This is a genomic window from Campylobacter sp. 2014D-0258 (assembly GCF_008000495.1).
Classification (GTDB): domain Bacteria; phylum Campylobacterota; class Campylobacteria; order Campylobacterales; family Campylobacteraceae; genus Campylobacter_D; species Campylobacter_D jejuni.
The window spans coordinates 57,672-113,093 of sequence record NZ_VOAR01000011.1 but is presented as its reverse complement, the minus strand read 5'-3'; the positions used below and the strand labels follow the sequence as shown (position 1 = coordinate 113,093).

Here is a 55,422-nt window from a genome sequence, read left to right as displayed (position 1 = left end):
AAAAAGCTATACAACAAGCACAATTTTATCCAAGGCAAGCAAAAAAAATGCGTATGCAAGGAACTGTAAAAGTAGAATTTTTATGGAAAGAAAACAAAACTTTAGCAGATTTAAAAATCATCGAAAGCTCAGGATATGATTTGTTAGATAAAAGTGCTTTAGAAAGCATAAGAAAAGCTTCTTTAAATTTTCCACACTATAATGGAGATTTAAGAATTACACTACCTATTATATATGATTTTAAAACCCTAAGAGGATAAAATTATAATTTGCTACACTCTCTTATCTACAATTTGTGCTTCTTGATTTTCAATTTTATTTTGAAAATCTTTACTTAAATTCTGACTTAATTCTTGCAAAGATTTTTGCTTCAGTTTTTCAAATTCTTCAGGATTGCTAGCCTCAAGCTTTGCCTGCTCATCAGCACTTAAAGCACTTAAACCTTTTTCTTGAGCTTTTTGAAGCAAATCTTCGTCTTCTTTTTCTTTGATATTATTTTCCTTATCATCTTTTTTATTGATTTTTTGCGGATCTATGGTTTTCATAGCATTAGCTCCACCACCTGATGCTTCTTTAATGTCGCTTAAAATTTCTCTCATGCTAGGTTCTTTAACATCACTATCATCAACTTTACCATCTTTATTTACATCTTTATCAATAAAAAAATTTAATTTTTCTTCTATATTTGCATCATCAGATATTTTTTCATCACTTGTTTTAAAGCCTAAATTTTGCATACTTTGTTGAAGGGTACTTGTATTAAAATTTAATTTTACACTTTGTTGTTTATTATTTAAATTTGAATTTAAAGAACCAAAATTATCTTTTACACTTTCAAACCAATTTGAAACAAATTGATTTACTTCGCCATTAAGCCTTATACTACCATCATTTCTAGCAACATAATTCATATAAGAACCGAAATTTTTTTGTAAACTACTATAATTTTCATCGCTTAAATTTAAAGCTATAAGTTCACCTTGCTTATTTTCAAAAACAACCTTAACACCATCGCTATTTAAACTCGAAAGATCTTGCACGGGAATTTTATCTTGATCTTCTTTTTTTAATACGCTAAGCTCTTTTTTATCAACATTATTAGTTAAAGAATGGGTTAAACTAGCAGAAGTATCGATTTTCATTATTTATCCTTTTTTACATTTTGCAAATAAACCTAAACGACACATTTTTCTCTCATGTGAATTTTTTAAAGAATTACACTTTTTAAGTTCTTGCTCGTAGTTAGCACAAGAATTTGCAAAAGCAAAAGAACTCAAAATGCTTAAAACCAAAATTATTTTTAACATTTTCCAATCCTTATTTTAAAGATTTTTTAGTTAAAATTATACCTTTTATAATCGACAAAATCTTAAAAAACTTTATAATCTCAGAAAGGAATCAATGAAAGCATTAGCTCTTTTTAGCGGTGGGCTTGATAGTATGCTTGCAATGAAACTCATCACTGCACAAGGCATAGAAGTTAAAGCTCTAAATATCAACATAGGTTTTGGAAGCACAAGCGATAAAAGCGAAATCATGAAAAAGCGTGCAGCAATGGTAGGTGCGGATTTTGAAATGATAGATGTAAGAAATTCCTATCTTCAAGAAGTGCTTTTTAATCCACAATATGGCTATGGCAAACATTTTAATCCTTGTATAGATTGTCATGCTTTTATGTTTAAAACTGCTCTTGCTATGTTAAAAGAAGAAAATGCAAGTTTTATCATCACAGGAGAAGTTTTAGGACAACGCCCTATGAGTCAAAGAAGTGATGCAATGGCAAAGGTTAAAAAACTTGCCCTTGATGAAGAAGATTTAATCTTGCGTCCTATGTGTGCAAAAAACCTACCTCTAACCAAACCTGAAAGAGAAGGTTGGGTAGATAGAGAAAAACTCGAAGGCATTATTGGAAGAAGTCGTAAAAGACAACTTGAACTTGCAGCTAAATTTGGCTTAGAAGACTTTGAAAGCCCAGGTGGAGGTTGTTTGCTAACTCTTGATAGTTTTGCTAAAAAAATTCGAGATTTCATAGAATTTGACAAAGATATGCAGGTTAATGACGCACAACTTTTAAAATATGGTCGTCATTTAAGATTACCCAATGGAGCTAAAATGATCATAGGTAGAAATGAACTTGAAAATACTCTTTTAAAAGGTTTAAAAACTCCTAAATATGAAGCAATAGAAATTGGGGATTTAATCGGAGCTTACTCTTTGGTAGATGAAAAAATTTCAGAAAAAGACTTAGAACTTGCCTTAAAAATAGCCCTTACCTATACTAAACACGAAGCAGGAAAAAGCTATAAACTTAAATTTAAAAATCAAGCTTATACAAGCATAGCTTTTGAAAATAAGGCTGATATTAATCAATTTTTTATTAGTTAAAGTATAAAGTATTTAGCAAAACAAGCGATATAGTATTTGAATCTTTTCAAAATATTGCAATCAAGCCCATGAAAATGGGCTTTTTTTATTTTAATCCATAAGCATTTTTTAAATTGTTTAAATTCGCACTCGCATTCAAAAGCAAACAATCAGCCAAAACTAAACGCACCATAGCACTAGCTACAACACTTCCTCTAACACCTACACAAGGATCATGCCTACCTTTGAGTTCAAATTCCAAATTATTGCCAAATTTATCTATACTTTCTTGCTTGGCAAAAATAGAAGGAGTAGGTTTAAAATAAGTTTTTAAAATAAGATTTTCTCCATTTGAAATTCCTCCTAAAATTCCTCCGCTATGATTGCTTAAAAACTTGCCATCTTTTAAAGCATCATTATTACACGATCCGCGCATTTTGCTTGCATTAATACCTTCGCCTATTTCAACTGCTTTAACAGCATTAATTCCCATTAAAGCATGAGCTAATTTAGAGTCTAACTTATCATAAAGAACTTCTCCAAGTCCTATAAGCATACCACTAACTTTTGTAAAAACAGCAGCGCCTACGCTATCTTTTGAATTTCTAGCATTTAAAATTTCATTTTTAAAGTCACTTTCTAGTTTTGGATCAAGGCAAAAAATTTCACTTTTCTTAGCAAATTCAAAATCAAATTCTTCTTCTTTCAAATTTGATACAAAAGTTCCTACTCCAAAAACACCACTTTGAACACAAATATCAAATTCACGCAAAAGCATCGCTGCAACTGCACCACCAGCCACTCTAGCAACACTTTCCCTAGCGCTTGATCTACCCCCACCCCTATGATCTCTTATGCCATATTTATAAAAATAAGTAAAATCCGCATGAGCAGGACGAAATAGATCTTTTAAATTATCATAATCTTTAGAATGAGCATTTTCATTAAAAACTACTATAGCTATGGGATGACCCGTTGTATATCCTTCAAAAACCCCGCTTAAAACCTGAGCTTTATCGCTTTCTTTTCTTGGTGTTGCAAATTTACTTCCGCCTTTGCGTTTATCAAGCTCATTTTGCAAAAATTCTTCATCAAATTTAACCCCAGCAGGCATTCCATCAATAATACATCCAACAGCCACACCATGAGACTCACCAAAACTTGTAAATTTCAATCTCGTACCAAAGGTATTCACTATAAAGCTCCTAATTTCTCAAGTGCAATTTTTGCTGCCATTTGCTGTGCTTCTTTTTTGCTTCCTGCAATAGCTCTTGCAAGTTCTTTACCATCAAGCATTAAAGCAATTTCAAATTGCTTTAAATGATCAGGGCCAAAAGCACGCACTGTTTCATACTGCGGAGTTTGTCCGATTTTTCCCTGTGTAATCTCTTGTAATTTTGTTTTATAATCTTTTATAAGAATTTTTGCATCAATTTGAGGGAAATTTTTTTCTATAAGCCTTAAAGCAATAGTTTTTGCAAACTCAAACCCAGCTTCTAAATGTATAGCACCTATAATGGCTTCTAACGCATCTGAAAGTATAGAAGGCTTTTCTTTTCCTCCATTGTTTTCCTCAGCAACACTCATAAGAATAAAATCGCCCAAATTTAAACTATTTGCAATTTTTGCAAAAGACTTTTCATTTACTAAAGCTGCTCTAAGCTTAGATAAATCTCCTTCGGCATCTTTGGCGAATTTATGAAAAAGGTATTCACCTACAACTAAATCAAGCACGGCATCACCTAAAAATTCCAAGCGTTCGTTGTTGTAAGATTTTTTAAAACTTTTATGGGTTAAAGCATGTATAAGAAGATTTTTATCTTTAAATTCATAAGTTAAACTCTGCTCTAGCTTTTCAATGTTTTTCATCATTTTCCCTTGCAATTTTCAAAGCAGCTTCACGCGCCAATGTATCACACCTTTCATTTTCCAAATGTCCATTATGTGCTTTTACCCAAAAAGCCTTAATCTTATGAGATTTTGCCACTTTAATATATTCCTTCCATAAATCTATATTTTTTTTACCTTTAAAATCCTTTTTTATCCATCCTTCTAGCCATTCATTAATACTTTGAACCATTAGGTTAGAATCTGTAAAAAGCGAAATTTCACAAGGCTCTTTTAAAGCCTTCAAAGATTCAATAATTGCCATTAGCTCCATTCTATTGTTAGTGGTATTAGCCTCAGCTCCAAAACCTTCCTTTTGATACTCCTTATAACGCAAAATATAAGCCCATCCGCCAAAACCTGGATTATTAAGACATGAGCCATCTGTATAAATTTCAATGTGTTTCATTGTTTTTCACTTCATAAATAATTTTACAAGTATTAAACTCATAACAAACAGGACAGTGATAAAAAAACAAAGGCATTACATTTTTACACTCAGAACAACGATATGAAAATTCTAACCCCGCATTAAAAGAATTATCTTTTAAAATTTTTAACATTTTAAAGTTAGAATTTTTAAAAACAAACTGGTGCGTATCATCATGCTTTGAAATTTTACCCAAAGCATAAAAGAATTCTAAAAAATCTTGATTTTCTAAATTAAACGCTTCATTTTCTCTATAAAGCAAATCACAAATATCAAAAAAATTTTGCCCTAAAAACATATGATATTTTTCAAAAACTAAACGCCCCAACATAGGATTATCTTCTATTTTAAATTCTAAAAGTTTTTTCTTTTTTTCTTCATCAGTAATATTAAAAGTACAAAGTTCTAAAGCTTTGATAAAATCACGCTCTTTTTGTACATCTTCATTAAGCTCAAAAAGACATTCTAAAAGTTCTAAATTTTCTTTATAAGAACGAAGTTTTAAATAAACAATTTTTAAAAGTTTTAAGGCTTGTATATTTCTTGGACGCAGTTTTAAAGCTTGTAATAAAACTTCTTTTGCACGCTCTAAAAATCCTGCTTTAAAATAAACTTTTGCTAAAGAAAGGAAAATAAATTCTCTTTCTTGTTTATCTTTACATTTTTCAAGAGCAATCAAATAAATTTGAGTTGCTTTTTCAAATTCCCCGCTTTTAGTAAAAATTTCAGCCAAAAAACTTAAATTTCCAAAACTCAAGCTACTATTTCTTAATAACTCTTTATGAGCGTTATCCATTTCAAATTTTTTTATAAATTTTTCAAGCTTTTGTTCTTCATCTTTGTTAGCAAATATTTTCCAAATATAATTTGCAACAGCTACAACAAATACTAAAATGGTTAAAATTATAAGCCCTACTAAAGGGTCTCTGTATTCTACAAAGAAAAAATCCATAGTCTCGCTCTAAAAATTTTATGCCAAATTATAGCCAAATCTTTGTATAATTTTAACAAGGTTTGTAAAATGATAACTAAAGAAAGTATAGAAAATTTATCCCAAAGACTTAATATTGTTGATATTATAGAAAATTATATTGAAGTAAAAAAACAAGGCTCTAGTTTTGTATGTATCTGTCCTTTTCATGCAGATAAAAACCCGTCTATGTATATCAATCCTATCAAAGGTTTTTATCATTGTTTTGCCTGCAAGGCTGGTGGAGATGCTTTTAAATTTGTAATGGATTATGAAAAATTAAGTTTTGCTGATGCAGTTGAAAAAGTTGCAAGCCTTAGTAATTTTACTTTGAGTTATACAAAAGAAAAACAAGAAAATAAAAAAGAGCTAAAGTCTATACTACCAAGCTTAAATGCGTATTTTAAAGATAATCTCAAACACCACAAAGAAGTTTTAACCTATCTTTACCAGAGAGCTTTAAATGACAAAGATATAGCCAAATTCGAATTAGGTTTTGCAGGAGCAAGTGAAGATAGTATAAGATTATTGCAAAATCAAAAAATTCCTTTAGAAGATGCTATGAGTGTTGGAGCTTTAAAAAAAGATGAAAATAATGAATTTTACGCAAGTTTTATATGGCGTATCACCTTTCCAATCTACGATCATAAAGACTTATTGGTAGGGTTTGGAGGGCGCACTTTAAATCCCAATGTACCGGCAAAGTATGTAAATTCACCCCAAAATATACTTTTTGATAAAAGTAGAATTTTTTATGCTTTTAACATCGCTAAAGAAAATATAGCCAAAAAAAAAGAAATAATAGTATGTGAAGGCTACATGGATGCAATAGCTTTTCACAAAGCAGGGTTTAACAATGCTGTAGCAGTTCTTGGAACAGCATTAACCGAACATCATCTACCCTTAATCCGCCGTTATGATGCAAAAGTGATTTTATGTTTTGACAATGATGAAGCAGGATTAAAAGCTGCGACACGATCTGCATTTTTATTAAGCACAAACAAAATAGACGGTAAAGTGGCAATTTTGCAAGGCGGAAAGGATCCTGCTGAGCTCGTAGCAAAAAATGAAAGCACAAAACTCCATAATATACTCGATGAAGGAATAGAGCTTGGTGAATTTTATATCAGACGCTTAATATCCACTCATTCCATAATTTCTGCTCTTGATAAACAAAAAGCTTTAGAAACTATACAAAAATTCACCTTTAATCTTGAACCTTTAGTGGCAAATTCTTACACTAGTCTAGTTTCAAATTTATTAAAAGTGGATGAAAAATTTATTGTCTTATCACAAAATTCAAAAAAAACCATACAAACCCCTTTAATTTCTCAAAATAAATACAATTTTCCTAAAGAAAAAATTCACATTGCAGAATTAGAACTTATAGCTTTTTTAAAACAGCATCCAGATATATGTAACGATTTTAAGCAAATTAGTGATAGTGTTTGTTTTAAACATAAGATTTTATTGGATAAAATTTTAGAAAAAAAAGGTTATGAAGATAGTGATATTAGAGAATTTGAAAGTAAAAATATTCGAAAAAATTTAAACTATAGCGAATTCTTGTTAGGTATTTGCAAGGTTAATTTAGCTTTTTTAAACAATGTAAAAATTAAAAATTCTACACTCGCATTAAAAAAACAACTTTTTACGCTTATTGATAAAAATTTAAATCTTCTAGTTAAAAATTTAAATACCGAAGAATTAAATAATTTTTTAAAAGAATATTTAATCTTCTTAAAATATGAAAAAAACGAAGAAATTCTGCAACAATCATTTAGAAACTTAAATGGAATTTTTGGTAACAAAAACTTTACAGCTTATGATTTAGGATTTAGCACACAAGATAATGATGAACCTTTTTAATTTATTTAAATTTCAAGCCTTAATTTACCTTTTTTTAAACACAATCACGCTAAAGTATATAAAAATTTTTAAGGATAAATTATGATGCCTTTTAGTGATGAAGAGCTTATAAATCCTGTTAAAGCAAGTTTAGAAAAGAGCTTGCCTATGCTTGAACGTGATGGCGGAGGGCTTGAATTTTTAGGAATTAAAAATGGGATTGTTTATGTCCATTTAATAGGAGCTTGTAAAGGCTGTGCATCGAGTGGAACAACGCTAAAATATGGCCTTGAAAGGCAACTTAAGATTGATATTCATCCAGAAATCACTATAATCAATTTAAACGGCGGAGCAGACGAATTTGCAAAATTATAAAAAACTTGGAATTGAACATTTTTACAAGAAAGATTTTAAAACTGCAAAAATGTATTTTTCTATGGCTTATGAAAAACGCAAAAATAAACGCTTGCTAAATTTTATCTGCCTTTGTGATCTTGCTTTAAAATCTCCTAAAGAAGCTTCTTTACTTTTTGATTTTTATATAGAACATTACAAAATCTCTAGTATTGATAAAGACTTAGAAGAAATTTTAAGTACAATTGAATTTAAAAAACAAGAAAACAAACAGGAAAACGAATTTGAAGATGGGCATGCGTTAAATTATCAAGATTTTTTAAAAAGCGAAGAAGAACTTGGCTTTCAAAAAAGTTTTGAAAATATCATTAACAGCACTAAATTAGTTATTGATAATCGTGATGATTTTTTAGATTTTTTGGAAAAATTACTTGATAATGGCTATAAAGATATGACTTTAAATTACATAGAAAATGTTATGCCTCATTTTTGGGCAAATGATAGATTTATCAAACTCCAAGAAAAACTCATGGGATTTAAAAGTGAAATTAAAACTTGAAAATTCATTCATTACAGATAACACCTTAGAGTGTGAAAAAGAATGCTTTTTTTTGCAAACCACACAAAATGCTAAATTTCACGCTCAAGCCTTAGAAAAAGGTGCAAAAATCATTGATGTAAATGAGTGTAAAAAACTTTTAAAAATCGATGAAAAGATTCAAATCATAGGAATCACAGGAACCAATGGCAAAACCACAACCGCAGCAGCGATTTATTCTATCTTATTGGATTTAGGTTATAAGTGTGGGCTTTGTGGGACAAGAGGAGCTTTTATCAACGATGAACAAATCGATGAAAAATCCTTAACCACCTCCCCTATTCTTAAAACCTTAGAATACCTACAAATAGCCACTCAAAAAAAATGTGATTTTTTCATCATGGAAGTAAGCTCACACGCCTTAATTCAAAACCGCATCGAAGGCTTAAATTTTGCTGCTAAAATTTTTACCAATATCACTCAAGATCATTTAGATTTTCACGGTACTTTTGAAAATTATAAAGAAGCAAAAGAACTTTTTTTTACCGATGAGAGTTTAAAATTTATCAACAAAGATGCTTTGGCTATTAAATTTAATGTGCGTAATGCTTTTACTTATGGCATAGAAAATCCTGCTTTATATCAAATCAAAGCTTATTCTTTAGAAGAAGGCATTAGTGCTATTGTAACAAATAAAAATCAAACTTTTCACATAGACTCGCCCTTGCTAGGACTTTTTAATCTTTACAATCTTCTAGTTGCTAGTGCTTGTGTGAATGAACTCGTAAAGCCTGATTTAAAAGACTTGGAAAAAGCTATCAGTGGATTTGGCGGGGTTTGTGGCAGGGTAGAACAAGTAGCAAAAGGTGTGATTGTAGATTTTGCTCATACGCCTGATGGCATTGAAAAAGTGCTTGACACTCTTAAAAATAAAAAACTCATCGTTGTTTTTGGAGCAGGTGGAGATAGAGATAAAACCAAACGCCCTTTAATGGGAAAAATCGTCGAACATTTTGCAAAAATTGCTATCATTACAAGTGACAATCCACGCAGTGAAGAACCAAAAACCATCATGGAAGAAATTTTATCAGGCTTTACTAAAAAAGAAAAAGTTTTAATGATAGAAGATAGAAAAGAAGCTATAAAAAAAGCTTTAGAACTAAAAGAAAATGACGATTTAGTCGTTATTTTAGGCAAAGGTGATGAAACTACTCAAGAAATTAAAGGGATAAAATATCCTTTTAGTGATAAAGTAGTTGTTAATGAAATTTTAAAAAATCAAGGATAATCAATGTTTGAAAATATGGATTTTTCTAAAATGGGAGAACTTTTAAATCAAGTTCAAGAAAAAGCAAAAAATATAGAACTAGAACTTGCAAATCGTGAATTTAGTGCCAAAAGTGGAGCAGGACTTGTTAAAGTAAGTGCTAATGGAAAGGGTGAAATTATCGATGTTAGCATTGATGATTCTTTACTTGAAGATAAAGAATCCTTGCAAATTTTACTTATTTCTGCAATTAATGATGTTTTGGCTATGGTTGCGCAAAATCGTTCAAGTATGGCGAATGATGTTTTAGGCGGTTTTGGAGGTATGAAATTATGAAAAAAATTTTAATTATTTGCATGCTTTTTACTTTGTCTTTTGGTATAGAAAGACCTAAATTTGAAGATTTTTTAGCAGGTTATGAAAGAAATAAGGCAAGCATGCTTAACTATGAAGGAATGCCAGCTTTTGCACTCAGTGAAAATTTACTTGCTGTGTTAAAACAGCCTAATGCTAAGCTTAACAAATATGTAAAATACGATCCATTTTTAAATTTATATCTTGTAAGAACTGACTTTAGCCTAATCCCTACTCCTATGGGTGATGAAGAAAAACTTACTCGTAATGATTGGGTTGGAATTTGGGATCCTAATAAACCTTATATAGGGCATATTAAGTATTTAGCTCAAAATATTGACGAAAAAGATCAACTTGATTTTAATTCTAAAATAGGACTTTTAGGGACTCCATGCTGTGAAATGATGGGGATTGCTTTAAATAATAGCTCTTTTATAGGCAATCGCTATTTAAAACATTTTATGAAATATAACGATGTTTATTGGGGGGATATTGGCGTTGATTTTGTTGTTCGAGAAAATAAAATTTATGTTAACAATGTAAGAAAAAATCCACAATTTTTAATCAACGATCAAGTTATAAGTGTTGATGGCTTGCCCGCCAATGATTTAAGAAAACTCAATGAAAAAATTCTTTTTGCAGATCGCGGAAGCACTCTTTATTTTCAAGTGTTGCGTGATAATATGGATTTAAATATTTCTACTGAAGTTTTTGCAAAAGATTTGAGCAAATTTAATCTTCCTGATTCTAAACCAAAACCAAAAATTACAAATTTCACAAGCAATCTTGGTTTAACGGTTAATACTAGTCTTGTTGTAACTAAAATAGATCCAAAATCAAAAGCATCAAATGCAGGATTTATGGTAGGAGATAAAATTTTACGCGTTAATAATATTATTTTAAATAATTTTAAAGAATTACAAAATATTTTAAGCGCTGGTAATGACTTTAGCATCTTAATTGAACGCAAAAGTACTAAATTACCTTTATCAAATTTCAACAATGAACTAGGCGGAAATGCCAACTCAGGTGGCGACGGTAAATTTCAATTTTTCATAAGGCTTACTAAGTGAATTTAAAAGAACTTTTTATCCATCACTTAGAAAAAAATCTACCTAAAGTCGAAAGCTTTCATCCTTTTTTTAATGAAGCTTTAGCTCTTATGCTAAAAGCAGGAGGAAAGCATTTTCGTGCACAATTGCTTTTAAGCGTAGTACAAAGCAATAAACCTGAACTTTTAAATCAAGCTTTAGATGTGGCTTTAGCTTTGGAATTTATCCATACTTATTCACTCATACATGATGATTTACCCGCTATGGATAATGCGGATTTTAGACGAGGAATTCCAACCTTACACAAAAGCTACGATGAAACTACAGCCATCTTAGTGGGTGATGCTTTAAATACTGAAGCTTTTTTAGTTCTAAGTCATGCTCATTTAAAAGATGAAATCAAAATCAAACTCATCAAAACCCTTGCCTTTAATGCAGGACTTAATGGAATGGTCATAGGACAAGCTATTGATTGTTTTTTTGAAGACAAAAGACTGAGTTTAAATGAACTTGAGTTTTTACACACACATAAAACCGCAAGATTAATCGCTGCAGCTTTAAAAATGGGTTGTGAAATTTGCGAACTTAACAACGAAGAAAGCAATCAAATTTACAAACTTGGTTTAAAACTAGGACTGATTTTTCAAATCAATGATGATATTATCGATGTAACCACAAGTCAAGAACAAAGCGGAAAGCCTACTAACAACGATATTCATAAAAATTCTTTTGTCAATTTACTTGGACTTGAACAAGCTATAAAAACAAAAGAAAATCTTCTTAGTGAATGCGAACAAGACTTAGAAAAACTCAATGAAAAACTCGCACAAATGATACAAAATTTAATAATTCAATACTTATAAAGGCAAAAAATGGACATTCAAATTTTACAAGAACAGGCAAATACTCTAAGATTTTTAAGTGCTGATATGGTGCAAAAAGCAAACTCAGGACACCCAGGTGCACCTTTGGGTTTAGCAGATATTTTAAGTGTTTTAAGTTATCATTTAAAACACAATCCTAAAAATCCCACTTGGCTAAACCGTGATAGACTTGTATTTTCAGGCGGACATGCAAGTGCTTTGCTTTATAGTTTTTTACATTTAAGCGGCTATGACTTAAGCTTAGAAGATCTTAAAAATTTCCGCCAACTTCATTCTAAAACCCCTGGACACCCTGAAATTTCAACTCTTGGAGTAGAAATCGCTACAGGCCCTTTAGGACAAGGCGTTGCCAATGCTGTAGGCTTTGCTATGGCAGCAAAAAAAGCACAAAATTTGCTAGGCAGTGATTTAATCGATCATAAAATTTATTGTCTTTGCGGAGATGGGGATTTACAAGAAGGCATTTCTTATGAAGCTTGTTCTTTAGCAGGGCTTCACAAACTTGATAACTTCATACTCATTTATGATAGCAACAATATCTCCATAGAAGGCGATGTAGGTTTAGCCTTTAACGAAAATGTAAAAATGCGTTTTGAAGCACAAGGATTTGAAGTTTTAAGTATAAATGGACACGATTATGAAGAAATCAATAAAGCCTTAGAACAAGCTAAAAAATCCACAAAACCTTGTCTTATCATCGCAAAAACAACTATAGCAAAGGGTGCAGGAGAGCTTGAAGGCAGTCATAAAAGCCATGGCGCACCTTTGGGCGAAGAAGTGATTAAAAAAGCCAAAAAACAAGCAGGTTTTGATCCAAATATCAGTTTTCATATCCCACAAGCAAGTAAAATCCGCTTTGAAAGTGCTGTAGAACTTGGGGATTTAGAAGAAGCAAAATGGAAAGATAAGCTTGAAAAAAGTGCTAAAAAAGAACTTTTAGAAAGGTTATTAAATCCTGATTTTAACAAAATAGCTTATCCTGATTTTAAAGGAAAAGATCTTGCTACAAGAGATAGTAATGGTGAAATTTTAAATGTTTTAGCTAAAAATTTAGAAGGATTTTTAGGTGGAAGTGCGGACTTAGGCCCTTCGAATAAAACAGAACTTCACAGTATGGGAGACTTTGTAGAAGGTAAAAATATTCATTTTGGTATCAGAGAACACGCTATGGCAGCGATTAACAATGCTTTTGCAAGATATGGAATTTTCTTACCATTTTCGGCAACTTTTTTCATCTTTAGCGAGTACTTAAAACCTGCCGCAAGAATAGCAGCTCTAATGAAAATCAAACATTTTTTCATTTTCACACACGATAGCATAGGCGTGGGTGAAGATGGACCAACACACCAACCTATAGAACAACTTAGCACTTTTAGAGCTATGCCAAATTTTTTAACCTTTAGACCTGCTGATGGGGTGGAAAATGTCAAAGCTTGGCAAATAGCCCTAAATGCTGATATTCCGAGTGCTTTTGTGCTTTCACGCCAAAAACTCAAGGCTCTAAATGAACCTATTTTTGGAGATGTAAAAAACGGAGCGTATTTACTCAAAGAAAGCAAAGAGGCTAAATTTACACTTCTAGCAAGTGGAAGTGAAGTTTGGCTTTGTCTAGAAAGTGCAAACGAACTTGAAAAACAAGGTTTTGCTTGCAATGTTGTTTCCATGCCTTGTTTTGAACTTTTTGAAAAACAAGATAAAGCTTATCAAGAAAGATTGTTAAAAGGTGAAGTTATAGGTGTTGAAGCAGCACATTCTAATGAACTTTATAAATTTTGCCATAAAGTATATGGCATAGAAAGTTTTGGAGAAAGTGGTAAAGACAAAGATGTGTTTGAATGCTTTGGATTTAGCGTTTCAAAGCTTGTAAATTTTATCCTTAGCAAATAAAATGAATACAAATTTCAAATTTCAAAATAACACTCTTTTTATCTTTGGAATTTGGGATAAAACAAGTATTTATAAGTTAAAAATAAAAGATTTTTTAGCTTTGATCCAAAGCAAGGAAGTGATTTTTGATTTTAAAGATCTAAAAGCAATCGATACCGCTGGAGTGAGATTTTTCCTTGCTTTGGAAAATGACCTTAAAGATAAAAATATTAAAATCACCAAAGAAGGCTTAAATTCACGCTTTCAAATCCTGTTTGAACTTTGCGAAAAAAACTACCAAAGACTAGGCAAAACAAAAAAATCACATAAAAATTTCAGTGAATACTTTATCGATCTTGGAAAATTAAGTTTAGAACTTTTAAAAATTTTAATAAAATTCATCAATTTCACAGGAGCTTTTTTCACAAGTCTTTTTTTATGCCTTAAAAATCCTAAAAATTTTCGCTTTATTGCTTTTTTATATCATATAGAAAATTCTGCTTTTAAAGCCTTACCTATAGTTATTTTAACCGCTCTTTTAGTAGGAGTGGTTTTAGCCTATCAGGCTGCTTACCAACTCGCACAATTTGGAGCCAATATTTTCATAGTGGATTTGATGGGAATTTCAGCCACTAGAGAACTTGCACCTTTAATCGCTGCCATAGTGATCGCAGGAAGAAGTGCAAGCTCTTATACCGCACAAATTGGGGTGATGAAAATTACTGATGAAATTGCAGCTATGAATACTATGGGTTTTCGTTCTTTTGAATTTATTGTTATTCCACGTGTCATGTCTTTGGTAGTAGCTATGCCTTTAATCGTTGCCATTAGCGATGCAATCAGTATTATAGGTGGAATGATGGTTGCAAAATTAAATCTTGATATTTCTTTTGCCGAATTTTTAAGACGCTTTAGAGAAGCTGTAGATATAAAACATATCTTTATAGGACTTGCAAAAGCACCTATTTTTGGATTTTTGATAGGACTTATTGCTTGTTTTCGTGGTTTTGAGGTAAAAAACACTACACAAAGTATAGGAATTTATACAACAAAAAGCGTTGTAAATGCTATTTTTTGGGTGATAGCCTTTGATGCTTTATTCTCCGTTATTTTAACCTCTACAGGAATTTAAATGGTTATTAAAGCGCAAAATATCATTACAAAATTTGGAGAAAAAATCGTCCATGATGGCGTAAGTTTTGAAATCAAAAAAAACGAAATTTTTGGTATTTTAGGAGGTAGTGGAAGTGGAAAATCCGTCCTTTTAAAACAAATGCTTATGCTTGAACATTTTGATGGTGGAGAATATGAAATTTTAGGCTATAAACTTAAAAATATCAACGAAAAAGATGCACTTGCTTTGCGTAAAAAATGGGGTGTGGTTTTTCAGTTTGCTGCACTTTTTAGCTTTTTTAATGTTTATGAAAATATCGCTATTCCTTTAAAAGAATACACTCATTTAGATGAAAATAGCATACAAGAACTGGTTTTAATGAAGCTAAAAATGGTAGGCTTAAACGAAAGTGTTTTAAAACAATTTCCAAGTGAACTTAGTGGCGGCATGCAAAAAAGAGTGGCAATTGCTAGAGCTTTAGCACTTGATAGTAAATTGCTTTTTTTAGATGAACCTACCTCAGGACTTGACCCTCATAGTAGTCGTGAATTTGACGATTTGGTTTTAGAGTTAAAAAAAAGTTTTGATTTAAATATCATTTTGGTTACACATGATAAAGAAAGTATGAAAAATTTACTCGATCGCTTTATCATTTTAGAAAATAAAAAAGTTGGATTTTGCGGTACTTATAAAGAATTACGCCTGCAAAATGAACGACTTTTTAAAAGATTTATGGAGTAAAAGTGGAAAATAGAGCAAATTATTTTTTTGTAGGACTTTTTGTTTTTGGAGTATTTTTTGCAAGCCTTGGTTTCATACTTTGGCTTGGTGGATACTCTAAAGAAGAAAGTTTTAAGTATTATGAAATTCACACACAAGAATCCGTTGCAGGACTTGGCGTAAAAGCACCCGTAAGGCTTTTGGGCGTGGAAGTAGGTAGTGTAGAAGAAATTGGCATTTACAATCAAGATGAACTCGGCGTTAACATACGCATCAAGGTCAAAAACAATACCCCTATAAAAGAAGATACTTTTGCTACTTTACAACTTCAAGGTATTACAGGACTTAAATTTGTCCAACTTCAAGGCGGAAGTAAAAATAGCAAAGATCTAGTATCTATCCACGGAAAACTTCCAGTCATTCCTTTTAAAGAAAGTTTTTTAGCAACCATAGATAGACAAAGTGAACATATTTTTTCTTTAGTTAAAACGGCCGATGATAAATCAAAAGAACTTTTAAGCGAAAAAAATCTTAAAAATCTAGAAATCCTTTTGCAAAATCTAGCAGAACTAAGTGCAAATTTAAACGCTAATTCTAAAAATTTAAGCCTTAATCTTTCAAACGCAAGTTTAAAAATAGGAAAAATGGCTGATAATATAAGCCTTAGTGCGCAAAATTTCAACTCCAGTCTTAAAGACATAAAAGAAAGCACAATGATTTTAAAAAATTTCATAAAAAAAGCTGATGAAAAATTAAACACTTATGATGATATTAAAGCATCTTTGATTCAAAATTTAGAGCTTTTTAAACGAGTTTTAATTGAAAGCAATATTCTAATAGAAAATTTACAAAATAGCCCTGCTGATTTGATTTTTAAAGAAACCAAACCTAAACTTGGACCAGGAGAAAAATAATGCTAAAGCAATTATTCTATATTTTGACTTTTATTTTTATATTATGCGGATGCTCTTTAAGACACGAAACCATCAACAAAAATGAAAATATCATATTAAAAGATGAAGGAATAGACTCAAATATTTTTTTTAAAAAAACTGGTAAAATTCTTAAAATTCGCAATGCAAATGCACCTTTGTATTTAAACTCAAGAGCTATTGTTTATATAGATAATGGTTTTAGCAACAAATACGCACATTATTTCTGGGGAGATTTACCAAGCAATCTTTATTCTTTTTTAATTTTGTCAAAATTTGAACAAAGCAATATTTTTACAACCTTGCTTTCTTCAATAAGCTCTTTAAGTGCGGATTATGCTCTTGAAAGCAGGATTAACTCTTTTGAGCAAATTCTTAATAACAATGAAAACTACGCTCAAATTTCTGTAAGTGTAAATTTCATAAATCTTGAAAACAATCAAATAATAGCTCATAAAATTTTCAATACTAAAGAAAAAATAGAAAAAAAAGATATCCGCTCTACCTATAATGCTTTTCAAAAAGCCTTGAATAAAATTGGCAATGAGATTATTTTTTGGGTAAATTCTAACTTATCCTAATTTAGGAACACTTTTTGCTTTTTAAATATTTAGCAATATTTTTGAAAGGTAAACAATGAAAAGTGATTTAGAAATATTTAAAAAACACTTAGGCGAAATTCAAGGTGTGAATGAATTTAAAGCAAATCAAATTTGCTCTCAAATCAATGATGCAAATGATTTTATAGGAGCACTTCAAGTGCTTGATATGTCTTTAAAAAAAATAGAAAAAAGCATTCTAGAAAGAATAGATGAAAATTCAGATGATATGCAAAAAAGAACTCTTGATGCCACAGCATCACAACTTATACAAAACTGCTCTTTCATGGGAACAGCCCTTTTTGGAAATATTTTCAATGTTTATGTTGGTAAAAAACTTTTTGAATTTGAAATTGCTAATCCGCTTTTAATTCTTCAAACAAGTAATTACGAAGGTGTATTGGCCTATATACAAGATAAAAGAGATGAAATAAAAATCATTCTATCGGAGTTAGCAACCGCAATTACCATGGGCGAAACTATGGATAATACTGGAATTTATAACTCTACAATGGATTTTAAAAATTTATTTAAATAAGAATAGTAATCGTTTGTTCTCTTTAAGCAAATATAATATATTTTAGCTTAAAGAGATTTTCCAAACTCTAAAAGAGAGTTAGGCTACGAATAAAAAGGGGGAGGGAAATAGCCTAACCCAAACGAGATCTTAAAAGATCTCTTTAAACTAAAATAAATATTTAGATAATTTAACAATTTTTATTAAATTATCTAAACCATATTTATGTTTTAGTTTAATAAGATGTAACATTTTATTCTAATAACACTTAAACTGCTATAAAAATATCATTTAGTAACTTAAATTATTAAAGAATATTACTACAATATTATTTAAAAAATTTTAAATTTTTAGGATTTTAAGAAAAAAATATTATTTTTATAATTTAATATTATATCATAGAAAGAATTTCAGCACGCCCATTAATCACAGCAACACAATGTTCATAATGAGCCGCATTAAGCCCATCAATACTTCCAGCATCCCATTTTCCATTATAATGCTTTGGTGTTCCATCTTTTTGGCATATCATAGGCTCTATGCAAAACACCATTCCATTTTTAATTTTAGGGCCACTTTTTGCACTCGCACCTTTTTCTAAATAGTTTAAAATTTCAGGCTCTCCATGGGGCTTTCGTCCTATACCATGCCCGCAATATCCACGAAGCGGGACAAAACCTCTTGCATGGATAAATTCGCCTAAAGCAGCTGAAAGTTCCTTAAAACGCATTCCATCATGAATAATATCTATAGCATGGTATAACGCATCTTTAGCACAAGAGATTAAAGCTTTATCAGTGGGTGAAACTTCTCCTATAGCAATAGTTATTGCTGCATCCCCATAATACCCATCAATCAAACTTCCCACATCAAGACCTAAAATATCACCCTCTTTGATAATTTTATCATCTGGAATTCCATGGATGCAAACTTGATTTAAAGATGTACAAATGGCACCCGGAAAACCATAAAGTCCCTTAAATGATGGCTTGGCGCCAAGGCTTAAAATATAATCTTCTGCCATTTTATCAATTTGTTTTAAGCTCATTCCTATTTTAATTTCATTCTCTAAAAAATTTAAAGTTTTTGCTACAATTTGATTTGCTATTCTTAATTTTTCTATTTCATCTGGTTTTTTCAATTCTATCATTTTATTTCCTTATAAATTTAGCCAAATTTTAGCAGTATTTTTTAAAGATTCAACATCGCTTGAAGCATAAAAATGTAATTTTGCTTTATGATTTTTCAAATCTATATTTTCTCTTTCTTTAAGAAATTCAACTATAGCATCTCCTGAATGAATTAATTTTGTTTTATCACCAAAATACTTACTTAAAGAACGTCCTAGTAAAGGGAAATGAGTGCAAGCGAGTATCAAAGCATCTGGAGTTGTGATATTTTTAAAATAATATTCCATAGCACTTTGCAAAAAATCTCCTTCAAAAATACCTTCTTCAACCATAGGCACAAAAAGCCCTGTAGCTAAAGCATTTATATTTGTATATCCTTGAGATAATAAACGCTTTTGGTATTCTTCTGATTTAATGGTTGCTTTTGTCGCAATGACTAAAATTTCTTTATTTTTATCATGCAAAGCTTTTATCGTTGCTTCAACCCCTGCATCAATTACGCCATATACTGGAAAATGTGCTTTTGCTCTTAAAGCATCTAAAGCATAAGCACTAGCAGTATTACATGCGATGATAAGCATATCAATTTGAAATTGTTCAAAAAAATCCAATGCTTCAAGACAGAACTTTATAATAGTATCTTTATCTTTCACTCCATAAGGAACTCTTGCGGTATCTCCATAATAGATAATTTCATCAAAAAGCCTAGCTTCATAGAGAGATTTTAAAACACTAAGCCCTCCTACTCCGCTATCAAATACACCTATTTTCACTTTAATACCTTCTTGCTCCTATATAACGAGCCTTCCAATAAGAACTATTTAGCTCGGCTTCTTTTACTCCACCTTTAGTAGATAAATGTATAAATTTTCCCTTACTCATATAAATACCAACATGCATACCATTTGGCCCTCTACCTGTCTTAAAAAATACCAAATCTCCTGTTTGCAATTTTGATTTAGAAACTTTTCTCCCAGAACCTAATTGAGTTTTTGTGGTGCGAGGTATGCGTATATTAAGCTGAGCTAATGCACTCTGTGTAAATCTTGAACAATCAGCACCTTTTTTACTAGTTCCACCTAAAACATAAGGAGTTTTTTTCCATTCATTTGCAATAGTCTTAAGTTTTGTTTCTTTATTTGTATTATAAATCGGACGAGTATAGTTTAAATTCTGATAAAAACTACATCCGCTTATAAAGAATATAATCGCGATGATGAAAAAAATATGCCTCATCAATCCCCTTAAGATCGAGTAGCAAAGAATTTAAGATAAATAAAACCCCAAATCCCAGAACAAAATGAAGCTATGAGAATAGCTAAATTATCTGCATAATTAAAAATATCACTGACTTCATACGCCAAGCCATCGATAAACAAACTCATTGTAAAACCAATTCCTGTAAGTATACAAACCCCATAAAGTTGTTTCAAATTTGAACCTTGGGGCAAGGCTGCAAATTTAAAGCGGATTGCCAAATAAGAAAACAAAAATACACCCGCTTGTTTACCCACAAAAAGCCCCAAGAAAATACCTACACTTACACCTGAAAAAATTGCTCCTATATCGATATTGGATAAATTTACCCCAGCGTTAGCAAAAGCAAATAAAGGCAATATAACGAAAGCGAGCCAAAATTTTAGACTTTCATAGATTTCTTCTAAAAATGCTTCTCCATTTTTAGTTTGCATCGGTATAAAAAATGCTGTTATGATTCCAGCTAAAGTTGCATGCACACCACTTTTTAAAACACTAATCCAAAGAATAACTGAGCAAATAAAATAAAAAGACTTTCTTGTTATTCCTAAAATATTTAAAACAAGCATTGCCAAAATAGCAATTCCTGCAACGACAAAAGCAACTATTGATAATTTTGTCGTATAAAAAATAGCTATAATTAAAATAGCACCCACATCATCAAAAATAGCCAAAGAAAGTAAGAAAATTTTTAAACTTGATGGAATATGCTTGCCACACATCATTAAAATCGCTAAGGCAAACGCTGTATCTGTGGCTGTAGGTATAGCCCAACCTTTTAAAGTATAAGCATCTCCTATATTTACCAAAGCAAACAACATCGCAGGTATAAGTATACCCCCTAAAGCAGCCATAAAAGGTAAAACAATATTTTTAGGATTTTTAAAATCCCCGTGCAAAAATTCCTTCTTAAGCTCAAGCCCTATAGCAAAGAAAAATATAGATATAAGCCCATCATTTATCCAAAGTAAAAAAGGCTTGTTAAGCTCAAATTCACCTACACTAAATCCGACTTTTAAATTTAGAAATTCTCGATAATGTTCGCTAAAAGATCCATTTTGCACAAGCAAAGCAAGCAAAGTACAAACTATAAGTAAAACACCACCAAAAGCCTCGTTTAAAACTAAAGTTTTTAATTTATGTACTATATTATTCATTTAACAATCTTAAGATAAATAAAACCAACAATGGCACTTAAAAAACTAGCTATTAAAATAGCAAGTTTATCCGCATGTTCAAAAATATCACTATTTTTATAAGCCAAACCATCAATAAACAAACTCATCGTAAAACCAATGCCTGTTAAAATACATATACCATAAAATTTTCCATATTTAATATTTTCAGGTAGTTTTGCAAGCTTAAGTTTGATAGCAATAAAACAAAAAGTAAAAACACCTAGTTGCTTTCCTAAAAATAATCCTAGAATAATTCCAAGGCTTACAGGCGAAAATACCGAACCAAGATGCATATCTCTGATATCAATCCCAGCATTAGCAAAAGCAAATAAAGGCAAGATAAAATAAACCACCCAAGGATTTAAATCCTTAAGAACTTCATGCAAATAAGGTTTTTTATTTTTTGTATCAAGCGGTATAAATAAAGAAATAATTACACCAGCCAAAGTCGCATGCACTCCACTTTTAAGCATAGCTATCCACAATACAACACCTACTAACACATACAAAGAAAGATGGGTGATGTGATAATAATTTAACAAAAGCAGAGCAAATATACAAAACAAACAAATAATAATCGCCAAAGCTGAAAGCTGATCTGTATAAAATAAAGCAATAATAACAATAGCGCCCAAATCATCAAAAATAGCTAAAGAAAGTAAAAAAAGCTTTAAACTTGTAGGAATTTTATTTCCTAAAAGCATCAAAATGCCCACTGCAAAAGCTATATCAGTTGCTGTAGGTATTGCCCAACCTTTCATAGCAAAATCATGGGAATAATTAATAGCAGCAAAAATTAAAGCAGGAGTAATCATACCCCCCAAAGCTCCAAATATAGGTAAAGATACAGCTCTTATATTTTTAAGCTGTCCGCGTAAAATTTCATATTTTAACTCAAGCCCTATACATAGAAAAAATATAGCTATCAAACCATCATTTATCCATAAATCCAACGATTTTGAAATTTGAAAATGATCAAATCCTACTGTAAAATTAGCATGAAAAAAATCTGTATAAATAACACTTAAAGAAGAATTTTTACATAATAAAGCTAAAAATGTAAAAAATATAAGCAAAATACCAGGGAAAGTTTCACTTAAAACCATCTTCTTTATCATTTGCATCCTTGCTCCTAAATAAATATTATAAAAAATTTAATACGATAAATAAAATGGCAAAATTATAACGAAAAAATACTAAAGAAATAATTATTTAAAAAAACAAGCCCAAGATACCAAAAAGTTCTTAAGCTTGTTCTTAAGATATTTAAGCGTAAATATCCAAACCACTAGAGCTAGAAACTTGTGGAGCGGAGGCTTGAGAGACACCTTCCATACCTTCGATGAGTTCATTCATCAATGCCTCGTTTGTGTCCATAGATTTTTTCAAAACTGAAGTATTAACAGCAGTCATTAAATTAGCATTACCCATAGAAACATCTGAAACCATATCATCCTCCTTTTAGATTGAGTCTTAAGACTTTATTTAAATCGGATGATATTTTTAAAACTTAATATTTTTTACTAAACTTTTTAAAATTTTTCAAGGAAGCCAATATCTGAAATTAAAAATCATAAATTTTTAAGATAAAATCCTATTTTAAAAATTTTTACACTATGAAACAATAAGCAAAATATAAATGGTTGATACTTTTAGAAGCAAATGAAATAGATAAAATTTTACTTCAATAAATTTAAGTTTTATCTTATTTATACGATTTATAATATAATCAAAAATTACAACTTAAGAAAAAAATGAAAAAAATATCTTAAGTTTAGTAAACATTGTAAACTAAGAGGTTAATGAAATGATACTGGTAACACCTTGTGGCGTTATGGATACCACAAATTTTGGCAAAAGTGAAGTAAATAAGCGAACTATAGACTTTTCTTTAAAATTTCAAGAAAAAAAGAAAAAGTAGAAGCTAAAGCTGAGAAAGAAGAAGCAAATAAAGACAATAGCAATTCTACAAATACAGATACCAACAAAAAAGATAAACTTTTGGATATATCTGCTTAATCTAAAATATGCTATAACCATCTCCTTGAAGAATACACAATAAATGATTTTTTGATTTTTATTAAGCTTTTAAAACACTAAAAAATGAAAAATTAAAAATACAAAAACAATATCCCAAAGTGCATAGCTTAGAAGAAAACCTTGCGATACTTAAAAACAACCCATATTAAATCACAAAATAAGATATATTTAAAAATTTATTAAAATATATCTTAAATATAATTAATAAAAAATATTATCGATACAAAAGCTTATTTTTTAGTTCTATTTAAGATTTTTAATATTATACTAGCCATTATTTATTTTGATAATAAATATTATTTTTATCAAAAACTAAGGATAATGATAATGAAAATTTTTAAAATTATATTTTTAATTATAAGTATTTTTTTATCAAGCTCAGCTTTTGCTAGAGTAGATGATTATATTAATGAAGCAAATCTTATCAAAGACATGCTAAAACAAAGCATAGAAACTTACAAAAAGGGTGATAATCTAGGTGCTAAAAAGCTTAGCGAAGATGCGTATTTTCAACATTTTGAAAATATGGAAGGCCCTATAGGAAGAAACATAGGAAGAAAAGCCATCACCATGGAGCGTAAATTTGTAAATTTGCGTCGTATGTATAAAGATGAAGCTCCTTTGACACAAATTAATGCTTTAATTGATAGTCTTTATTATGATCTTGATGAAGTAGCCCCAATCTTACAAAATGGATATCGTTTAAAAGCAGAAGCAAGCGATACAAACTATGATAAAGCTAAAGCTGAAAAATCAAGCCTAGAAGCCAATGCCAAACGCGAAGCTGATGCAGAAGCTTTAATCGCACAAATGATGGGCATGGATAAAAAAGATTTAGCACAAAGTTCTTTAACCACCCAAGCTTCTACACCTGCAAACAACGACACAAGCAAACTTACAGATGATAATGCAAGCGCTGATTTACAAGCTGCTGCTGCAATGGACGCAAGATTGCAATTTATACTAGATAATATCTCTACCAAATTTTCACAGGCAGCTAATGCTTTTAAAGAAAAAAACTACCAAGCTAGTAAAGATTTTTTAAATGATGCCTTATTTAGTGATTATCGCAATACCAAAGTAGAAATTTTAGTAAATAAATTTACCAAAGCAGGAAACGATCAAAAAATTCAACAAGCCATACGCACCCTTATACGCCAAATCAACGATGCAAAAATAGATGAAAAAGGCTTAAGAGATGGCTTAGATAACATAGAAGAACAAATTTTTGATGTTTTCTTACAAATTCCAAATTCAGAACTTTCAAGTTTGCAAATTTCAGGCTTTAATGATGAAACAAAAGGCAAAGATTACGCCAAAGTTTCTAATAATATCAAACTTGCTTTAGATGGAATTTTAAAAAATTATGATAGCTTTAGTGCTTCTATAGTAGATGATTTACAAGGAATTTATCTAGATATTTTTGAAGCAAGCGGTATGGAAAATAAAATCGGTGCTGTAGATAGCGGCTTAAAACTTAAAATAGAAAGTTTATTTTCCAAAGGCGTGGCACTGATTAAAGCAAGTGCAGATAAAAAAGAGCTTGAAGCTACTTTTAATGACTTAGAACAACTCATAGCAAGCAGCGTGGATAAAATTCAAGATTCTACTCCTTATTCGCTGTTTATATGGGCTTTAGGTATTATTTTGCGTGAAGGCTTGGAAGCTTTGATTATCGTTGTAGCCATTGTTTCTTATCTTGTACAAAGTGGTAATAAAAATCGTCTAAATATCGCCTATAGTGCTCTTTTTACAGGAGTGATTTTAAGTTTTGTTACCGCTTTTGGAGTTTCTTGGCTATTCAAAGAAAATGCAGGACAAAGTAGAGAGCTTATAGAAGGTATTACCATGCTTATAGCCGTATTACTACTCTTTTATGTGGGCTTTTGGCTACTTTCAAACGCACAAAATAAAAAATGGACAAGCTTTATCAAACAAGGTGCTATAGATGCTATATCAAACAATAGTGCAAAAACCCTTTGGATCACCGTATTTTTAGCTGTTTATAGAGAAGGTGCAGAAACTGTGCTTTTTTATCAAGCCTTGCTTTTTGATGCTAAAACAAGCACTGATTTTAGTGCTGTTTTTGGCGGGCTTGGACTTGGAATTTTAATACTTATTGTTTTATATTTTCTTTTAAAAGCAGGAGCCATTCGCATACCTGTAAAACAATTTTTCTATATCACTTCTTACATTATTTTTTACATGGTTTTTGTTTTTACAGGCAAAGGCATAGCCGAACTCATAGAAGGAAAAGTCATTATTCCTAGTCTTATACCTATGAATTTTGAACCGATTTTATGGCTTGGAATTTATCCTTACTATGAGACTTTAATCCCTCAATTTATAGTTTTGATTATGCTAATTATTGGCATTTTAATAACAAAACAAATTTCAAAAAAAGGAGTAAAATCATGATAAAAAAAGTTTTATCAGTAGTTGCTGCAGCTGCGGTTATTAGTACAAATTTATTTGCAGGTGAAGTGCCAATTGGCGATCCAAAAGAACTTAATGGCATGGAAATAGCCGCTGTTTATTTACAACCTATTGAAATGGAACCAAGAGGTATTGATTTAGCTGCATCTTTAGCAGATATTCACCTAGAAGCTGATATTCACGCACTTAAAAACAATCCAAATGGTTTTCCAGAAGGTTTTTGGATGCCTTATTTAACCATAGCTTATGAACTTAAAAATACCGACACAGGTGCGATTAAACGCGGAACTTTGATGCCTATGGTGGCTGATGATGGTCCTCACTATGGTGCAAATATCGCTATGGAAAAAGATAAAAAAGGTGGCTTTGGCGTAGGAAATTATGAACTTACTTTTTATATCTCAAATCCAGAAAAACAAGGTTTTGGACGCCATGTTGATGAAGAAACAGGCGTGGGTAAGTGGTTTGAACCTTTTAAAGTAGATTATAAATTCAAATACACAGGCACGCCGAAATGATTTTACACTCGGATTTTCCGAGTGTTTAAATATTTTTATTTTTATTGAAAAATTAAAATAACAATGTTTAAAGAGTAAATTATGAGTATATATTTTGTGCATTTTCTTATCAGTGTTTTACCGCTAAGTATTTTAATGGCCTTTATCACTCCTAATAAAAAATATATTTTTAAAAGTTTTTTAGTAGTTTTTTTGGGCTTTTTATTTGGATATTTTGCTTTTTTTATCGCGGCACAATTTTTAAAAACCGAAAATTTAATCTTTAATTTTGATTTTGTTTTTATAGGTTTATTGCTAGTAAGCTTTATATTTTATTTTTGGAAAAAAATTGAAATTTTAAATTTTATTTTATTGGGAATTTTAAGTTTTTGCACCGCTTTGCATTATTATTTTTTAAGTCAAGATTTCCCTATTTTTACTAGCTCTTTAATCGATAGCGAAGGTATAAGTTCTTTAGGTTTTATTGCTTTAGCCTTGCTTGTTTGTATTTTGATTTTCTTCTTTTTAAAATGGCAAAAAAATTTTAATCAAAAAACAAGCTTTATGCTGTTTTTACTGCTTATCCTTATAGAAAGCGATAAAGCTCTAGCCAATATCTTGCTTACTTTAATGCGAAATTCCATCATAGAAACTCATGCTTTTTTGGTGAGTTTTGTAGGAAAAAGTAATTATTTTGGTGTTTTTGGAATTTATGTTTATTTAATTTTCATCACTTTTTTAGCATTCTTAAGCTTAAAAATTCGCAAAAAAAATATAAGCAAAAAACAAATTTTAGATATAAATTATCGCAAAAACGAAGCTAAAACAAGTCTTATTAATCGCTATTTTTCCAGTGTTTTTATCTCCTGTGTTGTAAGTTTTTGCATTGTTTTATACTTTTTTATGGTAAGCTCTAAGCCTTTAACCATAGATGAGCCTAAAGAAATTTTACCCGATAAGAATGGCAAATTTATCTTTGATATAGCTCTTTTAAGGGACAACAAACTCCACCGCTTTGCTTATATCAGTGCTGAAGGCAAAGTGATAAGGTTTTTTCTTATCAACAAAAGAGAAGATAAGGATTCTCCTGTAGCTGTTTTTGATGCTTGTATGATTTGTGGAGATATGGGCTATATCAAAAAAGATGGACAACTCATTTGCATTTCTTGCAATGTGCGTATTTTCTTGCCAAGTGTAGGTAAAAGCGGGGGTTGCAATCCTATCCCACTCAAATACGAATACGATGGTAAAAAAATCACCATAGATGTTAAAGATGTAATAGCAGGATCTAATTATTTTAGTCAAATCAAAGAAATTGAAGTGCAAGATCCTGTATCAAAAACAAAGGTTATAAACACCCAAGCTCCTTTTTCTTATAGCTATAAAGGGATTACTTATTATTTTTCAAATCAAAACAACTATGAAGAATTTAAAAAAGATCCTACAAAATATGTAGAAGAAAACGAAGCCCAATTTTTAATCCAAAGGAGAAACGATGTTGGCTAAAATGATTTTTAACTCTATATTTAAAAACAAAATTCAAAAATTTTTAGCCTTTCTTACTTGTTTTTTAGCCACGCTTTTGCTCTCTACTATGCTAAATATTACCCTAAGTATAGGCGATGAAGTAACTAAACAACTCAAAAGCTATGGCTCTAATATCCTTGTTTTACCCAAAGGCTCAAGTCTTAGTATAGAAATAGGTAATGAACTTTATGAACCCTTAAAAAACAAAAACTACCTAGAAGAAAAAAATTTATATATGATTAAAGACATTTATTGGCGTAACAACATCACCGCACTTGCTCCTTTTTTAGAAGGTAAAATCACAATTGAAAACTCCCAGCAAAAAGCACTTATTTATGGCACTTATTTTCAAAAAGCCATAAAAATTAAAGATGATGATGATTTTATCACAGGTATAAAAAGTCTTTATCCTTATTTAGCAGTGCAAGGAGAATGGGCAAAAGATGATAGCAATGAAATCATGCTAGGCGAAGACTTTGCTAAAAACAATAAACTAAAATTAGGAGATACCATCAAACTCATAGGAGAAAACAATCAAAGCAAAGAAGCAAAAATCGTAGGCATTTTACTTCATGCCAATCCTAAAATGTCAAATAAAATCATCGCTCCTTTAAATTTAGCTCAAGATTTACTCAACAAACAAGGGCTTTACTCAAGTGCAGAAGTAAGAGCTTTTACCATACCTGAATCAGCCCTTTCTGAAAAAGTACGTCGCATGGGCGAAGAAAAATTAGATCAGTTAGAATATGACAAATGGTATTGCTCAGCTTATGTAGGCTCAATCGCTAGTCAAATTAGCGATGGCTTACCAGGTGCTGATGCAAAAGCTCTAAATGCTATAAGCGATGCTCAAAGCTTGGTGGTTAAAAAGATCCAATCCTTAATGGGCATTACTTGCATTATTTGTCTTATTGTTGCAAGTATTGCGATTTCAAGCCTGATGAGTTCTGAAATTCATCGTAGAAAAAAAGAAATAGGACTTTTAAAAGTACTTGGTGCTAATACTTTTCAAATTTATCTCATCTTTGCTAGTGAAAATTTAATCGTAGCTTTATTTGCCGCTTTCTTTGGCTTTATTTTTGGCACAGCACTTTCTCAAATCATCAGTCTTAGCATTTTTGGATATTTTATTGATATAGCCTTTGTAGCTTTACCTTTAAGCTTTATTTTTGCAGGACTTATTGCCTTGCTAGGTTGCTTGCTTCCTATCAAAAATATCACACAACTTTCAGCCGCAGGAGTGCTTTATGGTAGATAAGTTTTTCCTTAATGAACTTTTTAAAAGCATTAGCTTTTCTTATCAAAGACTTTTTATTATAGTTTTAAGTGTTTTTATAGGAGCACTTACTTGCTCAGCTTTTTTAAATATTTATTTTGATATTGACACCAAACTTTCTAAAGAATTAAAAGCTTATGGAGCAAATGTAATGATAAGTCCTAAGCAGGATGAAAATTTTATCTCCAATGCTGAGTATGAAAAAATAAAAGAAAATTTAAAGGCTAGAGCTTTAACTCCTTTTTTGTATGATTTTTTAAATTTAGGCAGTACAAGTGGGGTGGTTTTAGGCACTGATTTTAGGGCTTTAAAAATCACTAAACCTTTTTTAGAAGTTAAAGAAGGAAGCTTTTCTCTAAATGATTTTGATGAAAATTCAGCCTTTTTAGGGGTTAATTTAGCCAAGCAACTAGGCCTAAAAACAGGCAATGAACTTCAAATTTACAATCCAAACAATGGAAAAAGCATAAAACTTACCATAAAAGGCATACTTTCAAGCAATGATGAATTTGATAGCATTGTTTTAGCTCCTTTAAGCGTGGTGCAAAATTTAAGCGATAGAGCCGGTATTAACTATGCTAATGCTGTAGTTTATGGAAATTTTGATGAAGTTAAAGCCAAAACACAAGCAATCAGCAATGAATTCATCGATGCAAAACCTATATCTTCAGTATCCTTAAGTGAAGGTTTAGTGCTTGGAAAAATCAAAGCTTTAATGTTTTTAATCATACTTGTAGTATTGATCATAGTCACTACTAGCGTTAATACGACCTTAAGCTCTATTATATTTTCTCGCAAAAAAGAAATCGCACTGCGTTTAGCCTTGGGTGCGAAAAAAAGTGAAATTTTTAAACTTTTTGCTAGTGAATGCTTTATAGTAAGTTTTTTTGCTAGTTTAATCGGAGCTTTTTGTGGAATATTTTTAGCTAATGTCTTTGGTTATTTGATTTTTAATTCTAGTATTGATTTTAGATTTATAGCTGTTTTTATAGCCTTAATCATTTCTTTGATTTTTGCCTTTTTGGCTGCATTTTTTCCTATAAAAAGAGCATTAAAAATCAATGTGTGTGAAAATTTGAAAGGTGAATGATGAAAAAAGAACTTATTAAAATAAACAACTTAAATAAAGAATTTGGCAAAGTTAAAGCCTTAAACAATATCAATTTAAGCGTCTATGAAGGAGAATGGCTTGCCATCATGGGTCCATCAGGAAGTGGAAAGTCAACGCTTTTAAACATACTATCACTCATGGACACTCCAAGCTCTGGGGAGTATATCTTAGACAATGAAAACCTAGAGCAAATGGATGAGGAGCAAAAAATCACCTTACGTCGTGAAAAAATAGGGCTTGTCTTTCAACAATTTCATCTTATCCCCTATCTTAACGCCCTAGAAAATGTTATGCTTTCTCAGTATTATCACTCAAGCGTAGATGAAGAAGATGCCAAAATGGTTCTTGAAAAAGTAGGACTTTCGCATAGACTCACTCATTTACCTAGCCAATTAAGTGGTGGAGAACAACAAAGAGTTTGTATAGCAAGAGCTTTGATCAACAACCCAGAGCTTTTGCTCGCAGATGAACCCACAGGAAATTTAGATGAAGCCAATGAACAAATCGTTCTTCAAACCTTGCAAAAATTAAAAAATGAAGGCAAAACCATAGTTTTAATCACACACAATCCTGATTTAGCCAAATTCGCAGATCGAACCCTTATCTTACAACATGGGGTGTTAAAATGAAAAAAAACCTTTTAATCTTAAGCATTTTGTTTTTGCTTAATGCTTGTTCTTTTGAAAATTCAAAAGATACTGGAAAAGTTGGAGAAAAAAGTGCTGAAATTTCAGCTAAAGATACCTTAGGAAAAGCTGTAAAACTTGCTGATGATAATACAAGTTTAAAAGTCTTAGTCTTTTTTCAAAATAGCTGCCCTTCTTGCTTAAAAGAGCTCCCTTCTTTAGATGAATTCATACAAAATTACCCCAATAAAATCAGTGTTTATGCTATAAATTCCATCGATAATGCCAATGTGGTTAAGGTTTTAGCCGAACAATTTGACTTTAAAAATGTAAAAGTTTTAAAAGACGATCTTAAAATCACCAATGATCGTTACGCTGTGTTTGCAACCCCTACCACCATCATCATTAAAGATGGGATGATAAAAGATAGAATTTTAGGAGAAAAACCATGGGAATTTTTCGAATCCAAGCTTATTTCTTTGCTTTAATTATAGCTTTATTTTTTGTAGCTTGTGATAGTGGAGAAAATTTTAAAGCTTTAAATAGTGATAAAACCTATAATTTTGCCTACAATGGTTTTGAAAAAAGCCTAAAACTAAATGATAAAGCACAAAATTTTGCCTTAGTATTTTTCACAAAAGATTGTGGAGTTTGTAAAGAACAAATTCCTATTTTGCAGAATTTGGCTAAAAATTATGATTTTAATATCTTTGTGGTTTTAGGCGATGCAAATGATGCAAATGATGCAAAAGCTTGGGCTGATGAAAAAGGTTTATCTAATTTAGCAATGTTTTATGAAAAAAGAGCAGCTAAATACCTTTCAAGTGCCATTGGGGAAATATATGGAGTACCTGTGCTTAGTTTTTTCAAAGAAGGAAAAATGGATGAAAAATTCATAGGCTTAACTCCTTATAGCATACTTGAAAAAGAAATCAAAAAAGTAAAAAGCTAAAAATTTACTTTAAAGCTTTTTATCCCCTATAAAATATCCATAAAGCTCATAGCTTCCATCTTTTTTCATCAAAATTACAGGATATTTTTCACTATAACCTTGTTCCATTCCTGGACTTCCTTGCGGCATGCCAGGAGCTGAAATTCCTATAACATCTTTAGGTTTGTTTTCAAGCAACCATGCTATAGCACTTTCAGGAACATGCCCTTCAATAGCATAGCCTTCCATCACACCTGTATGGCAACTTTGATACTCATCTTTTATACCCATTTTTTCTTTGATTTTAAGAAAATCATTGGTTTTATGAACACTAACCTCATAACCCTTAGCTTTCATATAATCAGCCCAAAGATCACAACAGCCACAAGTAGGACTTTCATAAATTTGTATTTCCTTAGCCTGCGTAAGAGTGAGTAAAAAAAGAATGGTTAAAATTGTTTTTTTCATAATTGCTATCCTAAGTAAAAAATATATAATAATACTTTTATAAAGTTAATATCATCACATTTTTAACACTAAAAATGAATTTACAAAAATTTAATCAAGAAAAGACTTTTAATGAGTGTTGATTTTGTCTTTGCAGCAAAGATATAAAAGATAAAACGATTTAAAAAACTAGAAATTTTTAACTTAAAAAGCTTAAAATTTAGATATATTTTATACTTACTATGTTTTTTCATAGTTAAAACCTTTATGGTGTGAAAGCTCTAAAATAATAGAGCTTTCAAGTATTATTTGAAATTATATCCTTTGTCAAAACCAACATCGCAACTAATGCCATTATTCAATTTTACAGGATTAAGATCGCTATTGTCACATTCAATATCCCATACAGCAGCCCAATTTGTTTTTCTATCTACAGCTAAGAATTCATTATAATAAACAGTCTTTCCTTTTGCTATCCTTTGTTTCATTACTTTTAAAGCCCTTTGAATACCTTCATATTTATGTGGATCATCTTTTTTGATACTCTCGATATCGTAAATCTCTAAATTATCAGTGTTAAAATCAGTTCTCATTTGTCTTTTAATATCTTCTAAAGCTATTTTTACATAGGCATCATCTCCTCCTGATACTTTAACTAAATTAGAATCATGTATAGTGATAACCCCTGCAAATGCTGACACATTTAAAGCAACTAAAGCTGCTAAAGCTAAACCTAATTTTTTCATTTTATCTCCTTGAATTGAATTTTATATATTTTAATTATTTTTCAAATCTTTTGCAAGATAATTTTTAAATTTATCTAAATTAAATTTGCATTTTATCTAACAATCATAAGAAATTTTAAAATGAAGTAAAAAATTTATGAGAAATCAACTCTTGTTTGAAAATGATAAAAGTAAGTGGTGCGGATGAAAGGACTTGAACCTTCACGCATTGCTGCACCAGATCCTAAGTCTGGCGTGTCTGCCAATTTCACCACATCCGCTAAAGTGGTACGCCCAAGAGGATTCGAACCTCTGACCTACGGCTTAGAAGGCCGTTGCTCTATCCAGCTGAGCTATGAACGCATATAAAATCTTGGTGGTGCGCCCGATAGGAATCGAACCCATAACCTACAGATCCGAAGTCTGTCGCTCTATCCAGTTGAGCTACGAGCGCTTAGTGGGGTGAGTGATGGGAATTGAACCCACGACCCTCAGGACCACAATCTGATGCTCTAACCGACTGAGCTACACTCACCATTTTGTATAAATTTATAAAAAATGGTCGGGGTGAAAGGATTCGAACCTTCGGCCCCTTGGTCCCAAACCAAGTGCGCTAACCAGACTGCGCTACACCCCGAATAAATAAAAGGAAATATTTTATCACAAAATAATTTTAAAGTCAAGGATTTTCATCTCTTATTCTTAAAAAAACCGGAAAGCGAGGTAAGGAATTTTTGGTCAATCCATTAAATTTATAAGTCACAATACTACCAATTTTTGGAGGGTTTTTTCTATCTTCATCTTTTAAACCACTGCCTATTTTAATGATTTGTCCATTAGGTATTTTACAAAGTAAGGCACCTACTTGATTTTCAAATTTACCCTTACCCTTGCGAAATCCTACCAACTCACATTCTGCATCATCATAGGGTTTTAATTTCATAGCATTTTTACTTCTGCCTTTTTCATAAGGACTTAAATTTTTGCGTATAACAATACCTTCACCTTGATTTTTTATAATGCTTTCGTAAAATTGATTTAAATTATTTTGATTTTCAACTGGAATTTGAGAAATAATTTTTATATAGGCACTAGGATATTTTTGTAAATACTCTTCTAAAACAGCCAGACGATTTTTAAGGGTGCAAGTAGAAATTTGAAATTCTTCGCAAGCATTTGGCACATCAAAAATATTATAAGTTACTTCCTTCCATAAGGTCAAATTGCTATCGCCACTACGAATTAAAGCTGAAATTTCATCAAATTTATTTCTTGCTATCCAAAGCTCACCATCAATAGCAAAAGGAGGGAAATTTTTTGTAAAAAAGTCAGAAGTTTTTATTTTGTAATTTTGGCGAGTTTTTAGATATTTCCCATCCCAAATTCCACGCACCCCATCAAGTTTTTCGCTCATCAAATAAGCATTAAAATCTTTAGAATTAAAATCTTGCTTATCGAATTTGCTAAGAAGTAAAATTTCATTAGCAAAAACTAAACAAGCACAACATATTAAAAAAATAAATCTCATCAAAGCAGATTAATCATATATCCAGTTGCATCTTTTTGAATATTATAATTATAAGTTCCATCAAGATATATTACAAGTCGATAATATCCTTTATGAGATCCAAAGTCTATGCGTTTAAAAATAGAATTGCTAAGGCGTATGTTTTTTGTAGGGCTAATCAAATTAGATCTAAAATCTATAACGATTTTGCTTGGATTTCCTACTGAAAAATCTGTAATCATTTCATCACTAGTGTTAAGTTTTATTTTGTTTTTATAAACCGCGTAAGAAATAAAATCATAAATCTTTGCAACCTGTAAAGGTATTTCAACATTGGCTGTTGAGTTTGATTCTTGTTTAGAGCTATTTTTTTCAGGTATAGTAACTGAAACATCAAGTACTTTTGAAGGATCAGGGCTTTTAAATCTTGATATAGTATAAGTATCGTGCCAATCAATACTTTTATTAACATCTAAATCGATCTTATCTTCACTTCCGTCTAAATTGATATAATTAAAAGTGATGCTTTTTAAAATTCTTGCACTAGAATTAAATTTAACTTCCTCTTTTTGAAATTCAGGCGGAGCAACCAAGGTTATATTTTGATCTGTCTTAAAAGGATTTTCATCAGCATATAAAAGAGAGGTAAAAATAAAAAATATTGCCAAAATTCTAGTTTTCATTTGGGTATAATCCTTTTAATTCAAAATAATCTTTTTGTGCTTTAGCATTTTGTTCTTTGAGCAAAATAATCTTTTTATTAAGCTCTTCTTTGGTATTTTCTAAGCTTAATAAAGTATCTAAAGAATACTGCCCAAAAAACATATTGCCAAAATAAATCGCTCCAATTACAACAAGAAAAGCCCAAAAAATCATTTTTATAACATGGGTATAAAAACTTTTTTTTCTTGTGCTTTCGTCGTATTCTTTAAGTAAATCGCTCAGAGCTTTTCTCCTAAGTATTCATCGCTTTCAAGTTCAATTTCAAGCAAGCGATTGTATTTTGCGGTTCTTTCACCTCTTGCTAGGGCTCCTGTTTTGATTTGTCCTGTATTTAAAGCCACAGCAAAATCCGCTATAAAAGCATCTTCACTTTCGCCGCTTCTATGACTCATCACACATTTATAGTTATTTCTTTGCGCTAAACGCACAGTTCTCATAGTTTGGGTAATAGTTCCGATTTGATTTGGTTTAATAAGCACAGCATTTGCCATTTTTTTGATGATGCCTTCTCTTAAAATATCTTCATTAGTTACAAATAAATCATCGCCTACAAGCTGAATTTTATTGCCCAATTTTTCAGTAAGCTTAATCCAACCTTCAAAGTCATTTTCAGCTAAGCCATCTTCGATACTGCAAATTGGATATTTTGCACAAAGTTCTACATAGCGTTCGATCAAATCCTCGCTTGAAAAAGCCTTGCCTTCCATGTGGTATTTACCATCTTTGAAAAATTCTGTACTTGCTACATCAAGAGCGATTTTTACACGATTTTCATAACCTGCTTTTTTGATACAAGTCATTAAAAGATCGATAGGTTCTGTGTTATTAGCTAAATTTGGAGCAAAACCGCCTTCATCACCTAAAGCCGTAGAATGTCCAGAATTTGCGAGTTCTTTTTTTAATATCGCATAAATTTCACAAACTGAACGCAAAGCTTCTTTAAAGCTAGTAAAACCAAAAGGCATGATCATAAATTCTTGAAAATCTACATTGTTGTTTGCATGAGCACCGCCATTTATGATATTACACATTGGCACGGGTAAAATGCTCGCATTTGCACCACCTAAGTAACGATACAAAGGCATTCCCAAAGCAGCCGCAGCCGCACGAGCTGTTGCCATGGATACGCCTAAAGTCGCATTTGCACCTAAATTTGAGTAATTATTTGTTCCATCAAGCTCACGCAAAGTATCATCAAGTTGAGTTTGATTAAAAGCATCTAGTCCTAAAATTTCATCTGCAATGGTCTCATTGACATTTGCAACAGCTTTTAAAACGCCTTTTCCGCCAAATCTTTCATCATTATCACGCAATTCTAAGGCTTCTTTTGAACCTGTACTTGCACCACTTGGAACTATGGCCGCACCTACACTTCCATCGCTTAACGTAACTTCGGCTTTTACGGTTGGATTTCCTCTACTATCAAGAACTTCATAGGCTCTAACATCTTCAATTACTAACATTATTCTTCTCCTTCGTCATCTTCGCTACCGCTGATCATACCTTCTATTCCCATAGAATTTTGAATTGCTTTTGTGATTTCATCTGCAATTTCAGGGTTTTCTTTTAAGAAAGCTTTTGAATTTTCTCTACCTTGTCCAAGTTTTTTATCTTTATAAGAAAACCACGCACCGCTTTTATCTACGATATCAAGTTTTACGCCATAATCAATCAATTCACCTTCACGGCTTAAACCCTCTCCAAACATCACATCAAATTCAGCTTGTCTGAATGGAGGAGCAACTTTATTTTTAACTACTTTTACTTTAACGCGGTTTCCTATAGGTTCTTCGTTTTGTTTTAAGGTTGCTACTTTTCTAACATCTAAACGCACAGAAGCATAAAATTTTAATGCATTTCCACCTGTTGTGGTTTCAGGAGTACCATAACCCATAGCACCAATTTTCATACGAATTTGGTTGATGAAAATTACTGTGGTATTCATTTTATGAACTATACCTGTAAGTTTTCTTAGAGCTTGAGACATAAGTCTTGCTTGAAGTCCTACATGTTGATCGCCCATATCGCCTTCAATTTCTGCTTTTGGGGTAAGTGCTGCAACGCTATCTACTACGATAAGATCTACTGCACCACTTCTTGCTATAGTTTCTACAATTTCTAAGGCTTGTTCTCCAAAATCAGGTTGAGAAACATACAAATCATCTGTATTTACACCCAAATTTTTAGCATATTTTACATCAAGAGCGTGCTCTGCATCGATAAAAGCACAAACTCCACCTGCTTTTTGGCATTCTGCGATAATGTGTAGAGTTAGAGTGGTTTTACCTGAACTTTCAGGCCCATAAATTTCTATAATTCTTCCTTTTGGAACACCGCCTATACCTAAAGCAAGATCAAGTCCAACTGAACCTGTGCCTATGCTATCGATTTGCTCGACTTCTTTATCCCCTAGTCTTAAGATAGTGCCTTTTCCAAAGGTTTTATCTAAACTTTTTAGGGCAGCGTCTAGAGATTTTCTTTTATTATCATCCATAACTTTCCTTAAAAATTCTAAATTTTTAGTTAGAATTCTAACAAAATAAAATTAAATAATGATTTATTTTGCTAGAATTAAAGCAAAGATTTAAAGGAAGCATAGATGAAAAAAATTACTATTGCACATTCTCCTGATGCTGATGATATTTTTATGTATATGGCTATTAAATTTGGGTGGATAGGGAATGATTTTGCTTATGAAAATACAGCTTTAGATATACAAACTTTAAATGAATTTGCCTTGAAAAATGAATTTGATGCTACGGCTATTTCTTTTGGGCTTTATCCTTTAATCGCTTCTGAGTATGCGCTTTTACGCACAGCAGTGAGTTTTGGTGAAGGTTATGGGCCAAAACTCATCAAGAAAAAAGACACGCATTTAAAAAGAAATTTTAAAGTCGCTTTGAGTGGAGCAAATACCACCAATGCTTTGATTTTTCGTATGAAATACCCTGAAGCAAGAATCATTTATAAGAATTTTTTAGACATTGAAAATGCAGTTTTAAGTGGTGAAGTAGATGCAGGAGTTTTGATCCATGAAAGCATTTTAGAATTTGATCAAAGTCTTTGCGTGGAAGCAGAACTTTGGGATATATGGCTTGAATTTGCTAAAGAAAATTTACCTTTGCCTTTAGGTGGAATGGCTTTGCGTCGCTCTTTGCCTTTAAGCGATGCGATTAAGATCGAAAGAGATTTAACCAATGCTGTAAAAATTGCCGATGCAAATCGTAAAATTTTAGCCCCCATGCTTATGGAAAGAAAACTTATCCGTGTTAATGAAGAAAAACTTGATACTTATCTTAATTTATATGCCAATAAAAACTCTATTAGCATGAATCAAACTCAACTTTTAGCTGTAGATACGCTTTTTAAACTAGGATATGATTATAAATTTTATGATAAAATCATACATGTAAATGATTATCTTATCCCTAGCGAATACGAAGAAGCTAGAAATTCTTAAAAAGGATAAAAATGGACGAAAGTACCTTAGTTGCTCTTGGAGTGCAAACCTTTAAAATCACACTTTTACTTTCCTTGCCTATGCTTTTAGCAGGGCTTATTGCAGGGCTTGTAATCAGTATTTTTCAAGCAACTACACAGATTAACGAAATGACACTTTCTTTTGTTCCTAAAATCATCTTGGTTGTGGTTATTTTAATCTTTTTAATGCCTTGGATGACTACAACTATGATTGATTTTACTGAGAATATACTAAATCAAATTCCAACTTTTATCAAATGATCATTGATTTTAAAAAATACTCTTCTGTGCGTATAGGAAATGAATTTGAAGTTTTAGTTTTGGATCAAATTTGTGATTTTGATGGTTTTCTAATAGGTGGTGCAAATAACCTTTTAGTTAGCCCAAAACCTAAAAATATAGGAATTTTAGGAGATAGTTTTGATTTTATACAAATTTTAGATCAAAATAAAGATTTTATACATCTTCGCATAGGCTGCAAAACAAAATCAAGCAAAATGTATCGCTTTGCTAAAGAAAATAATCTTAAGGGTTTTGAGTATTTAAGCAAAATTCCTGGCACACTTGGTGGACTTTTGAAAATGAATGCAGGGCTTAAAGGAGAGTGTATCAGTCAAAATTTAATCAAAATTGCTACTTCTCAAGGCGAAATTCTAAGAGAAAATATAAATTTTGATTATCGTTTTTGTCCTTTAAATATGCCTTTTTTTTGGGCTGAATTTAAACTAAATTTTGGCTTTGACACCCTTAAAGATGAAGCTTTAAAAAATGCAAGAAGCAACCAACCTAGTGGAGCAAGCTTTGGCTCTATCTTTAAAAATCCAAAAAACGACTTTGCAGGACGTTTAATCGAAGCTGTAGGGCTTAAAGGATTTAGCAAGGGAGATGCTATGTTAAGCGATAAACACGCAAATTTTTTAATCAATAAAAAAAATGCAAGTTTTGAAGATGCGTTTTTTCTTATCGAATTGGCTAGAAAAAAAGTCTTTGAAGAATTTGGCATAAACTTAGAAAATGAAGTGATTATTATCTAAAAATTTTTCAATATATCTTTAAATTAATTGATAGTTAATTTTAATTTTTTTATTTCATTATCTATAACACTAGCTAACATTTTTGGCATTTGATTTACAATATCTTGATAATTTTGTTTTGCATCTTGATCTTTTAATGTCAAATTTAATTCTGCATTTTTTGCTGCAAGAATTTTTCCATTGCTTGTAGAAATAATTTTAAAATTAACATTAGCCACACCCTCTTTACTAGTTGTGATAAAATAATTTGTAATATTTACATAAAAATCTTGCAAATTTACCACCACAACATAATCTGTAAATTTGGCATACATTTTAGCCTTATCTTTTTCTTGTGTTAAAAAAGGACTTACATTTATAAGTTTTGCATCTTTAGGACTAAAATATGACAAAGTTTTAGGACTTTGATAAATACCATTTGCAGCAGAATTAACCCAATTAAGCTTTAAGCTTTGAATCAAATTTTTAGCAAATAATGTAGAAAATTCCTTATCACTCACCCTAAAACCATCTAAAAAATAACCAAAATTTTTCCTAGAAGTTAATACAATAGCAAAATCAATATCCTTATCTTTGGTGATTTGCGATTTTTTTTCAATTAAAGTAGAACTATCAAACAATGCTTTTTGTTGATTTAAATTTGGATTTGCAACATTTTGATTTAGATCTATTACTTCAAAGCTATCTGCGCTTTTTTCAATTTTAATAACCTTTTTCTGAGAAAAATTATTCGCTAAAAGATTAGAACTTAAAACTAAACTTAAAAACAAAATGAAACAATACCTCATCTTCATCCTTATAAACTATTTAAATATAAAATTATACTCTTTATTTTATAAAAAATCTTGTAAAAAATTCCTAGATGAAACACAAATAAAAGGACTGGATTTATAATTTAAAGGGTTATATAAAATGTATTTTTTAGAAAAATCCCCCATAAATCCTCCATTTTGATTAATCAAAAAATCTCCTGCTACAATATCCCAAATATTAAGCTTTTCAAATCTTTTATAAACTCCTGCCCTAGCCTCTAAAATAGCACAAAATTTCAATCCAGAGCCTATATTAATAGCTTCTAATTGATGCTCTTTTGCAAAGTCTTCATCTTCTTTGCTAAGATGATTAACACTCAATAAAGCTTTATATTTATTTTTCTCGTATTCTTGCTGGTCAATTTGCAAAGGTTTATCGTTTTTATAAACCTTGGTTTTTGCATGAGCATAGAATATATCACCTTTTGATGGATTTTGTATAAGCGATAAAACAGGGCGATTGTCATGAACCAAACTTATCATAACGCAAAATTCATCACTGCCTTTTAAAAAACCACTTGTTCCATCAAGAGGATCGATAAGCCAAAAAGTTTTTAATTCTTCACACTCTTCTTTGCTGAGTAATTTTTCTTCTGATAAAATTTTAATATCCGTAGAACCTAAAATATCATTTAGAATTTTATTAGAAGCAAGATCTGCTGATGTAAGCGGGCTTTTATCTTCTTTTTCCCAAGTTTTGAAATTTTTTCTCTCTTCTAAAATAGCTTTAGAAGCTTGATTGCTAGCATTTATAGCAATTTCTAAAAATTTATCAAGATTAAGCATGATTATAAGACTTTCTATAAGATTTTTTAAAATTATACAAGAAGATTTTGTGGAATTTTTAATTTCCACAAAAATTTTAATTAAATTTTACTAGTTTCACCCAAATAAAGTTGTCTTGGACGGACTATTTTAAGACTTTCTTGCTCTTTTTGTTCTATCCACTGAGCTATCCATCCTGGGGTGCGTCCTATAACAAATAAAGTAGCAAACATTTCATTTGGAATACCTAAGGCTTTTAAAATAAGTCCACTATGAAAATCAACATTCGGATATAGCCCTCTTTGAACAAAATAATCATCGCTTAAAGCAATCTCTTCTATACGCGTTGCTACTTTAATAAGATTGGTATCAATACCCAACTCATCAATAAGTTGATCACGAAGTTTTTTAAGTACTTTTGCTCTAGGATCAAAATTTTTATAAACCCTATGCCCAAAGCCCATCAAGCGGAAAGGATCGTTTTTATCTTTAGCTCTTTTGATGAATTCATCTACCCTATCAACACTACCTATTTGCTCAAGCATTCTAATAACACCTTCATTAGCTCCACCATGTGCATGACCCCAAAGCGCACCAATACCTGCTGCTATACAGGCATAAGGATGAGCATGAGTTGAACCCACAGCACGAACTGTTGAAGTTGAAGCATTTTGCTCATGATCTGCATGAAGCATAAAAACTGTATCAAGTGCTTTTACTTCTATAGGTTTAAGCTCTACATGATCGTAAGGATAGGTTCTTAACATATATAAGAAATTTTCTGTAAAACCACGATCTAAATTTGGATAAGCCATAGGAAAGCCGTGTTTATATCTATAAGCGGTGGCCACTATAGTAGGGATTTTAGCTACTATTCTAGCTGCCATTTCCATATATTCTTCTTTTACATTCATGTTTAAATGATCAGGATAAAAAGCACTAAGCGATGAAACAGCACCTTGTAAAACCGCCATAGGATGAGCATTATCAGGGAAAGAATCAAAAAGACGGTGCATACCTTCATGGATAAAAGAACGTTTTTTCATTTCATAACGAAACGCTTCAAGACGCGTAGCATCAGGTAGTTCTTTATAAAGTAAAAGATGAACCACATCTAAATAAAGTTTGTTTTCAGCAAGCCACTCTATAGGATAGCCACGGTGCATTAAAATTCCGTTTTCTCCATCAATATAAGTGATTTTTGATTTACAAGTAGCTGTAGAAGTTAAGCCCTCATCATAAGAAAACATTCCTGTTTGTTTATAAAAACTTGACATATCTACAACGCTTGGCCCAGTTGTACCATCATATATAGGAAATTCATAGCTTTTTCCATTTCTATTATCGGTTATAGTAACGGAATTTGACATTTTCGCTCCTTTTATTGTTACTTTTATTAATTCTAACAAAAAAGGGCGATTATGAGTTTTTTTATTATTAAATTTTTAAGATTTTGTTTGCTTTTTTGAGTAAAAAAGTAACTTTCATTTTTTAGAATTAGAAAGAAATTTAATCATACTCATAACAATAATAGCCTCAAATAACGCTGTTAAAATAAGTGCTGAATAAAGCTTCTCATCAATAACCTTGCCCGAATAACCCAAAGTAGCTGTTGCTATAAGCAAGGTTAAAGGCATAGAATGACTAAGACCAAATAAAATCATATTTTTAAAACCAATTCTTTTTAAAAAAACACTTGCACATAAAATTCTTAAACCCACCATAACAAACATAAGTAAAAATGCTTGTAAAACGATTTTATAATCTAAAATCATTTTAAGATCAAAGGTTGAACCTATATGGATAAAAAAAATAGGGATCAAAAACCCGTGTCCAAAAGTAGAAAGCTTGTGCTCAAGATCTTTTTTATGATCAAAAAAAGTAGCTATAAATGAACCTGCTATAAAAGAACCAAGAACGATTTCAAGTTTTGTAATAACCATAGCAACAATGATCAGTATAAAAATCGCCATACAAAATCTTATATCTTTTTCATTTTTATCTTCCCATGGCATAAGCACAACTTTAAGCTGAGGATACCACCAAAAAAGCACACCAAGCATTTTAAATCCAAGCAAACAAAGCCCCAAAAAGATATTAAGATATAAAATACTTTGCGCTACATCAATAATACCTGTTCCTTCGCGCAAAAAAGCTCCCGCTATAGTCAAAAGCACAATAGAAATCACCTCAGCTAAAGTAGCTACTATCATAGCAATATTTAGCCAATAACACTCTTTTCCAAAATCCTTAAAAAGCAAAGATAAAAGCCCTACACTCATCACAGGTATAATGATAACAAATACTAAAGAAAGTCCAAAAATCCATACTATAAGAGAAGATAAAGCGTAAAGTAAAAAAATATAAAAAAAACTTTTTTTGGCAACTTCTTTATCCATATTGAAAAAAGCTCTTAAATTGACTTCCATACCCGCTATAAACATTAGATAATAAAAACCTACATTGGCTAAAAGTGCAAAATTTTCACTTTTTCCTATAAAACCAAAATACGCTATTATTGCCCCTAAAATAATTTCAGTAGCTGAAAGAGGCAAGCGTAAAATTTTTGCAATATGCGGAGAAAAAAGTAAGCATAAAGCTATAACAATAAGAATTTTTAGATCAATTAAACCTTGCGGATCAATGACACTCTGATGCAAAAGTAAATCCCATTTCTTTTAATTTTATTATATCTTGACTTGGTTCTTCACCTTTAGTGGTTAAATAATCCCCTATAACAATAGCCCCAGCACCTGCTTGAAAAATTTCATACTGCCTTTCTTGCAATACCACTTCACGCCCACCTGCTACCATTACCACGCTTTGAGGCAAAGCCTCTTTGGTGTCACACACGATTTTTAAAGCTTCATCAGCACTAAGCCTTGGAACTTGTAGTTTTAAATTTTCATTGGCTATAAAAAAATTAATAGGTGTTGAAAAAGGCTGTAATTCTTGCAAAGATTTTCTAAAACTTAGTCTATCTTCTTCACTCTCACCCATACCATAAATTCCACCACAACAAAGCATAAGTCCTGCTTCTTTAGCGTTTAAATTGGTTTGAAATCTACTTTCCCAAGTATGAGTGGTGCAAATTTGTGGAAAAAATTCCTTAGAAGTTTCAAGATTGTGATTATAAGAAAAAATTCCTGCTTTTTTAAGTTCTTTGAGTTGTTCCACGCTTGCCATACCATTACAGGCAATTAAAAGCAAATTAGGCACTTCTTTTTGCACAGCCTTAGCAGCCTCACAAACATACTCAAGCTTTTCATCATCAAGCCCAAGTCCTGCTGTAACCAAACAAAAACCCAAGGCTTCATTTTTCTTTGCCATTTTCGCTTCTAAAACGATTTGTGAAAGTTCTTTGCGACGATATTTTTGAATATCTGTTTTTACATGGGCACTTTGGGTACAGTATTTACAGTCTTCTGAACAATTTCCACTCGCTATATTTGAAATAGCACAAAGCATGATTTGCATTCTAATCCTTCATTTCTTTTTTGATTTTGCACTTTAAGCATTCTAGGAATGTACCTTTTTTAAGCTCTTTTATCACTAAAGTTTCGCCACACTCTTCGCATTTTTCTTCACTTGGTTTGTATTTGCTTATAAAATTGCATTTTGGATAAGCACTACAGCCATAAAATTTACCGCGTTTTGAAAAGCGTTCTACGATTTCACCTTTTTGACAACTTGGACAAGTAATACCTGTACCATTAGCTTTAGCTTTTGCGGCAGTATTTTCGCTTTCATTTTTACTTTCACTTTTTAAATTTCTTGAATACTTACATTTTGGGAAATTTAAACACGCTACAAATTCTCCAAAACGCCCTTTTCTAATAGCAAGCTCCCCGCCACAATCAGGACAACTTTCACCTAGTTTTGTGACAGTTTTTTGACTAGCAATTTTTGTTTTTCCTTCTTCGATTTTTCTCATAAAAGGATAGTAAAATTCTTTTAAAGTTTCTTGCCAGTCTGCCTTATCTTCAGCGATTTCATCTAAGGTGTTTTCAAGGTTTGAAGTAAATTTACTATCTACTATATCGCTAAAATTTTTCTCAAGCACTTCGGTTACATTAAAAGCAATTTCACTAGGAATGAGTTGTTTTTTGTCTATTTTTACATAATCACGACTTGTAAGTATAGAAATAGTTGGCGCATAAGTAGAAGGGCGACCTATGCCTAAACTTTCAAGTTTTTTTACAAGTCCTGCTTCTGAATACCTTGAAGGTGGTTCGGTAAAATGTGAGTTCATTTCTAAATTTTGTATTTTTAAATTTTCACCTATTTTAAAATTTGGTAAAATTTTATCCTTATCCATATCACCATAAACTTTATAATATCCATCAAAAAGGATTTTTCTACCGCTTATTTTAAAAAGTGCTCTATCATTTTTTACAAATACATTTTGAGTTTGAGAGATAGCAGGATTCATCTGACAGGCTAAAAAGCGATTGTAAATAAGTGTGTAAAGTTTTAACTCATCTTTGTCTAAAAATTTGGCCGCAATTTCTGGAGTAAAACTTAAATTTGTAGGGCGTATAGCTTCATGAGCTTCTTGAGCACCTTTAGCCTTTGTAGTATATACATTTGCTTTGCTTGGAAGATAGTCTTTGCCAAAATTTGTTTGTATGAATTTTCTTGCATTTTCTATAGCTTCTTTGGCTAAATTTAAACTATCGGTTCTCATGTAGGTAATAACCCCCATCACGCCTTCATGGGTATTTACTCCCTCATAGAGTTTTTGAGCTATCATCATGGTTTTTTTAGGGTTAAAACCAAGGCGATTGCTAGCACTTTGCTGCAAGGTTGAAGTCATAAAAGGGGGCGGCGGAGCGATTTTTCTTTCTTTACTTTCAATGTCGCTTATAGTATAAGCTTCATTTTTACAAGCCTCTAGTATAAGCTTAGCACGATCTTTGTTGGTAATGGTAAGTTTTTCTATTTTAGCTTTGTCAAACTCAACCAGTTCTGCATCTAAATCTTTTTGAAAAATCATATCAATACTAAAGTATTCTAGGGGTACAAAGGCACGAATTTCTTTTTCACGATCGACTATGATCTTTAAAGCCGCACTTTGAACACGCCCTGCGCTAAGCCCTCTTTGAATTTTTTGTCCCAATAAGGGGCTGAGTTTATATCCTACAATGCGATCTAAAAGGCGTCTAGCTTGCTGAGCATTTACAGAGTGCATATCTAATTTTCTTGGATTTTTTAAAGCATTTTCTATAGCGTTTTTAGTGATTTCATGAAAAACAATGCGTGGTAAGGTGTTTTCATCTTTTCCTATAGCTTTTGCAATATGATAGGCTATAGCCTCTCCTTCTCTATCCTCATCCGTTGCAAGATAAACTTCTTTGGCATCTTTGGCTTTGCTTTTAAGTTCTTTAACTAAGGCGCTATGATCACTTGTGATTCTATACTCAGGGATAAATTCATCATCTTCTATTTTAATCCCAAAGCTTGATTTAGGCAAATCTCTAATATGTCCTTTAGAAGCGATAACTTCATAATCTTTTCCCAAAAAATTTCCTATGGTTTTAGCTTTTGCAGGAGATTCTACTATGATTAAATTTTTCTTCATTTTGCACCCTTGTTAAATAAAAAGCTGAATTTAGCTAAAAATATTTAAAATTCTACTTATAAAATATATTTTAATCAAGCTAAAATATTTTAAAAACAAAACTATCATAACAAAATAAATAAAATATAATTTTAAGTAATTTTAAATACAAACCATAATTTTTAGAGTATAATAAAACAAAAAAGGCAAAAATTATGAATGGCAAAACTTATAAATTTCATCCAAATGACACGAAAATGGATAAAAAAATAATTCAAATTACTGAAAAGTCCGGATTTAAAGCGGCTGTGTTTTCTATGGCCGCTATGACTATGCTAGGAAGTGTGGTCATTTCATCTGCTCTGCCTGCTATCAACAGACATTTTGAAGAACTTTTAACCCAAAGTGGCGCTACTCTTGCTTCAAGTTTCACATTAGCTCATCTTGATATACTTGTTCGCTTAGTTTTAACCATCCCTGCTATTTTTGTTGTCATTTTATCTCCATTTGCTGGTATTTTAATGGATAAATTTGGCAAATTAAAATTCATTCTTCCAGCTATGGTGGTTTGGACTATTTCTGGAGTAAGTGGCTTTTTCTTAAATGATATTTATGCTATACTGACTTCAAGAGCTATTTTTGGTATGGCAACTGCTTTTATAATGACAGGCGCTTCGGCTTTACTTGGAGATTATTATAGTCGTGGTGGCTTTAATCGCAGAGAAAATGCTTTAAGTCTTCAAGGATTTTTTTGTGCGGTAGGGGGTGCTGTTTTTATTTCTATTGCAGGATTTGTTTCGAGTTATTCTTGGCGTTATCCTTTTTTAGTATATGGACTTGGAATTTTAATTACCTTAATGGCTATCATTTATCTTTTTGAACCTAGAAAATTTAAATTCTATAATCATACAAAAATAGAAGCAAAAACAAATTATTGGCAATTTTTCCCTATCTATTTTATAGGTTTTTTTATCATGGTAGTTTATTATATTTCGCCAACTCAACTTCCTTACTATATAGAAGAACATTTGGGATTGGATCCTAAATATATAGGTATTTCGATGTCTGTATCTGCACTATGTTATGGTTTTTTCTCTCTAAGCTATAGATATATTATAAAATTCTTAAGTATTAAAACTATCTATGTTTTAACTCTTTTTATCGTATCTTGTTCTTTTTTGCTGCTTTTTTTAGTAGATAGCTTTTTTACAGTTTTAATCGCCTTAGCTTTGCTTGGAATGGGTGGAGGCATTATGCTTGTAAATAATACGGCTTATCTTTTTTCAATCTGTCCTGAAAATGCTCGCGCTAGGGCTTATGGAATTTTAGCAAGTTGTATATTTTTAGGACAATTTTTAAGTCCTATTATCTCTCAACCTATCGTTAGACAAATGGGTCTTGTAGATGCTTTTTTAATATGGTCAATAGTAATTTTTATAGTATGCATTGTGTTTTTATTTTTAAAGCAAAAACCTAGGATAAATTAGCAAGAAAAATCTTGCTAATTTTATTACAAACCTACCGCACTTAAAGTTTGGTATTTACTCATATAAATTTGAGCTTCAATTTTTCTCATCGTATCAAGTGCTACTTGAACTACAATAAGTACGGAAGTACCGCCAAAATGAAAAGGCACACCCATAAATTTCACCAAAACCCAAGGCAAGGTTGCAACAAGTCCTAAATAAATAGAACCTGATAAAGTTAAACGAGAAGCCACTTCGTTAAGATAATTTGAAGTTCCTTCACCTGGACGAATTCCAGGGATAAAACCGCCTTGTTTTTTCAAATTTTCTGCTATATCTTTAGCGTTAAATACAATAGAAGCATAAAAATAAGCAAAGAAAATTACAAACAAGAAGGTTAAAACATGAAACAAATAACCATTTGGATTTAAAAAGTCATTAATGGCTTGTAGATAAGGATTTGTACTAGTTTGTAAAATTGTTGTTGGAAACATCAAAATCGCACTAGCAAAAATCGGTGGAATAACCCCACTAAGATTGAGTTTAATAGGAATATAATTCATAATGCGTTTGTTTTGATTTTGCATTACAACTTTACGAGAATAAGAAATAGGAATTCTTCTTTCTCCAAGTTCTACATAAATAATCACGCCTATGGTGATTAAAATCAAAGCAAAAATTGCAAAAGCGGTTAAGAAATTCATCTCGCCTGAATTGATTTGCCCTACAGTTCCTGAAATCGCTCTTGGAATACCTGAAACAATACCTGCAAAAATGATTAAAGAAATACCATTTCCTATACCTCTTTGTGTGATTTGTTCGCCAAGCCACATTAAAAGCATAGTTCCTGCAAGCATAGAAATAGCACAAAGTGCGATAAACATATTTAAATCTTCCACCATTATAGCCCCTGCACCACCACGACCGTGCAAGCTTTGCAAACCTATAGCAACGCCTATACTTTGAACCAAAGTAATCACAATAGTCGCATAACGGATAATTTGCATATATTTTTGCATACTATCACGCTCTTTTTTCATCTTACCAATATTTGGAAAAGTTGCTGCAAGAAGCTCCATAATAATAGAAGCAGTAATATAAGGCATAATACCTAAAGAAATGATAGAAAAGCGTTCAGCCGCTCCACCACTAAAAACATTAAATAAACCCAAAGCATTGTTTTGATTGTTATTAAAAAATTCCGCAATCACATCAGCATTGACGCCAGGAACTGGCACATAAGCCAGAACCCTATAAGCAAACAAAAATGCTAAGGTGATTAAAATCTTATTCGTCAATGCTCTATTCATTATTTTGATCCGGTGACGCTAATATTCTCGTCTTTGATTTTTGATACTAAGTCTTTTGCACTTGCACCAATTAATTTGATTTTATTCACAGATTTTGAAATTTTGTGAACACTTTTAACGCTCTCAAATGTAATTTCACTAAGCTCTTTTATAGCTGTGATTTTTTCAACATTGATCACATAAGGTTTTTGAATTTTAGAAGTAAAACCTACTTTTGGTAGTCTTCTTTGAAGCGGTTGTTGACCCCCTTCAAAACCTCTTTTTTCATTATAACCTTTTCTAGCAGTTTGACCTTTACCCCCTTTAGTAGCAGTCTTACCCATGCCAGAACCTTGACCACGGCCAATTCTTTTAGTTTTATGCGTTGAACCCGCTGCTTTTGTTAAATTCATCTTCTTATCCTTTTAACATTGTTAAAGCTTTGATTGTAGCACGAACCACATTAGCTGAATTATTTGAACCCAAAGACTTGGTTAAGATGTCTTTAATACCTGCAAGTTCCACGATAGGGCGTGTAGAACCACCTGCGATAACTCCTGTACCTTCACTAGCTGGTTTAAGTAAAATTCTACTTGCATTATATTTTACCTCTACATCGTGAGCGATAGTTGAGCCTTTAGTTTTAACTTCAACGATATTTTTAAACGCATCGTCAACAGCTTTACGGATAGCATCTGGAACTTCCTTAGCCTTACCATAACCAACACCTACTAAACCTTTGCGGTTTCCAACGATAACTAAAGCAGTAAATCTAAATCTTCTACCACCTTTAACAACCTTAGTAACTCTGCCGATATCGACGATTACTTCTTCAAATTCTTCTCTATTATATTTTTCCATCGATTTACCCCTTATAGCCTAATGCCATTTTCTCTTAAAGATTCAGCCAATGCTGCAATAACGCCATGATACACATAACCATTTCTATCAAAAACAGCTTGTTCTATCTTTTTAGCTTTTAAAATTTTAGCAAATTCAGCAGCGATTTTTTTAGCACCTTCTTTATTTGCTTTAACGCCAAGTTTGCGTCCATCAACTGCTGCTAAAGTTACAGCTTTTACATCATCAATCGCTTGGATATATAGAGTTCTGTTCGATTTAAATACAGAAATTCTTGGAAAATTTTCACAACCTGAAATTTTCGCTCTAATTCTTTTTTTTCTTTTGATTCTTAAAGTTAGTTTTCTTTTTAATACATTTGCTCTCATATTCTACCCTTACTTCTTAGATGTCTTACCAGCTTTGCGGATAATGCGTTCATCAGAATACTTAACGCCTTTTCCTTTATATGGCTCTGGTGGTCTAAATTCACGAATTTGAGCAGCAACTTGACCTACAACTTGTTTATCACTTCCTTTAACTGCAATAGTATTTTTATCCACTACAATTTCAATTCCTTCTGGAATATCATAATTAATAGGATGAGAAAAACCAAGGCTTAGTTCTAAAACTTTACCTTTTAAAGCTGCTTTATAACCAACTCCATTGATTTCAAGAGTTTTTGAAAAACCTTGAGTTAAACCTACAACGATATTGTAAGCTAAAGCTCTGTAAGTTCCCCAATAAGCTCTACTTTGTCTGTCTTCACCTTTTGGAGAAAAAAGAATATTATTATCTTTAATCTCAACATTTACATTTGCTTTAGTATCAAGTTCTTTTGCTAAATTTCCTTTTTTAAATTTAAGCAAATTTCCTTCTAATTTTACTTCTACTCCTGCTGGAATAGCAATCGGTTGTTTACCTATACGAGACATATTTTTCCTTTTTATTTGTCTAGGATATTTCTACTTTTTTAAAAGAATGGATACCCAATGCCATAAAAAGCAGATTTTTTACCAAATGGTACATAAAATTTCGCCGCCAACACCTGCTTTATAAGCTTCATCATTAGCTAAAACACCATGACTTGTGCTAACTACGATAGTACCATAACCATTTTTAAAACGCTTGATTTCATCTTTACCTTTATAAACACGACGACCAGGCTTAGAAATTCTTTTAAGCTCATTGATAACACTCTTACCTTTTTCATCGTATTTTAAAACTACATTGATAAATTTCTTTTTATCTTCTTCAATAACATTAAAACTCTCAATATAGCCCTTAGCTTGAAAAATTCCAACTAAAGCTTCTACAACTTTAGAATGTAAAAGCTTGGTTGTTTCAAGCTTTCTCATTCCTGCATTTCTGATACGAGTGAGTGAATCTGAAATAATATCATTTATCATATTTTATCCTTACCAACTTGCTTTCTTAAGACCTGGAATCAAACCTTCGTTGCCCATTTTTCTTAAGCAAACTCTACAAATTCCAAAATCTCTATAAACCGAATGCGGACGCCCACAAATTTGGCATCTTGTATAAGCTCTAACCTTAAATTTAGGCTTGCGTGCCGCTTTTGCAATCATTGATTTTTTAGCCATCTTACTTTCCTTTTGTAAATGGCACACCGATAAGTTCTAATAACTTTTGTGCCTGTTTGTCATTTTGTGCTGTTGTAACTATAGAAATGTTCATACCATGAGTTCTTAAAATTTTATCATACTCCACTTCTGGGAACATCAACTGCTCATCAAGACCGAAGTTGTAGTTTCCGTGTCCATCAAAACCATCTCTACTTAAACCTCTAAAGTCTTTCACCCTTGGCAAGGCAATAGAAATTAATTTATCAAGAAAAGCATACATATTTTCTTTTCTTAAAGTTACCATTACACCCACAGGAAAACCTTCGCGAACTTTAAATCCTGCAACTGATTTTTTAGCTTTAGTAATCACAGCCTTTTGTCCTGCAATTAAAGAAATAGTATCTGCAACATTTTGCAATACTTTTTGATCTTTAGCCAACTCACCAGCACCTACGCTAATAACTACTTTTTCGATCACAGGGATAAGCATAGGATTTTTGATATCAAATTCTTTAACCAATGCAGGTTTAATGCTTTGATTGTATTTTTCTTTTAATCTCATCATCGCTTACTCCTGAACTTTTGCCACATTGGAAATATCCATTGGCATTTCTTTATTGATAAAACCACCATTTGGGTTTTTCTCACTCGGCTTAATAGCTTTTTTAGCGATTTTACATCCTTCAACTACCACTTTAAGCGTTTTTGGATATACCGCTAAAACTTTACCTGTTTTACCTTTATCATCACCTGTGATAACCTTAACGCTATCACCTTTTTTGATTTTTAATTTAACCGCCATTATAATACCTCCGGTGCTAGTGAAACGATTTTCATAAAGCCACCATATCTAACTTCTCTGCCCACTGGCCCAAAGATACGAGTTCCGATAGGCTCTCTTTTGTTATCAAGAATAACTGCAGCATTTTCATCAAAACGAATCAAAGAACCATTATCTCTATGAATTTCTTTTTTAGTTCTAACGATAACCGCTTTTACCACTTGACCTTTTTTAACTTTTCCATTTGGTAAAGCTTTTTTAACAGATGCAACGATTACATCACCTACGGTAGCGTATCTTCTTTTGCTACCCCCTAAAACCTTGATACACATTAATTCTTTTGCACCGCTATTATCAGCAACTGCAAGTCTTGTAAAACTTTGAATCATTACTCAACTCCTGTAGCTAATACAGATTTTAAGCGAAATGATTTTCTTTTTGAAAGTGGTCTGCATTCTACTGCAACAACAGTATCACCAACTTTAACTTCATTTCTCTCATCATGAATTAGATATTTTTTAAAGCGTTTAACAATTTTTCTATATCTTGGATGAACCACTTTTCTTTCAACCAAAACACTTGCGGTTTTTTCACCAGCGATTTTAACAACAACGCCTTGAATTTCTCTTTTAAATGCCATTTTCTATCCTTATCTTAAAGCGTTAATTGCTGTATTTATTCTAGCAATGTCTTTTTTTACTTGGCTAATCTCTTTTGGATTAGTAAGTTGCATTGTTTTTAGCTTTTGTTTTAAAGTGAATAAAAGCACCTTTTTTTCTTTTAGCATTGTTGCAAGCTCAGCTGCTGTTTTATCTTTAATCTCAGTATATTTCATTTTGGCTCTCTCTTGTAACAAACTTAGTTTTAAATGGAAGTTTATGCATAGCTAAAGTCAATGCTTCTCTTGCCATTTCTTCGCTTACTCCTGCCATTTCATAAATGATACGGCCTGGTTTGATATTCATTACCCATTCTTCAACAGCACCTTTACCTTTACCCATACGAGTTTCTAAAGGTTTTTTTGTCAAAGGCTTATCTGGGAAAACTCTAATCCAAGTTTTTCCTTGTCTTTTAACAAAACGAGTTAAAGCGATACGCGCTGCTTCGATTTGGCGTGAGTTAATGCGTCCTGCTTCAGTTGCTTTTAATGCAAATTCACCAAAAGTAAATTCTGTTCCACGATTAGCATAACCTCTGTTACGCCCTTTCATCATTTTGCGATATTTAGTTCTTTTTGGCATTAACATGATTATTTACCCCTTCTTGTGCGTCTTGGCTTTTTAGCTGGAGCACTTTCTTCAGTTTTTTCAGGTTGCATACCTTTGTGCAATACTTCACCTTTAAAGATCCATACTTTAACCCCTATGTTTCCATAAGTAGTTCTAGCTTCTGCAAAACCATAATCGATTTTTGCTCTTAAAGTATGAAGTGGAACGCGTCCTTCAAGATACCATTCTGTTCTTGCCATTTCAGCACCGCCTAAACGACCAGAAACTGAAACTTTAATCCCTTTAGCACCTGCTTTTTGCGCACCTTGAATTACTTTTTTCATCGCTCTTCTAAAAGCAATTCTTTTTTCAAGTTGAGTTGCAACACTTTCAGCAGCAAGTTGAGCTGAAGCTCCTGCTTTTCTTTCTTCTTTGATATTGATATTTACATCTTTACCGATTAAATCTTGCAATTCTTTTCTTAAATTATCAACATCACTACCTTTTTTACCGATGATGATACCTGGTCTTGCAGCAACTACAGTAACGCGAAGTTTTTTAGCAGTTCTTTCTACTAAAATTTGACTAATTCCTGCGTAATAAAGTTTTCTTTTTAAGAAAGCTCTGATTTTGTAATCTTCACCGATATTTTCTACTAAATTTGCTTTAGTTGGAAACCATCTTGATTCCCAGTTTCTATTGATTCCTAGTCTTAGACCAATTGGATTAACTTTTTGTCCCATTAGCTTTCCTTTTTCGCTGTTGCTTTTTTAGTGCTTGTTGTTTTTTTAGCTGGAGCTTTTTTAGCTACTGTTTTTTTCTCTTCAGCTTTCACTTCTGCTTTTGCCACTTCTACTAAAATATGTGAAGTTGGTTTTCTAATACGACTTGCACTTCCTCTAGCTCTTGGTCTAAATCTTTTTAATACCGCAGCTGCGTCAACACGACAACTTTTTACAACCACTTCGTTTGCTTCAAAGCCACCATTTGCTACTGCACTTGAAATTGCATTTGCGATGTATTTTGCACCTTTATTTGGCATAAATTTTAAACTAGCCATAGCTAATTCTGCATTCATCCCCTGAACTTCTCTAGCAATCAATCTTGCTTTAGTTGGAGATAATCTTATGAATTTAATTAATGCTTTACTCATATCTTATCCCTTACTTACCAATTTTCTTTTGCACAGAGCCTTTATGCCCTTTGAATGTGCGTGTTGGAGCAAATTCACCAAGTTTATAACCGATGTGATTTTCAGTAATATAAACCGGAATGAAGCTTTTACCATTATGAACATTAAATGTAAGTCCTATCATATCAGGAGTAATTGTGCTTCTTCTTGACCAAGTTTTAATTGGTTTATTATCATTAGCCTTTTTAGCAGCGATGACTTTTTTCATTACATGATCATCAACAAAAGGACCTTTTTTTAGTGATCTAGCCATCTTACTTTCCTTTTCTTCTTGAAATTATTAGCTTATCGCTAGCTTTTTT

Annotated in this window: 69 protein-coding genes, 5 tRNA genes and 1 pseudogene (2 of these 75 running past the window's edge); 28 read left to right on the top strand and 47 right to left on the bottom strand. The window is 31.6% G+C overall.

Annotated features, from left to right (window positions below; all coding sequences use genetic code 11):
* Nucleotides 1-260, top strand: partial view of an energy transducer TonB gene (locus SR62_RS01590; protein WP_002892093.1) — the end only. 424 nt of this gene lie to the left of the window's left edge; 260 of the gene's 684 nt are visible here — the last part of the coding sequence; its start codon lies off the left edge, out of view; the stop codon is at nt 258-260.
* Between the two features lie 12 nt (nt 261-272).
* On the opposite strand, the gene SR62_RS01585 is transcribed toward SR62_RS01590, so the two are convergent.
* Nucleotides 273-1,142 (bottom strand): hypothetical protein, encoded by an 870-nt coding sequence (locus SR62_RS01585; protein WP_002851445.1) that lies wholly within the window; start codon nt 1,140-1,142, stop codon nt 273-275.
* Nucleotides 1,143-1,145: 3 nt separating this feature from the next.
* On the bottom strand, nt 1,146-1,307 hold the full coding sequence (locus SR62_RS01580; RefSeq protein WP_002778908.1) for a hypothetical protein: 162 nt from the start codon (nt 1,305-1,307) through the stop codon (nt 1,146-1,148).
* 94 nt (nt 1,308-1,401) lie between these two features.
* On the opposite strand from SR62_RS01580, the gene SR62_RS01575 reads away from it, so the two are divergent.
* Nucleotides 1,402-2,385, top strand: coding sequence for an MnmA/TRMU family protein (locus SR62_RS01575; protein ID WP_002892092.1), 984 nt, complete (start codon nt 1,402-1,404; stop codon nt 2,383-2,385).
* A gap of 85 nt (nt 2,386-2,470) precedes the next feature.
* Here the strand turns inward: SR62_RS01575 and aroC are convergent, their stop codons facing one another.
* The 4 genes from aroC to SR62_RS01555 are packed head-to-tail and all read right to left on the bottom strand — an operon-like array spanning nt 2,471 to nt 5,633.
* Entirely contained in the window at nt 2,471-3,559 is a 1,089-nt protein-coding gene (gene aroC, locus SR62_RS01570) for a chorismate synthase (RefSeq protein WP_002892091.1), read from the bottom strand.
* Nucleotides 3,559-4,233, bottom strand: a complete 675-nt coding sequence (rnc, locus tag SR62_RS01565; protein ID WP_002851153.1) for a ribonuclease III — start codon at nt 4,231-4,233, stop codon at nt 3,559-3,561. The genes aroC and rnc overlap by 1 nt, the downstream gene beginning before the upstream one ends.
* On the bottom strand, nt 4,220-4,660 hold the full coding sequence (gene rnhA / locus SR62_RS01560; RefSeq protein ID WP_002851277.1) for a ribonuclease HI: 441 nt from the start codon (nt 4,658-4,660) through the stop codon (nt 4,220-4,222). The genes rnc and rnhA overlap by 14 nt, the downstream gene beginning before the upstream one ends.
* Entirely contained in the window at nt 4,647-5,633 is a 987-nt protein-coding gene (locus tag SR62_RS01555; protein ID WP_002851401.1) for a CDC27 family protein, read from the bottom strand. The genes rnhA and SR62_RS01555 overlap by 14 nt, the downstream gene beginning before the upstream one ends.
* Before the next feature lie 69 nt (nt 5,634-5,702).
* On the opposite strand from SR62_RS01555, the gene dnaG reads away from it, so the two are divergent.
* From dnaG to SR62_RS01490, 13 genes are all read left to right on the top strand, one after another.
* Nucleotides 5,703-7,520: a DNA primase gene (gene dnaG, locus SR62_RS01550; RefSeq protein ID WP_002892090.1), complete on the top strand. Its 1,818-nt coding sequence runs from the start codon at nt 5,703-5,705 to the stop codon at nt 7,518-7,520.
* An 81-nt stretch (nt 7,521-7,601) separates the two neighbouring features.
* The gene (locus SR62_RS01545; protein ID WP_002858971.1) at nt 7,602-7,874 is read left to right on the top strand and encodes a NifU family protein; all 273 of its coding nucleotides are present in this window, start codon (nt 7,602-7,604) and stop codon (nt 7,872-7,874) included.
* Nucleotides 7,861-8,412 carry a hypothetical protein gene (locus SR62_RS01540; protein WP_002851410.1) on the top strand — a complete coding sequence of 184 codons (552 nt, stop codon included), beginning with the start codon at nt 7,861-7,863 and terminating at the stop codon, nt 8,410-8,412. The genes SR62_RS01545 and SR62_RS01540 overlap by 14 nt, the downstream gene beginning before the upstream one ends.
* Complete coding sequence (locus SR62_RS01535; protein ID WP_002867548.1) at nt 8,396-9,679, top strand: UDP-N-acetylmuramoyl-L-alanyl-D-glutamate--2,6-diaminopimelate ligase; 1,284 nt, start codon at nt 8,396-8,398, stop codon at nt 9,677-9,679. The genes SR62_RS01540 and SR62_RS01535 overlap by 17 nt, the downstream gene beginning before the upstream one ends.
* A 3-nt stretch (nt 9,680-9,682) precedes the next feature.
* Nucleotides 9,683-9,994, top strand: coding sequence for a YbaB/EbfC family nucleoid-associated protein (locus tag SR62_RS01530; RefSeq protein WP_002851172.1), 312 nt, complete (start codon nt 9,683-9,685; stop codon nt 9,992-9,994).
* The gene (locus SR62_RS01525) at nt 9,991-11,085 is read left to right on the top strand and encodes a PDZ domain-containing protein (RefSeq protein WP_002870243.1); all 1,095 of its coding nucleotides are present in this window, start codon (nt 9,991-9,993) and stop codon (nt 11,083-11,085) included. The genes SR62_RS01530 and SR62_RS01525 overlap by 4 nt, the downstream gene beginning before the upstream one ends.
* A complete protein-coding gene (locus SR62_RS01520; protein ID WP_002851379.1) occupies nt 11,082-11,927 on the top strand; it encodes a polyprenyl synthetase family protein in 846 nt (281 codons plus the stop codon). The genes SR62_RS01525 and SR62_RS01520 overlap by 4 nt, the downstream gene beginning before the upstream one ends.
* Before the next feature lie 9 nt (nt 11,928-11,936).
* Nucleotides 11,937-13,835, top strand: coding sequence for a transketolase (gene tkt, locus SR62_RS01515; protein ID WP_002892089.1), 1,899 nt, complete (start codon nt 11,937-11,939; stop codon nt 13,833-13,835).
* A 1-nt stretch (nt 13,836) separates the two neighbouring features.
* Nucleotides 13,837-14,946, top strand: coding sequence for an ABC transporter permease (locus tag SR62_RS01510; RefSeq protein ID WP_147502233.1), 1,110 nt, complete (start codon nt 13,837-13,839; stop codon nt 14,944-14,946).
* Complete coding sequence (locus SR62_RS01505) at nt 14,947-15,669, top strand: ABC transporter ATP-binding protein (protein ID WP_100608698.1); 723 nt, start codon at nt 14,947-14,949, stop codon at nt 15,667-15,669. It abuts the gene before it with no gap.
* A gap of 2 nt (nt 15,670-15,671) precedes the next feature.
* Nucleotides 15,672-16,562 carry an MlaD family protein gene (locus SR62_RS01500; RefSeq protein ID WP_002860094.1) on the top strand — a complete coding sequence of 297 codons (891 nt, stop codon included), beginning with the start codon at nt 15,672-15,674 and terminating at the stop codon, nt 16,560-16,562.
* A complete protein-coding gene (locus SR62_RS01495) occupies nt 16,562-17,161 on the top strand; it encodes an ABC-type transport auxiliary lipoprotein family protein (protein ID WP_002892086.1) in 600 nt (199 codons plus the stop codon). The genes SR62_RS01500 and SR62_RS01495 overlap by 1 nt, the downstream gene beginning before the upstream one ends.
* 55 nt (nt 17,162-17,216) lie before the next feature.
* Nucleotides 17,217-17,717: a flagellar FLiS export co-chaperone gene (locus SR62_RS01490; protein WP_002892084.1), complete on the top strand. Its 501-nt coding sequence runs from the start codon at nt 17,217-17,219 to the stop codon at nt 17,715-17,717.
* Between the two features lie 370 nt (nt 17,718-18,087).
* Here the strand turns inward: SR62_RS01490 and map are convergent, their stop codons facing one another.
* The 6 genes from map to SR62_RS01460 form a co-directional block, all read right to left on the bottom strand.
* Nucleotides 18,088-18,846, bottom strand: a complete 759-nt coding sequence (gene map, locus SR62_RS01485; protein ID WP_002892082.1) for a type I methionyl aminopeptidase — start codon at nt 18,844-18,846, stop codon at nt 18,088-18,090.
* A gap of 9 nt (nt 18,847-18,855) precedes the next feature.
* Nucleotides 18,856-19,599 carry a glutamate racemase gene (murI, locus tag SR62_RS01480; RefSeq protein ID WP_002858981.1) on the bottom strand — a complete coding sequence of 248 codons (744 nt, stop codon included), beginning with the start codon at nt 19,597-19,599 and terminating at the stop codon, nt 18,856-18,858.
* 1 nt (nt 19,600) lies between these two features.
* Nucleotides 19,601-20,062 (bottom strand): C40 family peptidase, encoded by a 462-nt coding sequence (locus SR62_RS01475; RefSeq protein ID WP_002892079.1) that lies wholly within the window; start codon nt 20,060-20,062, stop codon nt 19,601-19,603.
* A gap of 8 nt (nt 20,063-20,070) precedes the next feature.
* On the bottom strand, nt 20,071-21,240 hold the full coding sequence (gene nhaA, locus SR62_RS01470; RefSeq protein WP_002892077.1) for a Na+/H+ antiporter NhaA: 1,170 nt from the start codon (nt 21,238-21,240) through the stop codon (nt 20,071-20,073).
* A complete protein-coding gene (gene nhaA, locus SR62_RS01465; protein WP_002855944.1) occupies nt 21,237-22,385 on the bottom strand; it encodes a Na+/H+ antiporter NhaA in 1,149 nt (382 codons plus the stop codon). Before nhaA (SR62_RS01465) ends, nhaA (SR62_RS01470) begins: the two co-directional genes overlap by 4 nt.
* 142 nt (nt 22,386-22,527) lie before the next feature.
* On the bottom strand, nt 22,528-22,710 hold the full coding sequence (locus tag SR62_RS01460; RefSeq protein ID WP_002856010.1) for a YjfB family protein: 183 nt from the start codon (nt 22,708-22,710) through the stop codon (nt 22,528-22,530).
* A 358-nt stretch (nt 22,711-23,068) separates the two neighbouring features.
* Between SR62_RS01460 and SR62_RS09280 the strand changes: the two are divergent.
* The 9 genes and pseudogenes from SR62_RS09280 to SR62_RS01415 all read left to right on the top strand — a co-directional run bounded on the left by SR62_RS09280 (nt 23,069) and on the right by SR62_RS01415 (nt 31,726).
* A pseudogene (locus tag SR62_RS09280) lies at nt 23,069-23,280 on the top strand (hypothetical protein).
* Nucleotides 23,281-23,628: 348 nt separating this feature from the next.
* On the top strand, nt 23,629-25,719 hold the full coding sequence (locus tag SR62_RS01450; RefSeq protein ID WP_002892074.1) for an FTR1 family protein: 2,091 nt from the start codon (nt 23,629-23,631) through the stop codon (nt 25,717-25,719).
* Nucleotides 25,716-26,255 (top strand): iron transporter, encoded by a 540-nt coding sequence (locus SR62_RS01445; protein WP_002778842.1) that lies wholly within the window; start codon nt 25,716-25,718, stop codon nt 26,253-26,255. The genes SR62_RS01450 and SR62_RS01445 overlap by 4 nt, the downstream gene beginning before the upstream one ends.
* An 81-nt stretch (nt 26,256-26,336) precedes the next feature.
* Nucleotides 26,337-27,740 carry a Fe-S-containing protein gene (locus tag SR62_RS01440; protein WP_002892070.1) on the top strand — a complete coding sequence of 468 codons (1,404 nt, stop codon included), beginning with the start codon at nt 26,337-26,339 and terminating at the stop codon, nt 27,738-27,740.
* Nucleotides 27,730-29,019: an ABC transporter permease gene (locus tag SR62_RS01435; protein WP_052794983.1), complete on the top strand. Its 1,290-nt coding sequence runs from the start codon at nt 27,730-27,732 to the stop codon at nt 29,017-29,019. Before SR62_RS01440 ends, SR62_RS01435 begins: the two co-directional genes overlap by 11 nt.
* Nucleotides 29,009-30,127 (top strand): ABC transporter permease, encoded by a 1,119-nt coding sequence (locus tag SR62_RS01430; RefSeq protein WP_002877031.1) that lies wholly within the window; start codon nt 29,009-29,011, stop codon nt 30,125-30,127. Before SR62_RS01435 ends, SR62_RS01430 begins: the two co-directional genes overlap by 11 nt.
* The gene (locus SR62_RS01425; RefSeq protein ID WP_002860103.1) at nt 30,124-30,777 is read left to right on the top strand and encodes an ABC transporter ATP-binding protein; all 654 of its coding nucleotides are present in this window, start codon (nt 30,124-30,126) and stop codon (nt 30,775-30,777) included. Before SR62_RS01430 ends, SR62_RS01425 begins: the two co-directional genes overlap by 4 nt.
* On the top strand, nt 30,774-31,262 hold the full coding sequence (locus tag SR62_RS01420; protein ID WP_147502232.1) for a TlpA family protein disulfide reductase: 489 nt from the start codon (nt 30,774-30,776) through the stop codon (nt 31,260-31,262). Before SR62_RS01425 ends, SR62_RS01420 begins: the two co-directional genes overlap by 4 nt.
* The gene (locus SR62_RS01415; protein ID WP_002851157.1) at nt 31,223-31,726 is read left to right on the top strand and encodes a TlpA family protein disulfide reductase; all 504 of its coding nucleotides are present in this window, start codon (nt 31,223-31,225) and stop codon (nt 31,724-31,726) included. Before SR62_RS01420 ends, SR62_RS01415 begins: the two co-directional genes overlap by 40 nt.
* A gap of 9 nt (nt 31,727-31,735) precedes the next feature.
* On the opposite strand, the gene SR62_RS01410 is transcribed toward SR62_RS01415, so the two are convergent.
* The 12 genes from SR62_RS01410 to recA all read right to left on the bottom strand — a co-directional run bounded on the left by SR62_RS01410 (nt 31,736) and on the right by recA (nt 37,601).
* Complete coding sequence (locus tag SR62_RS01410) at nt 31,736-32,173, bottom strand: DUF411 domain-containing protein (RefSeq protein ID WP_002892056.1); 438 nt, start codon at nt 32,171-32,173, stop codon at nt 31,736-31,738.
* 284 nt (nt 32,174-32,457) lie between these two features.
* Nucleotides 32,458-32,898, bottom strand: a complete 441-nt coding sequence (locus tag SR62_RS01405; protein ID WP_002892053.1) for a hypothetical protein — start codon at nt 32,896-32,898, stop codon at nt 32,458-32,460.
* A gap of 175 nt (nt 32,899-33,073) precedes the next feature.
* A tRNA-Leu gene (locus SR62_RS01400) sits at nt 33,074-33,158 on the bottom strand.
* 5 nt (nt 33,159-33,163) lie between these two features.
* A tRNA-Arg gene (locus tag SR62_RS01395) sits at nt 33,164-33,240 on the bottom strand.
* 14 nt (nt 33,241-33,254) lie between these two features.
* A tRNA-Arg gene (locus SR62_RS01390) sits at nt 33,255-33,331 on the bottom strand.
* Nucleotides 33,332-33,335: 4 nt separating this feature from the next.
* Nucleotides 33,336-33,412: transfer RNA gene (locus tag SR62_RS01385), tRNA-His, on the bottom strand.
* A gap of 24 nt (nt 33,413-33,436) precedes the next feature.
* Nucleotides 33,437-33,514: transfer RNA gene (locus SR62_RS01380), tRNA-Pro, on the bottom strand.
* A 42-nt stretch (nt 33,515-33,556) separates the two neighbouring features.
* Nucleotides 33,557-34,405 (bottom strand): DNA ligase, encoded by an 849-nt coding sequence (locus SR62_RS01375; RefSeq protein WP_002892051.1) that lies wholly within the window; start codon nt 34,403-34,405, stop codon nt 33,557-33,559.
* Nucleotides 34,405-35,067: a glycoprotein CgpA gene (gene cgpA, locus SR62_RS01370; RefSeq protein WP_002866836.1), complete on the bottom strand. Its 663-nt coding sequence runs from the start codon at nt 35,065-35,067 to the stop codon at nt 34,405-34,407. The genes SR62_RS01375 and cgpA overlap by 1 nt, the downstream gene beginning before the upstream one ends.
* The gene (locus SR62_RS01365) at nt 35,057-35,260 is read right to left on the bottom strand and encodes a hypothetical protein (RefSeq protein WP_002839177.1); all 204 of its coding nucleotides are present in this window, start codon (nt 35,258-35,260) and stop codon (nt 35,057-35,059) included. The genes cgpA and SR62_RS01365 overlap by 11 nt, the downstream gene beginning before the upstream one ends.
* A gap of 65 nt (nt 35,261-35,325) precedes the next feature.
* Nucleotides 35,326-36,570, bottom strand: a complete 1,245-nt coding sequence (gene eno / locus SR62_RS01360; RefSeq protein WP_002856489.1) for a phosphopyruvate hydratase — start codon at nt 36,568-36,570, stop codon at nt 35,326-35,328.
* On the bottom strand, nt 36,570-37,601 hold the full coding sequence (gene recA / locus SR62_RS01355; RefSeq protein WP_002851424.1) for a recombinase RecA: 1,032 nt from the start codon (nt 37,599-37,601) through the stop codon (nt 36,570-36,572). The genes eno and recA overlap by 1 nt, the downstream gene beginning before the upstream one ends.
* 105 nt (nt 37,602-37,706) lie before the next feature.
* On the opposite strand from recA, the gene SR62_RS01350 reads away from it, so the two are divergent.
* From SR62_RS01350 to SR62_RS01340, 3 genes are read left to right on the top strand one after another with little or no spacing between them, the layout of a single operon-like run.
* The gene (locus tag SR62_RS01350) at nt 37,707-38,567 is read left to right on the top strand and encodes a menaquinone biosynthesis family protein (RefSeq protein ID WP_002856256.1); all 861 of its coding nucleotides are present in this window, start codon (nt 37,707-37,709) and stop codon (nt 38,565-38,567) included.
* 11 nt (nt 38,568-38,578) lie between these two features.
* Nucleotides 38,579-38,848 (top strand): flagellar biosynthesis protein FliQ, encoded by a 270-nt coding sequence (gene fliQ, locus SR62_RS01345; RefSeq protein ID WP_002851290.1) that lies wholly within the window; start codon nt 38,579-38,581, stop codon nt 38,846-38,848.
* Nucleotides 38,845-39,621, top strand: coding sequence for a UDP-N-acetylmuramate dehydrogenase (locus SR62_RS01340; RefSeq protein ID WP_002864879.1), 777 nt, complete (start codon nt 38,845-38,847; stop codon nt 39,619-39,621). Before fliQ ends, SR62_RS01340 begins: the two co-directional genes overlap by 4 nt.
* Nucleotides 39,622-39,644: 23 nt before the next feature.
* Here SR62_RS01340 and SR62_RS01335 read toward each other — a convergent pair whose 3' ends face one another.
* The 6 genes from SR62_RS01335 to topA all read right to left on the bottom strand — a co-directional run bounded on the left by SR62_RS01335 (nt 39,645) and on the right by topA (nt 46,779).
* Entirely contained in the window at nt 39,645-40,415 is a 771-nt protein-coding gene (locus tag SR62_RS01335; RefSeq protein WP_072225822.1) for a hypothetical protein, read from the bottom strand.
* Nucleotides 40,416-40,454: 39 nt separating this feature from the next.
* Entirely contained in the window at nt 40,455-41,219 is a 765-nt protein-coding gene (locus SR62_RS01330; RefSeq protein WP_002866832.1) for a 3'(2'),5'-bisphosphate nucleotidase CysQ, read from the bottom strand.
* 80 nt (nt 41,220-41,299) lie between these two features.
* Entirely contained in the window at nt 41,300-42,568 is a 1,269-nt protein-coding gene (locus SR62_RS01325; protein WP_002851494.1) for a citrate synthase, read from the bottom strand.
* 114 nt (nt 42,569-42,682) lie between these two features.
* A complete protein-coding gene (locus tag SR62_RS01320) occupies nt 42,683-43,858 on the bottom strand; it encodes a cation:proton antiporter (protein WP_002892047.1) in 1,176 nt (391 codons plus the stop codon).
* Nucleotides 43,839-44,675: a biotin synthase gene (locus SR62_RS01315; protein WP_002892045.1), complete on the bottom strand. Its 837-nt coding sequence runs from the start codon at nt 44,673-44,675 to the stop codon at nt 43,839-43,841. Before SR62_RS01315 ends, SR62_RS01320 begins: the two co-directional genes overlap by 20 nt.
* Before the next feature lies 1 nt (nt 44,676).
* Nucleotides 44,677-46,779, bottom strand: coding sequence for a type I DNA topoisomerase (gene topA / locus SR62_RS01310; RefSeq protein ID WP_002892042.1), 2,103 nt, complete (start codon nt 46,777-46,779; stop codon nt 44,677-44,679).
* Nucleotides 46,780-46,973: 194 nt separating this feature from the next.
* On the opposite strand from topA, the gene SR62_RS01305 reads away from it, so the two are divergent.
* Nucleotides 46,974-48,245: an MFS transporter gene (locus SR62_RS01305; protein WP_002892040.1), complete on the top strand. Its 1,272-nt coding sequence runs from the start codon at nt 46,974-46,976 to the stop codon at nt 48,243-48,245.
* Nucleotides 48,246-48,268: 23 nt separating this feature from the next.
* Here SR62_RS01305 and secY read toward each other — a convergent pair whose 3' ends face one another.
* From secY to rplB, 17 genes are all read right to left on the bottom strand, one after another.
* Entirely contained in the window at nt 48,269-49,534 is a 1,266-nt protein-coding gene (gene secY / locus SR62_RS01300; protein WP_002860827.1) for a preprotein translocase subunit SecY, read from the bottom strand.
* Entirely contained in the window at nt 49,534-49,926 is a 393-nt protein-coding gene (rplO, locus tag SR62_RS01295; RefSeq protein WP_002860828.1) for a 50S ribosomal protein L15, read from the bottom strand. Before rplO ends, secY begins: the two co-directional genes overlap by 1 nt.
* Nucleotides 49,927-49,930: 4 nt before the next feature.
* The gene (gene rpsE / locus SR62_RS01290) at nt 49,931-50,374 is read right to left on the bottom strand and encodes a 30S ribosomal protein S5 (protein WP_002779428.1); all 444 of its coding nucleotides are present in this window, start codon (nt 50,372-50,374) and stop codon (nt 49,931-49,933) included.
* An 11-nt stretch (nt 50,375-50,385) separates the two neighbouring features.
* A complete protein-coding gene (rplR, locus tag SR62_RS01285; RefSeq protein ID WP_002855946.1) occupies nt 50,386-50,742 on the bottom strand; it encodes a 50S ribosomal protein L18 in 357 nt (118 codons plus the stop codon).
* A 9-nt stretch (nt 50,743-50,751) separates the two neighbouring features.
* Nucleotides 50,752-51,288, bottom strand: coding sequence for a 50S ribosomal protein L6 (rplF, locus tag SR62_RS01280; protein WP_002851302.1), 537 nt, complete (start codon nt 51,286-51,288; stop codon nt 50,752-50,754).
* Nucleotides 51,289-51,366: 78 nt separating this feature from the next.
* Nucleotides 51,367-51,762, bottom strand: coding sequence for a 30S ribosomal protein S8 (gene rpsH / locus SR62_RS01275; RefSeq protein ID WP_002851353.1), 396 nt, complete (start codon nt 51,760-51,762; stop codon nt 51,367-51,369).
* A 9-nt stretch (nt 51,763-51,771) separates the two neighbouring features.
* Nucleotides 51,772-51,957: a type Z 30S ribosomal protein S14 gene (locus SR62_RS01270; protein WP_002851478.1), complete on the bottom strand. Its 186-nt coding sequence runs from the start codon at nt 51,955-51,957 to the stop codon at nt 51,772-51,774.
* A 1-nt stretch (nt 51,958) separates the two neighbouring features.
* Nucleotides 51,959-52,504 carry a 50S ribosomal protein L5 gene (gene rplE / locus SR62_RS01265; RefSeq protein ID WP_002892038.1) on the bottom strand — a complete coding sequence of 182 codons (546 nt, stop codon included), beginning with the start codon at nt 52,502-52,504 and terminating at the stop codon, nt 51,959-51,961.
* Between the two features lie 3 nt (nt 52,505-52,507).
* On the bottom strand, nt 52,508-52,741 hold the full coding sequence (gene rplX, locus SR62_RS01260; RefSeq protein ID WP_002779437.1) for a 50S ribosomal protein L24: 234 nt from the start codon (nt 52,739-52,741) through the stop codon (nt 52,508-52,510).
* Nucleotides 52,741-53,109 carry a 50S ribosomal protein L14 gene (gene rplN, locus SR62_RS01255; protein WP_002779438.1) on the bottom strand — a complete coding sequence of 123 codons (369 nt, stop codon included), beginning with the start codon at nt 53,107-53,109 and terminating at the stop codon, nt 52,741-52,743. The genes rplX and rplN overlap by 1 nt, the downstream gene beginning before the upstream one ends.
* Nucleotides 53,109-53,360 carry a 30S ribosomal protein S17 gene (gene rpsQ, locus SR62_RS01250; protein WP_002851549.1) on the bottom strand — a complete coding sequence of 84 codons (252 nt, stop codon included), beginning with the start codon at nt 53,358-53,360 and terminating at the stop codon, nt 53,109-53,111. Before rpsQ ends, rplN begins: the two co-directional genes overlap by 1 nt.
* A 9-nt stretch (nt 53,361-53,369) precedes the next feature.
* Complete coding sequence (gene rpmC, locus SR62_RS01245) at nt 53,370-53,555, bottom strand: 50S ribosomal protein L29 (RefSeq protein ID WP_002851566.1); 186 nt, start codon at nt 53,553-53,555, stop codon at nt 53,370-53,372.
* On the bottom strand, nt 53,542-53,967 hold the full coding sequence (gene rplP, locus SR62_RS01240) for a 50S ribosomal protein L16 (protein ID WP_002779441.1): 426 nt from the start codon (nt 53,965-53,967) through the stop codon (nt 53,542-53,544). The genes rpmC and rplP overlap by 14 nt, the downstream gene beginning before the upstream one ends.
* A 2-nt stretch (nt 53,968-53,969) precedes the next feature.
* Nucleotides 53,970-54,671, bottom strand: a complete 702-nt coding sequence (gene rpsC, locus SR62_RS01235) for a 30S ribosomal protein S3 (RefSeq protein WP_002851138.1) — start codon at nt 54,669-54,671, stop codon at nt 53,970-53,972.
* Nucleotides 54,671-55,081 carry a 50S ribosomal protein L22 gene (rplV, locus tag SR62_RS01230; RefSeq protein ID WP_002892034.1) on the bottom strand — a complete coding sequence of 137 codons (411 nt, stop codon included), beginning with the start codon at nt 55,079-55,081 and terminating at the stop codon, nt 54,671-54,673. The genes rpsC and rplV overlap by 1 nt, the downstream gene beginning before the upstream one ends.
* 10 nt (nt 55,082-55,091) lie before the next feature.
* Nucleotides 55,092-55,373: a 30S ribosomal protein S19 gene (rpsS, locus tag SR62_RS01225; protein ID WP_002851509.1), complete on the bottom strand. Its 282-nt coding sequence runs from the start codon at nt 55,371-55,373 to the stop codon at nt 55,092-55,094.
* Between the two features lies 1 nt (nt 55,374).
* Nucleotides 55,375-55,422: the 3' portion of a 50S ribosomal protein L2 gene (gene rplB / locus SR62_RS01220; RefSeq protein ID WP_002825501.1), read on the bottom strand. 783 nt of this gene lie beyond the right edge of the window; 48 of the gene's 831 nt are visible here — the last part of the coding sequence; the start codon falls outside the window, past its right edge — the gene reads right to left on this strand; its stop codon occupies nt 55,375-55,377.

Excerpts from the sequence above, each read along its gene's own strand:
- SR62_RS01585 (WP_002851445.1), bottom strand. The coding sequence starts at position 1,142 with ATGAAAATCGATACTTCTGCTAGTTTAACCCATTCTTTAACTAATAAT.
- SR62_RS01580 (WP_002778908.1), bottom strand. The coding sequence starts at position 1,307 with ATGTTAAAAATAATTTTGGTTTTAAGCATTTTGAGTTCTTTTGCTTTT.
- SR62_RS01575 (WP_002892092.1), top strand. The coding sequence starts at position 1,402 with ATGAAAGCATTAGCTCTTTTTAGCGGTGGGCTTGATAGTATGCTTGCA.
- rnc (WP_002851153.1), bottom strand. The coding sequence starts at position 4,233 with ATGAAAAACATTGAAAAGCTAGAGCAGAGTTTAACTTATGAATTTAAA.
- rnhA (WP_002851277.1), bottom strand. The coding sequence starts at position 4,660 with ATGAAACACATTGAAATTTATACAGATGGCTCATGTCTTAATAATCCA.
- SR62_RS01555 (WP_002851401.1), bottom strand. The coding sequence starts at position 5,633 with ATGGATTTTTTCTTTGTAGAATACAGAGACCCTTTAGTAGGGCTTATA.
- dnaG (WP_002892090.1), top strand. The coding sequence starts at position 5,703 with ATGATAACTAAAGAAAGTATAGAAAATTTATCCCAAAGACTTAATATT.
- SR62_RS01545 (WP_002858971.1), top strand. The coding sequence starts at position 7,602 with ATGATGCCTTTTAGTGATGAAGAGCTTATAAATCCTGTTAAAGCAAGT.
- SR62_RS01530 (WP_002851172.1), top strand. The coding sequence starts at position 9,683 with ATGTTTGAAAATATGGATTTTTCTAAAATGGGAGAACTTTTAAATCAA.
- SR62_RS01525 (WP_002870243.1), top strand. The coding sequence starts at position 9,991 with ATGAAAAAAATTTTAATTATTTGCATGCTTTTTACTTTGTCTTTTGGT.
- tkt (WP_002892089.1), top strand. The coding sequence starts at position 11,937 with ATGGACATTCAAATTTTACAAGAACAGGCAAATACTCTAAGATTTTTA.
- SR62_RS01510 (WP_147502233.1), top strand. The coding sequence starts at position 13,837 with ATGAATACAAATTTCAAATTTCAAAATAACACTCTTTTTATCTTTGGA.
- SR62_RS01505 (WP_100608698.1), top strand. The coding sequence starts at position 14,947 with ATGGTTATTAAAGCGCAAAATATCATTACAAAATTTGGAGAAAAAATC.
- SR62_RS01495 (WP_002892086.1), top strand. The coding sequence starts at position 16,562 with ATGCTAAAGCAATTATTCTATATTTTGACTTTTATTTTTATATTATGC.
- SR62_RS01490 (WP_002892084.1), top strand. The coding sequence starts at position 17,217 with ATGAAAAGTGATTTAGAAATATTTAAAAAACACTTAGGCGAAATTCAA.
- map (WP_002892082.1), bottom strand. The coding sequence starts at position 18,846 with ATGATAGAATTGAAAAAACCAGATGAAATAGAAAAATTAAGAATAGCA.
- SR62_RS01475 (WP_002892079.1), bottom strand. The coding sequence starts at position 20,062 with ATGAGGCATATTTTTTTCATCATCGCGATTATATTCTTTATAAGCGGA.
- nhaA (WP_002892077.1), bottom strand. The coding sequence starts at position 21,240 with ATGAATAATATAGTACATAAATTAAAAACTTTAGTTTTAAACGAGGCT.
- nhaA (WP_002855944.1), bottom strand. The coding sequence starts at position 22,385 with ATGCAAATGATAAAGAAGATGGTTTTAAGTGAAACTTTCCCTGGTATT.
- SR62_RS01460 (WP_002856010.1), bottom strand. The coding sequence starts at position 22,710 with ATGGTTTCAGATGTTTCTATGGGTAATGCTAATTTAATGACTGCTGTT.
- SR62_RS01450 (WP_002892074.1), top strand. The coding sequence starts at position 23,629 with ATGAAAATTTTTAAAATTATATTTTTAATTATAAGTATTTTTTTATCA.
- SR62_RS01445 (WP_002778842.1), top strand. The coding sequence starts at position 25,716 with ATGATAAAAAAAGTTTTATCAGTAGTTGCTGCAGCTGCGGTTATTAGT.
- SR62_RS01440 (WP_002892070.1), top strand. The coding sequence starts at position 26,337 with ATGAGTATATATTTTGTGCATTTTCTTATCAGTGTTTTACCGCTAAGT.
- SR62_RS01435 (WP_052794983.1), top strand. The coding sequence starts at position 27,730 with ATGTTGGCTAAAATGATTTTTAACTCTATATTTAAAAACAAAATTCAA.
- SR62_RS01430 (WP_002877031.1), top strand. The coding sequence starts at position 29,009 with ATGGTAGATAAGTTTTTCCTTAATGAACTTTTTAAAAGCATTAGCTTT.
- SR62_RS01425 (WP_002860103.1), top strand. The coding sequence starts at position 30,124 with ATGATGAAAAAAGAACTTATTAAAATAAACAACTTAAATAAAGAATTT.
- SR62_RS01420 (WP_147502232.1), top strand. The coding sequence starts at position 30,774 with ATGAAAAAAAACCTTTTAATCTTAAGCATTTTGTTTTTGCTTAATGCT.
- SR62_RS01415 (WP_002851157.1), top strand. The coding sequence starts at position 31,223 with ATGGGAATTTTTCGAATCCAAGCTTATTTCTTTGCTTTAATTATAGCT.
- SR62_RS01410 (WP_002892056.1), bottom strand. The coding sequence starts at position 32,173 with ATGAAAAAAACAATTTTAACCATTCTTTTTTTACTCACTCTTACGCAG.
- SR62_RS01405 (WP_002892053.1), bottom strand. The coding sequence starts at position 32,898 with ATGAAAAAATTAGGTTTAGCTTTAGCAGCTTTAGTTGCTTTAAATGTG.
- SR62_RS01375 (WP_002892051.1), bottom strand. The coding sequence starts at position 34,405 with ATGAGATTTATTTTTTTAATATGTTGTGCTTGTTTAGTTTTTGCTAAT.
- cgpA (WP_002866836.1), bottom strand. The coding sequence starts at position 35,067 with ATGAAAACTAGAATTTTGGCAATATTTTTTATTTTTACCTCTCTTTTA.
- SR62_RS01365 (WP_002839177.1), bottom strand. The coding sequence starts at position 35,260 with ATGATTTTTTGGGCTTTTCTTGTTGTAATTGGAGCGATTTATTTTGGC.
- eno (WP_002856489.1), bottom strand. The coding sequence starts at position 36,570 with ATGTTAGTAATTGAAGATGTTAGAGCCTATGAAGTTCTTGATAGTAGA.
- recA (WP_002851424.1), bottom strand. The coding sequence starts at position 37,601 with ATGGATGATAATAAAAGAAAATCTCTAGACGCTGCCCTAAAAAGTTTA.
- SR62_RS01350 (WP_002856256.1), top strand. The coding sequence starts at position 37,707 with ATGAAAAAAATTACTATTGCACATTCTCCTGATGCTGATGATATTTTT.
- fliQ (WP_002851290.1), top strand. The coding sequence starts at position 38,579 with ATGGACGAAAGTACCTTAGTTGCTCTTGGAGTGCAAACCTTTAAAATC.
- SR62_RS01340 (WP_002864879.1), top strand. The coding sequence starts at position 38,845 with ATGATCATTGATTTTAAAAAATACTCTTCTGTGCGTATAGGAAATGAA.
- SR62_RS01335 (WP_072225822.1), bottom strand. The coding sequence starts at position 40,415 with ATGAAGATGAGGTATTGTTTCATTTTGTTTTTAAGTTTAGTTTTAAGT.
- SR62_RS01330 (WP_002866832.1), bottom strand. The coding sequence starts at position 41,219 with ATGCTTAATCTTGATAAATTTTTAGAAATTGCTATAAATGCTAGCAAT.
- SR62_RS01325 (WP_002851494.1), bottom strand. The coding sequence starts at position 42,568 with ATGTCAAATTCCGTTACTATAACCGATAATAGAAATGGAAAAAGCTAT.
- SR62_RS01315 (WP_002892045.1), bottom strand. The coding sequence starts at position 44,675 with ATGCAAATCATGCTTTGTGCTATTTCAAATATAGCGAGTGGAAATTGT.
- topA (WP_002892042.1), bottom strand. The coding sequence starts at position 46,779 with ATGAAGAAAAATTTAATCATAGTAGAATCTCCTGCAAAAGCTAAAACC.
- SR62_RS01305 (WP_002892040.1), top strand. The coding sequence starts at position 46,974 with ATGAATGGCAAAACTTATAAATTTCATCCAAATGACACGAAAATGGAT.
- secY (WP_002860827.1), bottom strand. The coding sequence starts at position 49,534 with ATGAATAGAGCATTGACGAATAAGATTTTAATCACCTTAGCATTTTTG.
- rplO (WP_002860828.1), bottom strand. The coding sequence starts at position 49,926 with ATGAATTTAACAAAAGCAGCGGGTTCAACGCATAAAACTAAAAGAATT.
- rpsE (WP_002779428.1), bottom strand. The coding sequence starts at position 50,374 with ATGGAAAAATATAATAGAGAAGAATTTGAAGAAGTAATCGTCGATATC.
- rplR (WP_002855946.1), bottom strand. The coding sequence starts at position 50,742 with ATGAGAGCAAATGTATTAAAAAGAAAACTAACTTTAAGAATCAAAAGA.
- rplF (WP_002851302.1), bottom strand. The coding sequence starts at position 51,288 with ATGTCTCGTATAGGTAAACAACCGATTGCTATTCCAGCAGGAGTAGAA.
- rpsH (WP_002851353.1), bottom strand. The coding sequence starts at position 51,762 with ATGATAAATGATATTATTTCAGATTCACTCACTCGTATCAGAAATGCA.
- SR62_RS01270 (WP_002851478.1), bottom strand. The coding sequence starts at position 51,957 with ATGGCTAAAAAATCAATGATTGCAAAAGCGGCACGCAAGCCTAAATTT.
- rplE (WP_002892038.1), bottom strand. The coding sequence starts at position 52,504 with ATGATGAGATTAAAAGAAAAATACAATCAAAGCATTAAACCTGCATTG.
- rplX (WP_002779437.1), bottom strand. The coding sequence starts at position 52,741 with ATGGCGGTTAAATTAAAAATCAAAAAAGGTGATAGCGTTAAGGTTATC.
- rplN (WP_002779438.1), bottom strand. The coding sequence starts at position 53,109 with ATGATTCAAAGTTTTACAAGACTTGCAGTTGCTGATAATAGCGGTGCA.
- rpsQ (WP_002851549.1), bottom strand. The coding sequence starts at position 53,360 with ATGGCATTTAAAAGAGAAATTCAAGGCGTTGTTGTTAAAATCGCTGGT.
- rpmC (WP_002851566.1), bottom strand. The coding sequence starts at position 53,555 with ATGAAATATACTGAGATTAAAGATAAAACAGCAGCTGAGCTTGCAACA.
- rplP (WP_002779441.1), bottom strand. The coding sequence starts at position 53,967 with ATGTTAATGCCAAAAAGAACTAAATATCGCAAAATGATGAAAGGGCGT.
- rpsC (WP_002851138.1), bottom strand. The coding sequence starts at position 54,671 with ATGGGACAAAAAGTTAATCCAATTGGTCTAAGACTAGGAATCAATAGA.
- rplV (WP_002892034.1), bottom strand. The coding sequence starts at position 55,081 with ATGAGTAAAGCATTAATTAAATTCATAAGATTATCTCCAACTAAAGCA.
- rpsS (WP_002851509.1), bottom strand. The coding sequence starts at position 55,373 with ATGGCTAGATCACTAAAAAAAGGTCCTTTTGTTGATGATCATGTAATG.